We start from the raw sequence: 57,671 nt of genomic DNA on the forward strand, positions 1-57,671 counted from the left end.
GCGATTACCAACTCGACGGCGAGCTATCGAAATGGAGCGTCGGCACTGGGGTCAACGCCCAGAGCAGCAACTATCGTGTGCAGACCATCAAGCTCGAACAGCCCGGTTACGCCACCTGGAATGCGCGCCTGGCCTACCGCGTGGATGACACCTGGACCGTAGCGCTCAACGGCAACAATCTGTTTGATAAAACCTACTACAACACCGTGGGTACCGCCTCTTGGGGAAACTTTTATGGCGAACCGCGTAATTTTTCGGTGAGTTTGAAAGGCAACTTCTAATCCCGCGAAAGCCCCAGTGGCAAGGCACTTAGTGCGCCTTGCCACGCCCTCTTTGTCCCCCTTTCCTACCTCGTTCATAAAAAGGTTTTCCCGTTAAGCAGGAAAAATCTCACATTTATTCCTACACTCAAAAACACACCCCATCACCGAGTGTTCGGACAAGGAATGTCAATAAAATGCCGATAAAAAGACTGATTAACCCATCTATCCTGCATGCCCCGCAACATCGTCAATCCGTTGACTAGCGCTATGAAGGAAACACTCCTTAAGTCACTACCCCCGCGAAAAGCATTCAAATGGATTTATTTTTTTGAATGGATAGTTGCGTATTACCCAGCGTAGCCGTAGTTCGAAGTGCCTTTAAAGCAACCCGTTGCTTTATTGAACAAACAATCGAACAAGCGCGACTGGAGTGCAATGAGGGATGTTTTATGCGAGAAAAGTCGTCCGTCGACAGTCTGTTTTTAACGCGTGCCGGTTTTGTTGAGTTCTTTGTTGTTTTCGTCAAATTCATACATGGCCTGAGCGCCATTTTGCCCCCGTTGGTCCTGGTGATTTTCATCGACCCGATGGACCCAGAGCTACGCGGTCATTTCCTCGGCCTATTGGTATTTTTCGCGGTCCTGACGATCATTCTGTTCCAGGCCCTGGGCATCTATTCCGAAGAGTTATTCAGCAACCGGCTGCGTCTGAAAACCAAAATCAAAGCCTGGTCGGCGGCGTTTTGCATCCTGCTGTTCATGTACCAGATCCTGCAGTTTTTCCCGCTATTGACCCCGCGCAACCTGGTGGCGTGGTACGTCGCCAGCCTCTGCTTGTTCTGCCTGGAACGCCTGCTGATGCTGCGCCTGTACCGCCACCTGATGCGCAAGGGCAAATACCTTCAACGCACGGTGATCCTGGGCTTTACCGACACCGCTGTGCATGTGGCCGACCACCTGCAACGCAACGGCGATATCCGTTCCGGGCTGATCGGTTTTATCGACGACCGCACTGAACGCATCCCCAAGGAATTGAGCCGCCTGCCCTTGCTGGGAAACACCCGTGACCTGGAAAAACTGATCCGCGCCGAGCAGGTCAACCAGGTGATGATCTGCCTGCCTTGGGCCGCCGAGCAGCGCATTCATGGGCTGGTCAATCGCCTGCGGCAGCTGTCGGTGAACGTGATGCTGGTGCCCGACATGGCCGCCTTGCGCTACGGCCACAGCAAAATCACCGACGTCGGCGGCATCCTGATGTTCAACACCTCGCAACTGCCGTTGCGCGGCTGGTCGCCGGTGATTAAGCGCTTGGAGGATTGCTTCCTCGCCAGCCTGGCGCTGGTGTGTCTGTCGCCGGTGATGGTGGTCACGGCGATTGCGATCAAACTCGATTCCAAGGGCCCGGTGCTGTTCCGCCAGAACCGTTACGGCTACAACGACAACGAAATCCGCGTCTTCAAGTTCCGCTCGATGTACACCGACCAGAGCGACTTCACCGCCGAACGCCAGACCACTCGCCAGGACCCACGCATCACTCGGGTGGGCCGCATCATCCGCAAGACCAGCATCGACGAGCTGCCGCAGTTGTTCAACGTGCTGCTGGGCAACATGTCGATGGTCGGCCCGCGCCCGCACGCCACGGCGACCAAGGCCGCCGGTGTCCCTTTCGAAGTGGCGGTGAGCGAGTACAGCTCGCGCCACCGCGTGAAGCCAGGCATCACCGGCTGGGCGCAGATCAATGGCTACCGGGGTGAAACCGACACGCTGTTCAAGATCCAGAAACGCGTCGAATACGACCTGGAGTACATCTCCAAATGGTCGGTGTGGTTTGACCTGTACATCGTCTTCATGACGGTCCCCGCCGTCCTTTCCACCAAGGAAGTCTATTGATGAATACCCTCAACGGATTAATTCCCTGCATCGTTTCCGGTGGTTCGGGTACACGGCTGTGGCCGGTGTCGCGACAGAACATGCCCAAGCCCTTCATGCGCATGCGTGACGGCCAGAGCCTGCTGCAAAAAACCTTTCAGCGCGCAGCCAAATTGCCTGGGGTGGAAAGCGTGCTGACGGTGACCAATCGCGACCTGCTGTTCCGCACCCTGGATGACTACCGGCCGGTCAACAACGCCCACCTGCCCCTGGACCTGTTGCTGGAACCGTTCGGCCGCAACACAGCGGCGGCCATCGCCGTGGCAGCGTTGCATGTGCAGGAACATTTCGGCGGCGACGCGCAGTTGCTGGTGATGCCCGCCGACCATTTAATCCTCAATGAAGCCGCGTTCGCCGAGGCCGTGACTCAGGCCCGCGACCTGGCCGAAGCCGGCTACCTGGTGACCTTCGGCATCCAGCCCGACCATGCGGAAACCGGCTTCGGCTACATCGAACAGGGCGAAAAACTGAGCCACGGTAACCGGGTAAAACGCTTCGTCGAGAAACCCGACCTGGCCACCGCCCAAGGCTACCTCGACGGCGGTAAGCACCTGTGGAATGCCGGCATGTTCTGCTTTAAGGCCAGCACCCTGGTAGATGAACTGGCCACCCATGCCCCGGACGTGCTGGACGCCGCACGCGCCGCGCTGGAGCGCAGCCAGAGCCTGCAAAACAAAACCTCGCGCCAGCGTGAATTGGACGCCGACGCCTTCGCCACTGCGCCGGATGTTTCCATCGATGTGGCACTGATGGAAAAGTCCAACCAAGTGGCCGTGGTGCCCTGTGACATTGGCTGGAGCGATATCGGCTCGTGGGAAGCCCTGCGCCAACTCACCCCCAGCGACGCCCAGGGCAACCAGGTCAATGGCGAAGCAATTTTGCATGACGTACACAACTGCTACATCGACTCACCCAAGCGCGTATTGGGCGCCGTGGGTGTGCGCGACCTGATCATTGTCGACACCCCCGACGCCTTGCTGATCGCCGACGCCCACCGCAGCCAGGACGTGCGCTACATCGTCGCCGAGCTCAAGCGCCAGAACCATCCGGCGTACAGCCTGCACCGCACCGTCACCCGGCCGTGGGGCACCTATACCGTGTTGGAGGAAAGCAGCCGCTTCAAGATCAAGCGCATCGTGGTCAAGCCCCAGGCGTCGTTGTCGCTGCAGATGCACCACCACCGCAGCGAGCACTGGGTGGTGGTCAGCGGCGCGGCGCAGATCACCAACGGCGAGCGGGAGTTCCTGATCAACGCCAACGAGTCCACCTACATTCCGGCCGGGCACAAACACCGGCTGACCAACCCCGGCATCATCGACCTGGTGATGATCGAGGTGCAGAGCGGCGAGTACCTGGGTGAAGACGACATCGTGCGCTTCGACGACATCTACGGCCGTGCGCCTGCCGACGTGAAAAAATGACATGCGCACCTCCTTGATCATCCCGACCCGTAACGCATCCAGCCACCTGGCACGCCTGCTGCCGGCGCTGAAGATGCAAACCCTGCAACCGGACGAAATGCTGGTGGTGGACAGCGCCTCCAGCGATGACACCGTGGCGCGTTTTAGAGAGTTCGGAGCACGGGTCGAAGTGATCGACGCCCGTGACTTCAACCACGGCGGCACCCGCCGTTGGGCCAGCGAGCAAGTTGGCGGCGACGCGTTGTTCGTGATGACCCAGGACGCTATTCCCACCACGCCCGAAACGTTCGCCAACCTGCTCGCCGAGTTGCAGGAGGACCCGCTCAATGGCGTCGCCTATGGGCGCCAACTCCCCCACCCTGACGCGGGTGTACTGGGCGCGCAATCGCGACACTTCAACTACCCGGAGCACAGCCGCAGCAAAAGCCTGGCCGACGCGCCCACGCTTGGGATCAAGACCTGCTTCAGCTCCGACTCATTCTCCGTGTACCGACGCAGCGCACTGCACGCGGTGGGTGGTTTCCCCGCCGACGTGATCGGCAGCGAAGACGCCTACGTCGCCGCGCGCATGCTTCTCGACGGCTATAAGGTGCGCTACGCCGCCACGGCGCTGGTGCATCACTCCCACGATTACAAACTCATGGACGAGTTTCACCGCTACTTCGATATCGGCGTGTTCTACGGCCGCGAGCCGTGGATCAAGCAGGCCTTTGGCGACGCGGGTGGCGAAGGCAAACGCTATGTAATGGCTGAACTCGCAGCCTTGCGCAAAGCCGGCGCCTTGCACCGCGTGCCGGAGGTGCTGGTGCGCAGCGCGTTCAAATTGCTCGGTTACCGCCTGGGCCATCTTGAGCGTCGTCTGCCTCTCGCCCTCAAGCGGCGCATCAGCATGTTTCCCGGTTATTGGAGGTGAGCATCATGACCCACAGGAAGTCCCCCTTGATGAAACGAACCCTGCTCGTCGTGGCCATGATGGCTCTGGCCGCCTGTAATACACCGGCGCGCATCGTGCCGCCCGACAGCCAGACCGTCGAGGACGGCAAGCGCGCCCTCGACCAACTGGCCCAGTTGCCACCGGCGGTGGAACGCATCCGCATCGGCGACCAGTTGCGCATCGTGCGTGATGCCGGCGAGATGCCGACGCTGTCGGCGTTCAACGTCAGCACGATCTACGAGTTGACGCTGTACACCGTGCAGACCGACGGCAAGATCAACTACCCGTTCCTGGGGCCAATCCAGGTTGCAGGGCGACAGCCTTCGGAGCTGGCGACAGAGCTGACCGGCAAGCTCGCGCAGACATACCGCGAGCCGCGTGTGACGGTGAACATCAATCAGGCGCCGGGCAGCTCGATCATTGTCGGCGGCGCGGTGAATAACCCGACGGCGGTGCAGATCGCCACGGCCAACACGCTGGAACAGGCGATTATCGGCGCTGGCGGGGTGAGCCCGGCGGGCAATGCCAGCATGGTTGCGCTGCTGCGCGAAGATGCCCAGGGCGCCTATCGCGCCTATTTCCTGGACTTCAGCCAACTGCTCAAGACCGGCCCCAACGGGCGCAAACCGGTGCACCTGCAACGCGGCGATGTGGTGTTCGTGCCCAAATCCAACGTGGGCGAGCGCATCCAGGGAGTGGATACCTACATGAACCAACTGATCCCGTTCACCAAGTCCATTGGGGTTGGCTACAACTACACACGCACCAGCGGCGGCAATAACTAAAGGAGCGACATCCTATGATCGAGATCCGTTCTTTTCGTGATCTGCTGCGCCTGTTCTTCATCTTCCGGCGCGAGTTCAAACTGGCCGCCATTGCCGCGTTGGTGATCATACTGCTGGGGGCGTTCCTGCTGCCGGCCAAGTACGAATCCACCGCTCGACTGCTGGTGAAACCGGGCCGCGATTCGACCCTGCCCATCGAGATCAGTAATCGTCAGGCGCTGGTGATGCCCAGCACCCAGCGCGACCCGATTGTCGACGAAGAACGCCTGCTGACCGGGCGCCCTATCGTGCGTGCAGTGGCCGAGCACTACCTGGAAGTCATCAACAATGCGCCGCCGCCGGAGGGTTTCTGGAAGCGCACCAAGCACGCCGTCAAGGAGGGCGTCGGCGCGGTGTTCGACGGTATTCGCGTGGTGCTGGAAAGCGTCGGTGTGATCGAAAAAACCACGCCGGTGGAACGCCTTGCCGCCAACCTGGAAAAGAGCTTTGAAGTGAGCCACGCCGCCGGTTCCACGGTGATGGACATCAGCTTCACCTGGGGTGATCCGCAAATCGCCCAGGCGGTGGTCAAGGATTGGGTCGAGACCTACATCAACGAACGTACCCAGGCTCTGGGGCGCAAGAGTTTGTATGTGTTTTATGAAGGTCAGGTGTCCACCAGCGCCACGGAGATCAAGGGCTACAAGGAGCAGATCCTCACACACCTGAATGAGATCGGTGCGGCCAGCATCACTGATCGCCTGGAAGACTTGTCCGAGCGCATCAACGTATTGCGCGGCGAGACGTTCAACACCACGCGCCTGATCGCCTCCTCCGACAGCGCCATCGCGAGCACTCGCACGCAGCTCAAGACCCAACCCAAGGAAGTGACCACGGTTCGCCAGATCGCACTGAACCCGCAGCAGCAGGACTTGCGTCGCCTGCTCAACCAGAAGCTGCTGGAAAAGGCCGACATGATGCGCACCTACACGGATAACGCGCCGCCGGTCAAAGCCCTGGATGCGTCGATCCGCGCGATGCAGGCCCACGTCTCCAGCGAAAGCAACACCGTGCAGAGCTCGGAAAATCGTGCGCCCAACACGCTGGAAATCCACTTGCAGCGCGTGCTGCTGGATGAAACGAGCAACAACCTGGCGCTGCGCACTCAACTGGTCCAGCAGCAAAAGCAACTGGTCAACCTTGAAGCTCAACGCAAACAAGCCCTGGAGATCGAACCGGAGTTGACCCGCCTGGGCCGCGAGCTGAGCACCGCCGAACGCAACTACGCGTTGTACGTGGACAACCTGGAAAAATCGCGTATCGACCGTGAGCTGGATAACAGCCAGATCAGCAACATCGCGGTGATCGAAGAAGCCACCCTGAACCCCGGCCGCATCTTCCCGAAAACCCTGGTGATGCTGCTGTTGGCGATTCCGTTTGCGATCGTCGTCGGCCTGCTTGTGATCTACCTTTGCTACCTGCTCGACCAGCGCATCCACGACGGTGGTTTGGTGGAACGCAAGTTCGGCCTGCCACTGTGGACGACCCTGCCGGAGTTGGACACCAGCACCGCCCAAGGCACCAACGCGTTCAATGCAAGCATCTACCGCTTGTACGGCTTGCTGCAGTTGGAGCGGATTGCCGAGCAAGGCATGACGCTGGGGCTGACCTCGGCGCGCCATGGCGAGGGGGTGACCTTTGTGGTGGAACACCTGCGTCAGTTGCTCCAGGAAAACGGCATCAACGTGCGGGTCGGCGGGGCTGAACCTGCCAAACCGGGCGAAGTGGTGCTGCTGGACGCGTCGGCGCTGCTGGATAACCGCGATGCGTTTATCAACCTGCGCCGCGCCGACCTGATCGCCCTGGTGGTGGAAGCGAATACCAGCACGGTGCCCGTGGTCGAGCACGCGCTGTCGATCCTCAACACGGCATTCGGCAAGGTGGACGGCATCATCATCAACCGGCGTAAGTTCGAAGTGCCGGCCAAGGTGCTTAAATTCATCGCCAAGTACCGGGGAGCGTTCTGATGCGCATCGCCCTGCTCGCCCCATTGCCGCCGGAAAAAAACGGGATCGCCGACTACGCGAACCATTTCCGCACGGCATTGGAACACCTGGGCGTAACGGTGCTGACGCCGTTGACCGGTGTGGCGAGCAACAGCGAGGCCATCAAGCAGGCTATCGCTGCATTCGACTGGCAGAGTGTGGACCTGGTCCACGCCGAACTGGGCGGCGGGCGGCTGGGGGAGTTTCTGGCCCTGCGTGAACTGCGCAAGACCTACCCGGCATTGCCCTTGACCGCCACCGTGCATGACCCGGAACGGATCGTGTGGCGGCGCGAGCAGTTGCCATTTCCGTTGAACCTGCTGGACCGCTTGCCGAGCCCGCTGCCCCAGGCGGCGGTCGTGCTGGCCGACCCACTGACCCTGCGTGAAGAGCGTCAGGTCGCTAAAGGCCTGACGCGGCTGATCACCCTCACTCGCCTGGGCGCCCAATGCCTGAGCCAGCGCATGCAACTGCCGGCGGGCAAAGTCGCGGTGATCAACCACGCCAACCTGGCCATCCCACCCGTGCCGCTGCCGCCGTTGGACACGCTGCACCTGCTGTACTTCGGTTTTATCTACCGGGGCAAAGGCATCGAGGACCTGCTGCAGGCACTGGCTGCCGTGTTCGAACAAGCCCCTGAATTGCGAGACCGTGTGCGCCTGACCCTGGCCGGAGGCACAGCCGCCGAAATGGCGTTTGGCTCAGGCAGCAATTACCTGGAGCAGTTGAATAGTCAGATCGCCGACCTCGGCCTGACGGACGCTATCGATTGGCGGTTGAACTTGCCGGCCGACGACATCGCCCAGACCATTCAGGCGCACCATGTGATGGTGCTGCCGTACCGTGAATCGAAAAAACTCGGCCTGCTCGGGCGCCAGCGCGGCACCAGCGGCGCGTTGTCCTGGGCGGCGGCGTGCGGGCGTGGAGCGATTACCTCGGATGCCCGGGCGTTTGCCGAAGAAGTCGCCAGCGGCAACGGCGCCATCTACCCCGAAGGCGACGTGGCCGCGCTCAGCGAGCAACTGCTGCGTCTGGCGCGCACACCGCTGTTGGCCCGGGACTGGGCCGAACGCGCCGGCGAAATCGGCCGTGAGCGCTTGTGGCCGTTAACCGCGCAGAAGTTCGCCGCACTGTTTGGCGACGCCATTTCAGGAGCTCGCCATGGCGCGTAAACGCACCTACTTCGCCACCCTGGCCGTGGTCGCTGCCTTGGGCCTGACTGCGTTTTTTTGGGGGCGCCAGGCGGATGCGGAAAGCCATGTGCTCAAGGGCAACAAAGAGGTGGTATGGAAGGATTTCCTGGGGGTGAACGCGCAATTCCTATGGTTCAGCCCCGAGCGTTATCAGAAGCAGATCGACCGTCTCAAGGCGCTGGGTTTGGAGTGGGTGCGCCTGGACCTGCATTGGGATCAGTTGGAACCCGTAGAGGGCCAGTACCAAGTGGCAACCCTGGACCAACTGGTGGGCAAGCTGCAGGACAACCAGCTCAAGTCGGTGTTTTACCTGGTCGGCTCGGCGCCGTTTGCCACCACTGCACCGGCGGGTGCGCCCTTTCAGGACCAGTACCCGCCGAAGGACCCGAACGTGTTCGCCAACCGCATGGCGTTGCTCGCCCAGCGCTACCCCAGCGTGGACGCCTGGCAAGTGTGGAATGAACCTAACCTGCTGGGCTTCTGGCGTCCGGTGGCCGATCCGGCCGGCTACGCCACGCTGCTGACCACCTCAGCCGCCGCGCTGCGAGCGATGAGCCCGAGCAAACCGGTGGTCGCAGCCGGTATGGCGTTCTTCAGCGAAATGCCTAACGGCCAGACCATGTTCGATGCCCTCGGCGCACTCGGCGTGGCCAGCCTGAATACCGTCATCTCCTACCACCCCTACACCCAATTGCCCGAAGGCAACGACCCCGCCAACCTGGACTTTATCGCCAAGACCACCGCACTCAACCAAGCCTTGCGCACCGGCGGTGTGCAGACCCTGTGGAGCACCGAATGGGGTTGGTCGACCTACACCGGCCCCAAAGACGCCCAGGACATCATCACCCCACAGGCCCAGGCCGATTACGTAGTACGCCGCCTGGCGCTGATGAGCGCGATGGATTACGACAAGATCTTCCTGTTTACCTTGAGCGATCTGGACCAGCGCGCCAGCGTGCGTGACCAGTCCTACGGTTTGCTGGACATCGACACTAACCCCAAGCCGGTCTACACCGCGCTGAAAAACTTCCTCGACGTCAGCGGGCCGAAGCTAATCCCCGGCGACCCACCCACCGCCGACCAATTGCCCGATGGCCTGTTCAGCATCGGCTGGACCCGCACGGATGGTCGCAAGTTATGGTTTTTTTGGTCGGCACAGGGCGGTGACGCTCACTTGCCAGGATTGGCCAGCGCGACCCTGTATGACCCGCTGCGCGGCACGCAAACCCCGGTGAGCGGCACCAACGGACTGACCATCACGGTCAAGCCAAACCTGCAAATACTGTTATGGGAGTGAGGCCTGCGATGCGCATTTTATGGATCCTGCCCTACTCGCCCTGGCCCGCCACCAGCGGCGGCAAGACGCGTCAGTTCCATTTGCTGCGCAGCCTTGCGGCGCGTGGGCACCAGATCACCTTGCTGCTGCATGACAAGCACCCGGTGTCGCTCACCGACCGCCAGGTGCTGGAGGCGTTTGTCGAACAGTTGATCATCCTGCCGCGCCGCCCGTTGCGCAGTTTCAAGACCCTGGTGGCCGGGCTGTTTGCGCCCTACCCGCTGCTGGCCAGCGTGAATGGTTTGGCGGGCGAGTTGCAGGACACTTTCAATTGGTTGCTGGGTGAGCAGTGGGACGTGGTGCAGATTGAGCACAGCTACAGCTTCCAGCCTTACGAAGATGCACTGGCGCGCAAGTCACAGCCGTTTGTGCTGACCGAACACAATGTGGAGTCGGCCCTGGGCGCAGCCACTTACGACCGTTTGCCGCGTTGGGCGCTGCCGTTCATTCGCTACGATCAATGGCGCTATACCCGCTGGGAACGCCGAGTGATGCGCCAGGCCGCGCAGGTGGTGGCCGTCACCGACAGCGACGCGCAGATCCTGGAAAAAATCGCCGGAAAACCGGTACCGGTGGTGGTCAATGGCGTGGACTGCGATCACTTCGCCGCCGCCCGTCCCGACCCGTCGACCCGACGCGTGCTGTTCCTGGGCAACTATGAATACGCGCCGAACGTGGACGCCATCGAATGGGCGCTGGATGAAATCCTGCCCAAGGTCTGGGCGCGCTGCCCGGATGCGCGCATGAGCGTGTGCGGTTTCGGCATGCCGGGCAGTTGGCGCGAGCGCTGGAAGGACGCGCGCATCGAGTGGCAAGGTTTCGTGCCCGACCTGCTGAATCTGCAATCAAGCTGCTCGGTCTTTCTGGCGCCGTTGCGCCACGGCGGCGGGTCGAAACTCAAGGTGCTAGAAGCCCTGGCCGCCGGCCTGCCGTTGGCCAGCACCGAGCAAGGTGTATCCGGGCTGGACTTGGTGGAAGGCCTGGACTACCTCGGCGGACAAAGCGCCACCAAGCTGGCCGATGCGGTGGTACGCCTGCTGCAATTCCCCGACGCCGCCGCGCCCATGGGTGAAGCTGGCCGCGCCTACGTGCGTCGGGCCCATGACTGGAGCGTCGCCGCCAGCCAGTTAGAGCAGGTGTACGCCACCCTCGCGCCGCAGAACCAAAAGGAGCCGGCATGCGTGTAGGCCTGGATTACCGCACCGTCGGCACCTCGCCGCAATCGGGCATCAGCCGCCAGGTGTATGCGCTGGAGAGTGCGCTGCACACGCTGCCGAACATCGAAGTCGAGCGCTTTACCGTGGCGCCCCTGGGCGATGAAACCCGGTTGTGGGCCCATTGCCCGGCTTGGGGCTGCGCCAAGACTGCCATGCACCAGCCACAGAATCGCCTGCGTTTCGAGGCGGGTTTCTTGCCGCGAGCGTTGCGCGAACACCATGTCGGTCTGTACATCAGTACCTTCAATATGGGCCTGCCGTTGCCACCCAAGCCTCAAGGACTGCGCACCGTCGTGCTGTTGCATGATCTGTTTCAGATCACCCTGAACAACTACCACGCCAACCGCTTGAAGGCGTTGATCTACAAGACCAGCGATCGCCTGTCGATTGCCTACGCGGTGCACAGCGCCGACCGCGTGTGGACGCCGTCGCAGTACAGCGCCGATGAAACCGCGCGGCTGTTCCCCAAGGCGGCGGGCAAGATTCGCGTGTTGCCCAACCAGGTCGATGGGTTCTCCGAGCTGGCCGCCGACCTCAGCACGCGCCAGTTGCCTGCGCGTTACTGGTTGCTGGTGGGCACCCGCGAGTTGCGCAAAAACGTGCCATTTCTGGTGGACGCCTGGCAGCAAGCGCGACGCCAATCGCCCTCAGTGCCGGAACTGGTATTGGTAGGCAGCCTCGATCATTTGCCCGAAGCCCAGCGCACACTGCCAGGTATTCGCGCCTTGAGCGGTGTGTCGGACGCTGAGTTGCACGCGTTGTACCGCCGGGCCTCGCGCCTGTGGCAGCCGTCGTATGCCGAAGGATTTGGCCTGCCGGTGATCGAAGCCTTGAGCGTCGGCACCCCCGTGGCGGTGGCCAGCGGTACATCACTGGATGAAATCACGCCACCGTCAGCCCCCCGCTTTTCGCCCACCGATGGCCCGGCGCTGACGCAATTGATGATAGGCCTGGGCGAGCAACCCGACGAAGAATCCCCCGAGCAACGCCGCCAGTGGGCGCAACGCTTCAACCACCACGCTTATCGCCGGCGCCTGGCCGAACTGATCGAGGAACTGACGTGAGAGTGAATCTGGCAAGCCTCGTCGCGATACTCTTCGGCCTGCTGTTTGGCGCCCTGGCTTTGCTGCTGTCGCCGGCCAAGGCGTTTCTGGCCGTGGTCGGTCTGGCGGCTGCGGTGACCATCCTGCGCTTTCCGTTCTGGGGCCTGTTGCTGTTTGCGGCCGTGGCGACGTTCATGCCGTATTCCACGGTTAACCTGGGCATTCGCACCACGGTGAGCGAGGCGATTCTGGCCCTCACCTGGGGCGCGATCCTGTGGCACAGCTTCCTGTCGCGCCTGCCGCAAGCGCCCAGCCTGACCCGACGGCCCACCGACCAAATGCTGTTGTGGCTGATGCTGTTCAGTGCGTTCCCCTTCATGGTCGGTCAGGTTATCACCCACGCCGACAGCAGCGGCTTGGCCAACTGGCTGCGCTGGTTGCTGAACCTGTCGGGGGTGTTCCTCGCGGCCAAATTGCTGGTGGATCAAAAGCACCGCGAATCCCTGGTGATCGCACTGTTGCTCGGCACCCTGGCGATGTTGGTGTTGTCCATCGGGGTATTCGTGCGCACACGCTCAGGGGCCGGGATCGCGCCGATTCTTGGCCTGTTCAACTACGCCAATTTCGACATGCTCAAATTTGGTCTGGAGGCCATGTCTTCGCGCATGGGCTCGCCGTGGACGCACCCGAATGCCATCGGTGGGATCATGGCGTTGCTGCTGCCTTTAGCCTTCTGCTTCGGCATGACCGAACAAGGCTGGAAACGCGCACTCGGTTTGGGCGTGGCCTGTTTGGGAGCGGCGGCATTGCTGCTGGCCAGCAGCCGTGGCGCGATGGTCAGCCTGGCGCTGGTGCTGATATGGATGGCCTCACGGCGCGTGCCGTACACCGGTCGCCTATTGATGATCGGAGCGGCGCTGACGATAGCGCTGGTGATGGCTTATCCACCGTTGCAGGATCGCCTGGCGACGATTTTTTCTACGAACAACGCCAGTACCGAAGTGCGTTTCGATGAATACCGCATGTTCCCGCAGGCCGTGGCGGCCTATCCGCTGGGCATCGGCTTCAAGGTCGACCCGCCAGTGCCGGGCACTGGTCTGCTGGGCATCTCCAACCTGTGGCTGAACTACATCTACAAGATAGGCCTCGTCGGCATGCTGCTGTTTGTGGCGGTGACCGTCCGCTGGTGGCGTGAAGCCCGTCCAGAGAAAGGTCCGATCCGCCTGACCAAGGACAACGCCCTGTGGCTGGGTACCACGGCGGGGATTCTGTCCGCGCTGGTCAGTGGCTTGTTTGACCACTACTTCAGCTTTGCGGTGGTGATGGTGGCGCTGTTCTGGCTGATGGTGGGCATCAATGTGTTGGAGGCGCGGCGCTTGTTTCCGGCGCGCCTGCCGCAGGTCAAGACAGTGACCTACCGTAAACCACTGTTCAACGGCGCACGGCCCTGATGCTGGGCTCCGCCGCATGGCTGACCCTGGCGACTCTGCTTGGCCTGTGCCTGGGGTTCGCCCGTGAGTGGTTGCTGGTCGCGGCGTGGGGCGCGGGGGAGCGCAGTGATGCGTTCCTGATTGCGCTGTTCTTGCCCGAGGCGCTGCGCATGTCTTTGGCCGGCGGCGTGCTCAGTGCGGCGGCGTTGCCGTTGTACCTGGCACGCAAGGATGGCGAGCGGCTGGACTGGCTGGCGGTATTGTTTCCGGCCTTGATGCTGATCGCCTTGGTGACCAGTCTGCTGCTGACGCTGTTGGCGCCGTGGCTGGTGCAAGTGCTCGGCCCAGGGTTGGCCGACACCGCGACGGCGTTGGCCAGCAGCAACCTGCAGGTCGTCGCCTGGTGCGTACCGGGGCTGATGCTGCATGCGCTGTTCAGCATTCCATTGCAGGCCAGCGAGCGTTTTGTGCTGGCCGGCTTGGGCTCGCTGCTGTTCAACCTGCCACCAGTGACGTACCTCGCCCTCGCCGGCACCGCGACTCAACCCCACTCACTGGCCCTGGCATGCCTCGCCGGCAGCCTGCTGATGCCATTGGCGCTGCTGCCGTCGATGTGGCGCCAAGGCTGGCGGCCGTGGCGCTGGCAGCTGACCTTCGCGCCGTTACGCGAGCTGGGCCAACGCATCGGCCCCTTATTGATAAGCAACGGAGCCAGCCAGGGCCTGGCGCTGATCGAAAGACTCGTAGCATCGCTGCTTGGCGAAGGCGCAGTCACCTGGGTCAACCTGGCCCGCAAGCTGATGAACCTGCCGCTGATTGCGCTGATGAGCCTCAATCAGGTGCTGCTGGGCATGATGAGCCGACGTCAGGGCGATGCGCGCCTGGCCCTGCTCAAGCGCGGCCTGGAAACCGCCAGCGTGCTGACGCTGCCCGCCGGCGTCGGGCTGGTAGCCGCCGCACCAAGCCTGGTGGCGCTGCTGTTGCCCCAGCAATCGTCTGACTCACCATTGCCGCTGCTGCTGGCGTGGTTTGCCGTGCCGTTAGTGTTCGGCGCCTGGAACGCCTTGCTCGCGCGTTACGCCTACGCCGCCGGCGATACGCGCCAGCCGCTGCGCTGCGAATTGCTCGGCAGCCTGGTCAACGTGTTGCTGCTCTGCGTCTTGCCATTTGTGTTCGGCCTGGCAGGAATTCCACTGGCCGCGCTGGCGGGAGTGATCTGCACCGCGCTGCTGCTGATGCAACGCCAAACACTGCTCGGCGCCCTGCCCTGGGCCCGGCACTGGCTACTCAGTGCGCTGGTGCTGGGCGTGGCGGCGCTGGTGTTGTTTCGTCTTGAAGGCGTATGGCTGCAACTGGGGCTGAGCACCCTGGCCGGTGCCTTGGTATTGCTCGGGATGGGGCTGTGGCTGAAACCATGGCGCAAGGCATGAAGGGTTGACTGGGGAAACGCAGATGAAACATCGCTGGATCCAAATGGACATCGCCAAAGGCATCGGCATCCTGGTGATCGTGTATGCCCACAGTTGGTTTGTCGCCACGTCACCGGACCTTATGTATCTGATCCTGGCGTCGTTCGTGCTGCCTTTGTTCTTCTTTCTGTCGGGGGTCCTTTTCAAGCCTGAACAGCCCTTTCTCGAGATGGCGGTGCGTAAGGCGGATGGCCTGCTCAAGCCGTTTTTCTTCACAATGCTGGTGTACGTGATCGTGCGAGATCTGCTGCGCGGCCAGCCGCTGCTGCCGGATATCGGCGGCGTGTTGTATGCCTCGGTGGACACCATCCCATGGCAGGCTCTTTGGTTTTTGCCGCACTTTTGGGTGGCGATTCTGTTTGGTTGGGTGCTGCTACGGTTGATCCAGCGTCTTTCGCTGGCCGTGAGTTGTGTACTGATGCTGGTGCCGCTGCTGATCGGCATCTGGATGCTGCCCTGGTTCTGGCAATTGCCGGTGACGGTCGGCGGGCAAACCTGGGTACTGCCCGGCTTGCCATTCAGTCTGGACATCACGCTGATCAGCAGCGCGTGTTTCGTCTACGGCTATCTGCTGCGGGACTGGCTGCGTACCCATGCGGGGTCAGTGCTGACCCTGTTGCTTTCGGTGGCGCTGTTCGCGGTTGTGTTCATCTACAGCCACGACACCATGGACCTGGCGCAACGGCGCTACGACCACTGGCTGTGGACCAGCCTGCTGGCGGTGATTGGTGTTTACGTGTGCTGGGCGCTGGCACGGGTGCTGATGGTGTCGGCCCTGATTACCCGGGCGATGACCTATATTGGCCAATCGACGCTGATTTTGTTGATCTTCCATGGCGAGATCCAGCACAAGACGTTTGACCTGATGGAGCGGCTGGGGCTGCATGCGTTTGTCGCGGCGTGTATCGGTTTTGTCGTGGCTGTGGTGGTGCCGTTGTTGATCGGGGAAGTGATCAAGCGGGTGGCGTTTTTGCGGTTTTTCTACTTTCCGTTTCCGGTGCGTAAGCCGCAAAAAACCCTATAGGCGGCGGGGCCTACAGGGTTTCGGGTTCAGTCATCCAGTTGTTGAGGGGCTGGCTTGCTGCCCGGCTTTGCGGGCTTGGCGCCCTTGGCTGGCGCTGGTGGGGCGGGTTCAGGTTCTGCGGCGGCAGCGGCTTCTTTCTCCGCCATGGGCATCTGGTCGATGGTGCTGAAGAATTCCTTCAAGTCGAGGGTATCCGGTGGCACGGTCTTCTCAAGTTTCTTATCGCCATCCTTGCCGATCAGGATCACCTTAGTGCCGCTGCCAGCGCCAAGTTTGAGTGCGCGGATCAGTGCATTGGTTTCGGGCGGCGTTAGCTTTTTATTGTCCTTTGGGTCCTTGGCGAACTTCTCGCCTTCGGCGCCAATGCTGCCGAACTTCACGGTGTAGAACACCATGGCGCGCTCTTCAAAGGACTGCTTGATGGCGGGCTCGTCCAGTTGTTTCTTAAGGGTCGCCAGCGTGGAGTTGCCTGAATCAAGCTCAACCACCACCAACGGCCGGGCCTTGCCCAGATCCTGCTTGAGCGGGTTGATATCATCAGCAGCCAACAGCGGCCCCGTAAAAGCCATCAAGGTAGCCAGGGTCAGCGACCGGATGAGCATGCGCACCTCCTTTGAATTCCATGCAGGGTTCTTGAGTTTCATGTCTGCGACAGTCAAATTCAAGGATGATTCCTACAGCGCTTTAAGAAAGCGTAGGTCAGGACGCCCGCTACGCAAGGGTTTGGCGCGGACATCCGTGATTGTTTCCGTTGATTGCGGAAACATTACGAGACCTTCCACTCCGGCCAATGCCGCGCAAAAACCGGGGCCACGACAGGATCGGCATCCACCTGCGCCAACGTCTGGGCAAAGCCGGGTGCCAAGCCGCCCAACGCCTCACGGGCGTCATCCCAGCGCGACACTGCTGCCGCCATAATGCCCAGTGCATTCGGCTCACCGTTCGGCGCAAACAGCTGCTGTTCGAACTGATCGGCGAACACTACCCAGGCCTGATGCAGATAGCGGCGAGTGCCGGTCGCCAGTTGCACTTGGGCCGCTTCATTGGCGTTGCCCAACCAACGTTGCGGGTAGTCAATGATGCCGATCGCCGAATAACAGTTGGCGGCGATATACACCAGGCCTCTGATGATCTGCGCCCGGTCGCCGTTCAGCAGGTGCGAGTCAGGAAATTCGAGCCCCAGGTGAATGAGGATCGCGGCGCTTTCCGTCAGCACCTGCCCGCCGGGAGTGACCAGCGTGGGGATTTGCTTGAGCGGGTTGATGCGTGCCAAGGCTTCGCTGCCCTCGCTCTCCTGCCAGGAGCTGGCGTCCACTCGGTGCCACGGCACCGCACAGCGCTGCAGGGCGATTTCGATCATGCAAGAGCCGGATTCGTCGGTGCCGTAGAGCGTGTACATGAGCGTTTTCTCCTATCGATGGAGGCGTAACCTCCCACACTTTTAAGGGGTGTTGATCGTTAGAACAGCCCCATTTGCCCACCGACCAAGGTGCCGAAATCGTCATTCACAAAGGGCAGAATCGCATCGGCCACCGGCTGCAATTGCCGGGTAACGTAGTGATCGTAGTCGATGGGCGCTTGGCGTACTTCCAACGGTTCAGGGCCGTTGACGCTGATCACGTAGCTGATCCAACCGCCGCGCTGGTACTGGCGCGGCCGCCCCAGGCGGTCATTGTAGTCATCGGCCAGGCGCGCGGCGCGCACGTGGGGCGGTACGTTGCGTTCGTAGTCATCTAACCGGCGGCGCAGGCGCTTGCGGTAAATCAGCAGTTCGTCGAATTCGCCGCTCAGGGTTCGGCGAACGTAGTCGCGAATGTAGTCCTGATGGGGCTGGCGGTGAAAGATGCGCTGGTAGAGTTCCTGCTGGAATTGCCGAGCCAGGGGCGACCAGTCGCTGCGCACGGTTTCCAGGCCTTTGTAGACCATGTCTTCGCTGCCATCAGCACGCGTGACCAAGCCGGCGTAGCGTTTTTTGCTGCCCTCCTCCGCACCGCGAATGGTGGGCATGAGAAAGCGCGTGAAGTGGGTTTCGTATTGCAACTCCAGAGCGCTTTGCAGGCCAAATGCGCTGTGCAGATGCTCGCGCCACCACGCATTGACGTGCTGCACCAGCGCCTGTCCGATACGGCTGGCAGCTTCCTGGGAATGGGCCTTGCCGAGCCAGACGAAGGTTGAATCGGTGTCGCCGTAGATCACCTCATAGCCCTGAGCTTCGACCAGCTGGCGGGTCTGACGCATGATCTGGTGGCCGCGCATCGTGATCGAGGACGCCAGTCGTGTGTCAAAGAAGCGGCATCCGCTGGAACCGAGCACGCCATAAAACGCATTCATGATGATTTTCAGAGCTTGGGACAGCGGCGCGTTGTGTTCGCGCTTGGCCACTTCACGGCCCTCGGAGACGCGGGCGACGATAGACGGCAGGCAATGACGCGTACGGGAAAAACGCGCACCGCGAAAGCCTTCCACTGATTCGCTGTCGTCCGGGTGTTTGAGGCCTTCGATCAAGCCCACGGGGTCGATCAAAAAGCTGCGGATGATCGACGGGTAGAGGCTTTTGTAATCGAGTACCAGCACGGATTCGTAGAGACCGGGACGTGAGTCCATGACAAATCCGCCGGGGCTGGCCTGGGGCGGTTTGTCGCCCAGATTGGGCGCGACAAAACCCTGGCGGTGCATCAGCGGCATGTACAGGTGGGTGAATGCTGCGACCGATCCGCCATTGCGGTCGGCTGGCAACCCGGTGACGCTGGCTCGTTCGAGCAGGAACTTGAGCAGTTCGGTCTTCTCGAAAATCCGCGTGACCAGCTCGCAGTCCTTGAGGTTGTAGCGCGCCAGTGCGGGCTTGTCCTCGGCGAACATGCGGTTGATTTCGTCCATGCGCTGGTAGGGCGTGGAGATATCCTTGCCCTCGCCCAGCAAGGTCTGCGCAACGTTTTCCAGACTGAAGGATTCAAAGCTCCAAGTGGCCGACCGCAGGGCTTCGATACCGTCGATGATCAGGCGCCCCGCCGCTGCGGCGAAGTAATGGTTGCGACTGCCATGTTCGCGCCAGGCCATGGGTTCGTCGCCACGGCCAAGCATGAGCGGCACCTTGAGGCGTTGGGCGTGTTCGTGGAGCACGCGCAGGTCGAACTGCACGACATTCCAGCCGATGATGGCGTCGGGATCAAAGGTGGCGAGCCATTGGTTGAGGCGCTCCAGCAATTGGGCGCGGGTGTCGCAGTAGTCGAGCTTGAAGTCCACTGCGTCGGTTTTGTTCGGTGGCCCGAGCATGTAGACCTGGCGCTCACCGCAGCCTTCAAGGGCGATGGAGTACAGGTCGCCCTGAGCGGTGGTCTCTATGTCCAGGGACACCAGTTTGAGCGGTGGGCGGTAGTCGGCGGAAGGTTTCATCTGCGCGTCGCACAGAGCGCCAGAGACGTCGGGTGTGCCACCGAACCAGACCGGGGCGGTGATAAAGCGCTCCATCATGTAGCGCTCAGGTGGACGTACATCGGCTTCGTAGACGTCGACGCCGGCAGCGCGCAGGCGTTTTTCTACATCCATCAATTGGCGGTGCTGGCGGGTGTACAGGCCCAGGACCGGGCGGTGATGAAAATCGCACAACTGCAAGGGGCGCAATTCAATATCACGCTCGCCCTTGAGCAACCAATCCAGCGGCTTGCGATGGGCCTCTGGGATGAACATCACCGAGGTCTGCATGGGTAGGCGGATGAACTGTGGGCCCTGGTCCGTGGCCAGCCAGAAACTGACCTCCGTACCCGCCGGGGTATCGCGCCAATGCCGGGTCAGGACAAAACCCTGCTGTAAATCCACCTTGCCGCACCTCAGGAATCGCTTTCAGGCGTTGATTCTACGCGGCATCTGGGCCAGCGCGGCAGGTAAACGCGCGCACAGGCTGCAATCTCACAAATTTATTCTATTAGCCAACTCAGGGCTCTTGGCACATAGGAAGTTACTACAGCCATGGGAGCTGAAAGCTGTAAGCACGGGCATCAGCAATGATGCCCGCTTGGGTCATGCCCGACGGGCAGTGTTCAGATAGTTTTCGATATTACCCATCTGCTCGTCCCAGCCACGAGAGTTCATCTTGAAGGCCTTCTGGCGACGAGCCTGGGGCACTGCGTCGAAGCCGGACTCCACAACCCGAAGCAGAATGCCCGGAGCACGATCTTCAATCGTGAACTCAACCAAGGTGGGTGTCTCCTGGTCATAATCGACGCCCTTCTCAACCGCAAAGGGATGCCACCAGAAAGAGAACAATGTCTGTGGCAGGATGCGTTCGATTTTGGCTTTCCAGACCACATGCTCGTAACCTGGATAGGTAATCGGCGCCTCGATGGTTTCTCCCACCCCGAAGACTTTGCCCTTAAGGGCGACGCCAAACCAATCGCCGAATTGCTCAGCGTTGGTCAGCGCCTCCCAGACCTGTTTGCGTGAAGCGTTGAGCAGGACTTTTCGCTCGATGCGATCTAATACGTGCATAAGTCACCTCCTCCATTGACAGTAGGCGACATCAAACAATGCGCAACCTGAGGTTGTAAGCAATGATGATGACCCCATCCTTGAACCCGGCAATACGTTATGACTGAACCATTGAATGGAAGTTGCTTTTGCAAAGGTGTGCGCTATCAGGTGGACATCTTGGATATGCCCATCAGCCACTGCCATTGCAGGAGCTGCCGCAAGATACACGCGGCGGCGTTTGTCGCCACGGCAGGGGTGATGCGCGAGCATTTTCGCTGGACGTTAGGGGAGGAATTGCGCGCGGCCTTCGAGTCTTCACCGGGAAAATTCAGACATTTTTGCAAACGCTGCGGCTCACACCTGATGGCGGAGCGTAGCCAGCAGCCCCATGTAATTGTGCGAGTGGCAACGCTGGATGATGATCCGGGCGTCAGTCCCACCTCGCACATATGGGCGAGCCACGATGTACCCTGGCTCGCCTATGAGGATATGGAACGCTGGGACGAGTGGAAGCCATGACCTAGACGCGCGGCTCACCCGGTGCCTTGGCTGGCGCTGCATATTGCGGCTTCAGGTGACCGTCCTGGTCCAGCAGCCAAGCATCCATGATCTGCCGCACGACCGGTCCTGCAACGCGACCACCGGCCTCACCGTTTTCGATCATCACCGAGATCACGATTTTCGGGTGTTCGGCGGGAGCAAAGCCGACGAACAAGGCGTTGTCGCGGTGGCGTTCCAATGTCTTCTCACGGTTATAGCGCTCGCCCTGCTTGATCGCGACCACTTGGGCCGTACCACTCTTGCCGGCGATGCGATATTGCGCACCTTGCGCAGCGGCCCGGGCGATACCGCGCGGATCGTGCATTACCAGTTGCATGCCGTGGTTGACCTGCTCCCAGTCGCGAGGGTCTTTGAGTACAACGTTCGGCATGGGGTTTTCGTCAACGGGCGGCACGCCATTGATCGTTTTGGCCAGGTGCGGTCGGTTCCATACACCTTTGTTGGCGATCAGCGCGGTGGCCTGAGCCAGTTGCAGCGGCGTGACCTGCATGTAGCCTTGGCCGATGCCGAGAATCACGGTTTCGCCTGGAAACCAGGGCTGGCGGCGGGTCGCGCGCTTCCAGGCCTGAGACGGCATCAGGCCGGCTGACTCTTCAAACATGTCTAGGGATACTTTCTGACCCAGGCCGAATTCCGCGAGATAGTCGTGTAGGCGGTCGATACCCAGCTTGTGGGCCAGGTCGTAAAAGTATGTGTCGTTAGAGCGCATGATGGCTGCGTCCATATCCACCCAACCGTCGCCGCTATGGTTCCAGTTGCGGTATTTGTGGTCGAAGTCGGGTAGTTGGTAGTAACCCGGGTCGAACACCCGGGTTTGGGCGGTGACGACACCGCTGTCTAGGCCTGCGATGGCCACTTCTGGCTTGATGGTCGACCCCGGTGCGTACAGGCCTCTAAGGACACGGTTGAACAGCGGTCGATCGATGGAGTCGTGCAGCGCGGCATATTCCTTGAAGCTGATACCGGTTACGAACAGGTTCGGATCGAAGCTGGGCTTGCTGACCATGGCCAGTACTTCACCGGTTTGCGGGTCAAGTGCCACTACTGAGCCGCGACGATCACCCAGGGCCTCCTCAGCCGCTTCCTGGAGCTTGACGTCGAGGCTCAGGACGATGTTCTTGCCGGGGATCGGGTCAGTATGCTTGAGCACGCGCAGCACGCGACCCTGGGCGTTGGTCTCAACCTCTTCATAACCGACATGACCGTGTAGCTCGGATTCGTAAAACCGCTCAATACCGGTCTTGCCGATAGACTGCGTGCCACGGTACTCCACCGAGTCGAGGGTCTTAGATTCTTTCTCGTTGATACGGCCCACATAGCCAATGGAGTGGGCGAAGTGAGCGGCCAGCGGATAGTGACGGACGAACTGTGGTTCTACATCGACCCCCGGCAGGCGGAACTCATTCACTGCCAGCAACGCAATTTGCTCTTCGGTCAACTCGTAAAACAACGTCACTGGGACGAAGGGATGGCGCGCTTGCTTCAAGGCCTTGTCGAATAATCCACGGTCCTCAGGCGGCAAGTGCAGGAGATTGACTATGGCATCCAACTCTCCCTTGAGGTCGGTGGTGCGTTCTCGGGTGATGGTCAGGTTGTAGCTGGGGCGATTGTCGGCCAATACCACACCGTTGCGGTCATAGATAAGGCCACGCGTCGGTGTAATGGGTAATACGTGGACGCGGTTGTTCTCAGAAATTGTGGAGTGGTAGTCGAACTGTACGACCTGCAGGAAATACATACGCCCCACCAGAGCGCATGTGATGCCAATGACCAGTAGCGCGCAAGCGAGCAAGCGTTTATTGACAAGACGGTTTTCTTTTTCGTGATCTTTGATCGGTATTGGTTCTGGCATTTCTACAGCATCTCGTTGAAGAGGGTCGACGCCGCATCCTGCGATGAAAGATCAATCCTTGGGAAAATGTGCTGCACCATACCAAAAATGCAGAAACACTTTGCATTGAATTCCTCAACGGTACTTTGACGGATGTTTGCACATCAATGACCAAGGTGGCAGGCCCGCCGTCCCTGAGGATATTCGAGAGCTCGCCCTGACCCGCCCTCGCACTTTCCGATCGCCCAAAACAAAACCCCATCTGCTTTCGCAAATGGGGTTTCGGAATTTAATCTTGACGATGACCTACTCTCACATGGGGAAACCCCACACTACCATCGGCGATGCATCGTTTCACTACTGAGTTCGGGATGGGATCAGGTGGTTCCAATGCTCTATGGTCGTCAAGAAATTCGGGTACTGAGTCGTGACCAGTTGGCCTCGCTTCAGCAAATTGGGTATGTGATAGCTTTCGGTGTTTGCAAGAGTCGAACTTTCGGTTCATTTCGTCTTCACACACCGCAATCTGGTGCTCTTTCGCTTTTAAGCTCGAAGCAAGCAAATTGCTTGGGTGTTATATGGTCAAGCCTCACGGGCAATTAGTATTGGTTAGCTCAACGCCTCACAGCGCTTACACACCCAACCTATCAACGTCGTAGTCTTCGACGGCCCTTCAGGGAACTCAAGGTTCCAGTGAGATCTCATCTTGAGGCTAGTTTCCCGCTTAGATGCTTTCAGCGGTTATCTATTCCGAACATAGCTACCCGGCAATGCCACTGGCGTGACAACCGGAACACCAGAGGTTCGTCCACTCCGGTCCTCTCGTACTAGGAGCAGCCCCTCTCAAATCTCAAACGTCCACGGCAGATAGGGACCGAACTGTCTCACGACGTTCTAAACCCAGCTCGCGTACCACTTTAAATGGCGAACAGCCATACCCTTGGGACCGGCTTCAGCCCCAGGATGTGATGAGCCGACATCGAGGTGCCAAACACCGCCGTCGATATGAACTCTTGGGCGGTATCAGCCTGTTATCCCCGGAGTACCTTTTATCCGTTGAGCGATGGCCCTTCCATACAGAACCACCGGATCACTAAGACCTACTTTCGTACCTGCTCGACGTGTCTGTCTCGCAGTCAAGCGCGCTTTTGCCTTTATACTCTACGACCGATTTCCGACCGGTCTGAGCGCACCTTCGTACTCCTCCGTTACTCTTTAGGAGGAGACCGCCCCAGTCAAACTACCCACCATACACTGTCCTCGATCCGGATAACGGACCTGAGTTAGAACCTCAAAGTTGCCAGGGTGGTATTTCAAGGTTGGCTCCACGCAGACTGGCGTCCACGCTTCAAAGCCTCCCACCTATCCTACACAAGCAAATTCAAAGTCCAGTGCAAAGCTATAGTAAAGGTTCACGGGGTCTTTCCGTCTAGCCGCGGATACACTGCATCTTCACAGCGATTTCAATTTCACTGAGTCTCGGGTGGAGACAGCGCCGCCATCGTTACGCCATTCGTGCAGGTCGGAACTTACCCGACAAGGAATTTCGCTACCTTAGGACCGTTATAGTTACGGCCGCCGTTTACCGGGGCTTCGATCAAGAGCTTCGCGTTAGCTAACCCCATCAATTAACCTTCCGGCACCGGGCAGGCGTCACACCCTATACGTCCACTTTCGTGTTTGCAGAGTGCTGTGTTTTTAATAAACAGTCGCAGCGGCCTGGTATCTTCGACCGGCATGAGCTTACGGAGCAAGTCCTTCACCCTCACCGGCGCACCTTCTCCCGAAGTTACGGTGCCATTTTGCCTAGTTCCTTCACCCGAGTTCTCTCAAGCGCCTTGGTATTCTCTACCCAACCACCTGTGTCGGTTTGGGGTACGGTTCCTGGTTACCTGAAGCTTAGAAGCTTTTCTTGGAAGCATGGCATCAACCACTTCGTTAACTAAAAGTTAACTCGTCATCAGCTCTCGGCCTTAAGATCCCGGATTTACCTAAGATCTCAGCCTACCACCTTAAACTTGGACAACCAACGCCAAGCTGGCCTAGCCTTCTCCGTCCCTCCATCGCAATAACCAGAAGTACAGGAATATTAACCTGTTTTCCATCGACTACGCTTTTCAGCCTCGCCTTAGGGACCGACTAACCCTGCGTCGATTAACGTTGCGCAGGAAACCTTGGTCTTTCGGCGTGGGTGTTTTTCACACCCATTGTCGTTACTCATGTCAGCATTCGCACTTCTGATACCTCCAGCAAGCTTCTCAACTCACCTTCACAGGCTTACAGAACGCTCCTCTACCGCATCACTTACGTGATACCCGTAGCTTCGGTGTATGGTTTGAGCCCCGTTACATCTTCCGCGCAGGCCGACTCGACTAGTGAGCTATTACGCTTTCTTTAAAGGGTGGCTGCTTCTAAGCCAACCTCCTAGCTGTCTAAGCCTTCCCACATCGTTTCCCACTTAACCATAACTTTGGGACCTTAGCTGACGGTCTGGGTTGTTTCCCTTTTCACGACGGACGTTAGCACCCGCCGTGTGTCTCCCATGCTCGGCACTTGTAGGTATTCGGAGTTTGCATCGGTTTGGTAAGTCGGGATGACCCCCTAGCCGAAACAGTGCTCTACCCCCTACAGTGATACATGAGGCGCTACCTAAATAGCTTTCGAGGAGAACCAGCTATCTCCGAGCTTGATTAGCCTTTCACTCCGATCCACAGGTCATCCGCTAACTTTTCAACGGTAGTCGGTTCGGTCCTCCAGTTAGTGTTACCCAACCTTCAACCTGCCCATGGATAGATCGCCCGGTTTCGGGTCTATTCCCAGCGACTAGACGCCCTATTAAGACTCGCTTTCGCTACGCCTCCCCTATTCGGTTAAGCTCGCCACTGAAAATAAGTCGCTGACCCATTATACAAAAGGTACGCAGTCACCCAACAAAGTGGGCTCCCACTGCTTGTACGCATACGGTTTCAGGATCTATTTCACTCCCCTCTCCGGGGTTCTTTTCGCCTTTCCCTCACGGTACTAGTTCACTATCGGTCAGTCAGTAGTATTTAGCCTTGGAGGATGGTCCCCCCATATTCAGACAAAGTTTCTCGTGCTCCGTCCTACTCGATTTCATGACTAAGAGATTTTCGCGTACAGGGCTATCACCCACTATGGCCGCACTTTCCAGAGCGTTCCGCTAATCTCAAAGCCACTTAAGGGCTAGTCCCCGTTCGCTCGCCACTACTAAGGGAATCTCGGTTGATTTCTTTTCCTCAGGGTACTTAGATGTTTCAGTTCCCCTGGTTCGCCTCTTACGCCTATGTATTCAGCGTAAGATAACCATCTTATGATGGCTGGGTTCCCCCATTCAGACATCTCCGGATCAAAGTCTGTTTGCCGACTCCCCGAAGCTTTTCGCAGGCTACCACGTCTTTCATCGCCTCTGACTGCCAAGGCATCCACCGTATGCGCTTCTTCACTTGACCATATAACCCCAAGCAATCTGGTTATACTGTGAAGACAACATTCGCCGAAAATTCGATTTGGCTCTTTCGAGCCACTCACAAATTTTACCTTAGCCTGATCCGTTACCAGTGAAAGTAACGTTCAGTCTATCTTTCTATCACATACCCAAATTTTTAAAGAACGATCTAATCAAAGACTAGAAATCAACATTCACCATCATCACAATGGAATGCTCATTTCTAAGCTTTCAACAAACAGAAGCAGTAGTGGTGGAGCCAAACGGGATCGAACCGTTGACCTCCTGCGTGCAAGGCAGGCGCTCTCCCAGCTGAGCTATGGCCCCGTATTTCTACAGGCGTTTCCCACACAAAATTGGTGGGTCTGGGCAGATTCGAACTGCCGACCTCACCCTTATCAGGGGTGCGCTCTAACCAACTGAGCTACAGACCCAATTTCGGGCTGCTTCTTTATCGTCTTCTTCAATGAATCAAGCAATTCGTGTGGGAACTTATGGAGCAGCTGATGTCGTCGATTAAGGAGGTGATCCAGCCGCAGGTTCCCCTACGGCTACCTTGTTACGACTTCACCCCAGTCATGAATCACACCGTGGTAACCGTCCTCCCGAAGGTTAGACTAGCTACTTCTGGTGCAACCCACTCCCATGGTGTGACGGGCGGTGTGTACAAGGCCCGGGAACGTATTCACCGCGACATTCTGATTCGCGATTACTAGCGATTCCGACTTCACGCAGTCGAGTTGCAGACTGCGATCCGGACTACGATCGGTTTTATGGGATTAGCTCCACCTCGCGGCTTGGCAACCCTCTGTACCGACCATTGTAGCACGTGTGTAGCCCAGGCCGTAAGGGCCATGATGACTTGACGTCATCCCCACCTTCCTCCGGTTTGTCACCGGCAGTCTCCTTAGAGTGCCCACCATTACGTGCTGGTAACTAAGGACAAGGGTTGCGCTCGTTACGGGACTTAACCCAACATCTCACGACACGAGCTGACGACAGCCATGCAGCACCTGTCTCAATGTTCCCGAAGGCACCAATCTATCTCTAGAAAGTTCATTGGATGTCAAGGCCTGGTAAGGTTCTTCGCGTTGCTTCGAATTAAACCACATGCTCCACCGCTTGTGCGGGCCCCCGTCAATTCATTTGAGTTTTAACCTTGCGGCCGTACTCCCCAGGCGGTCAACTTAATGCGTTAGCTGCGCCACTAAGAGCTCAAGGCTCCCAACGGCTAGTTGACATCGTTTACGGCGTGGACTACCAGGGTATCTAATCCTGTTTGCTCCCCACGCTTTCGCACCTCAGTGTCAGTATCAGTCCAGGTGGTCGCCTTCGCCACTGGTGTTCCTTCCTATATCTACGCATTTCACCGCTACACAGGAAATTCCACCACCCTCTACCATACTCTAGTCAGTCAGTTTTGAGTGCAGTTCCCAGGTTGAGCCCGGGGATTTCACATCCAACTTAACAAACCACCTACGCGCGCTTTACGCCCAGTAATTCCGATTAACGCTTGCACCCTCTGTATTACCGCGGCTGCTGGCACAGAGTTAGCCGGTGCTTATTCTGTCGGTAACGTCAAAACAATCACGTATTAGGTAACTGCCCTTCCTCCCAACTTAAAGTGCTTTACAATCCGAAGACCTTCTTCACACACGCGGCATGGCTGGATCAGGCTTTCGCCCATTGTCCAATATTCCCCACTGCTGCCTCCCGTAGGAGTCTGGACCGTGTCTCAGTTCCAGTGTGACTGATCATCCTCTCAGACCAGTTACGGATCGTCGCCTTGGTGAGCCATTACCTCACCAACTAGCTAATCCGACCTAGGCTCATCTGATAGCGCAAGGCCCGAAGGTCCCCTGCTTTCTCCCGTAGGACGTATGCGGTATTAGCGTCCGTTTCCGAACGTTATCCCCCACTACCAGGCAGATTCCTAGGCATTACTCACCCGTCCGCCGCTCTCAAGAGAAGCAAGCTTCTCTCTACCGCTCGACTTGCATGTGTTAGGCCTGCCGCCAGCGTTCAATCTGAGCCATGATCAAACTCTTCAGTTCAAACATCTTTGGGTTTTTAAGAAACCCTAAACTTGGCTCAGCAATCGTTGGTTACATCTTTGATTTCTCGCGGAGTAACTTGTGATGCTGATAATCTTGTTGACTATCAGTCTGACTCCACAAGCACCCACACGAATTGCTTGATTCAGTTGTTAAAGAGCGGTTGGTTAAGATCTTTCGTCTCAACCGAGGCGCGCATTCTACAGCAGCCTCATTTGCTGTCAAGTGATTATTTTCAGAAGCTTTCGAAGATTTCTTCAACAACTTCAACCACTTGCGCTTCTGATCTCTCATCAGCGGAGGCGAATTCTACAGCGTTACACGCTGCTGTCAACACCTCTTTTTCAACTTCCTTTTGGCTTCAATGAACTGAAGCAACTTACCGCCGAAAACTGCGCAACTCATTGTTTACCAAGGAGTTTTCCGTTTCGACTGCGCCGGAATTGGGGCGAATTATAGGCTCCCAGAATTTTACGTCAACCTTTAATTTGGTTTTTCTATCAAGTCGCCCACCAACCTTCATGTCCTTCTATATATAGACAGCCACCCGCATAACACTGAGCAATATATTGCTCAATTCCAAGTAGTTAAGCATCATAGCAGCCTCTGCTACTCAAATATGACATCGGACGTACATCCCAATGACCACCTCTCCCCGCAGCCTGGCTTCGGCATTATTTCCTGTCGGCCTGCTGCTGATCGCCATGGCTTCCATCCAGTCAGGAGCCTCGTTGGCCAAGAGCATGTTCCCGATTGTAGGCGCACAAGGCACTACAACCCTGCGCCTAATTTTCGCCAGTGTGATTATGCTGCTCATATTGCGACCATGGCGCGCCAAGCTGACCGCCAAGTCCCTGCGCACCGTGGTCATCTACGGAATGGCCCTGGGCGGCATGAATTTCCTCTTCTATATGTCACTGCGCAGCGTGCCCCTGGGCATCGCCGTAGCCCTAGAATTCACGGGACCTCTTGCAGTGGCCATCTACGCGTCGCGCCGGGCGGTGGACTTCCTGTGGATTGCCCTCGCAATCGTCGGCCTGCTTCTATTGATCCCCATGGGAGAAGCGAGCAATGGTATCGACTTAGTTGGCGCAGCCTATGCTTTAGGAGCGGGAGTCTGCTGGGCACTCTACATTCTGTTCGGACAGAAAGCAGGTAACGACAACGGCGTCCAGACCGCGGCTCTTGGGGTGATGATCGCAGCACTGTTTGTCGCGCCCATTGGCATCGTCCACGCTGGCAGTGCCTTGTTGACGCCTGCGCTGATTCCAATAGCCATCGCCGTCGCCATTCTGTCCACTGCCCTGCCCTACACCCTGGAGATGGTAGCGCTGACGCGCCTCCCTGCACGAACTTTTGGCACCCTCATGAGCATCGAACCCGTATTCGGCGCGCTCTCAGGCCTACTCTTTCTGCAAGAGTACTTATCACTGGCACAATGGCTGGCCATTACCTGCATTATCCTGGCCTCGGTAGGCGCGACGCTGACGATGCGCAATGACTCGAAACCACTGGTTCCAGCGGATTGAATCATCTTTGAATGTACCTCTGGCATTTGCCGCTCATTTAGGCCATGTTTAAGCGCTAAACGAATGTCATTCATGGAGTTTTTCGACAAGGACAGCGCGAACACTACACTCGAGAGCGAGTAGAGCCGGCTTCAAGTATTGGGAAGTGGCTATTAAGGATGGGAATGAAGCGAATTTTGATAGTGTTAATGGTCGTAGCCATTGCTGGCTGTGCCGCGACTACCAAGACAGAAGTAAAACGGGGAAAAAGAGGACTGCATATCAACTGTTCCGGCCTGTCCTCCTCTTGGGACCAGTGCTACACCAGTGCAACCAACTCTTGCGGTACCAAGGGATATCGGGTCATCGCCAAGTCCGGTGACAATTCCGAGGAACCCGGGGACTATCCCTTTGGCATCAATCCTGCCGGGTACACCAGCCGCAGCATGATCGTTATCTGTAAGTAATCGCCCCCGAGCAGTCATCCTCGACTGCTCATCGTGCCCAATCAGCTCTCGATTAACACTCATCCTTGAACGCCGCTTGCAAGCAGATCGCAGGCGGCGTTTGCTTCAGATCAGATAGCTGCCGTACGCAGTTGCAACCACTCTAGCCCCGCGCCGCTCAGCAACGAGCTCAAGCGCTCACGCACCTGCGCGTGATACGCGTTGAGCCACGCGCGCTCATCCGTGGTGAGCAGCGACGGCTCAAGACAACGCGTGTCGATCGGGCAAAGCGTCAGGGTTTCAAACGACAGAAACTCACCAAACTCGGTCTTGCCCGCTTCGCGGTTCAGCACCAGGTTCTCGATACGCACACCCCAACGCCCCGGCCGGTACGTACCCGGCTCAATGGAAGTGATCATCCCCGGCTGCATCGCCGTTTGCGGAGCGGCGGCGGCCTGATAAGCAATCACTTGTGGACCTTCATGCACATTGAGGAAATAACCTACGCCGTGCCCAGTACCGTGGCCGTAGTCCACACCATCAGCCCATATCGGCGCACGGGCAATGGAATCCAGCAACGGCGATAGAATCCCCCTCGGGAAATGCGCACGGGACAGCGCAATAACGCCCTTCAGCACCCGGGTGCAGTCTCGTTTCTGCTCCTCACTCGGCGTACCGATAGGCACCATGCGTGTGATATCCGTTGTGCCGCCCAAGTACTGGCCACCCGAGTCGATCAGCAGCAAGCCATCACCTTCGATCACCGCATGCTCTTCCTCGGTGGCGTGGTAATGGGGCATTGCGCCATTGGCGTTAAAGGCGGCAATAGTGTTGAAACTCAGCGACACATAGTCGGGGCGACGGGTACGGGCTGCGGTCAGGTGTTCATCAATGGTCAACTCCGTGATGCGCTCACGGCCCAGCGCACTGTCCAGCCAGGCGAAGAATTCGCACAGAGCGGCGCCATCCTGCTCCATGGCCCGGCGGATGTGCTCGGCGTCTGCCAGACTCTTGCGTGATTTGGCCAATGTGGTTGGATTCAATCCTTCGATCAACTTGACGCCAGCATCCAGGTTTTCCAGCAAGCCGGCGGTTACGCGGGCAGGGTCGACGTGCAACCCTGCACCCGACGGCACTGCACGCAAGGCATCCGCGACCTCGCTGTAATCGCGCAACGCCACGCCATCCTGTTCAAGCACAGCACGCAGATCCGCGTCGACTTTACTCAGCGCCACGAACAACGTGGCCTGCTGTTGACTGATCAGCGCAAACGATACAAACACCGGGTTAAATGAAACGTCGCCGCCACGCAGGTTGAACAACCAGGCGATGTCGTCCAGGGTCGCGATAAAGTGCCAGTCGGCGCCCTTCTCTTTCAAACTGGCGCGCAGTGCAGCGAGCTTCTCGCCACGACTAACGGTCGCTTGCGGTGGCAGATGCGCATAAATCGGCTGGTTCGGCAGGCTTGGACGGTCTGTCCAAACCGTATCGAGCACGTCGATATCGGTACGCAAGCGCGCGCCACGTTCTGCCAGCTTGGCGCTCAAGGTGCGCGCCGAAGCGACCGCCATCACTGCACCGTCCACCGCCACCACACCGCCTTCCGGAGTTTGCTCGGCCAGCCACTCCAGTGGTCCAGGTTGGCCTGGCTGCAGTTTTACTAGCTCGATGCCGCTGCCCTTGAGCTCCTTGGTCGCTTGTTCCCAGTAACGACTGTCGGCCCACACGCCGGCGAAATCTGCGGTGACAATCAGCGTCCCCACCGAGCCATGGAAACCCGATAACCATTGGCGGCCCTGCCAGTAACCCGGCAAGTATTCGGACAAATGCGGGTCAGCCGACGGCACCAACAGGGCGTGGATGCCCTCGCGGCTCATCAGTTCGCGGGTGCGCGCCAGGCGCTGGGGAACCGTTCCATGGGTCAAAGGCTGCGTGCTCATTGTGTCTCCTGCTAACCACTAATAATTGTTATGTGAAAATCAGACGGCCCAGAAGGCCGGCGCGCTGGCCAGTGCGGCCTTAATCAATAGCACCGCTTGGTCAATATCCTGCTCGGTAGTGAACCGCCCCAGACTCAAGCGAATGGTGCGGCCGGCCGAGCGGGCGTCATGGCCAAGGGCAAGCAACACGTGGGACGGTGCATTGCTCGCAGAATTGCAGGCCGACGTCGCAGAAAAAGCGATACCGGCGCTCAATGCCGCGGCATTGAATTCACCTTCGCCGAACGTAAGGCTCAGGGTGTGGGGAATACGTTGCGTGGCACTGCCATTGAGGCGTACACCGGCGATCGATGCCAACTGATCCAGCAGGCGTTGCCGCAACGCGACGATCACCGCTTTCTCTTCGGTGAACGACTGCGCTGCCAGCGCAAATGCCGTGCCCATCCCTGCAATCTGGTGGGTCGCCAACGTGCCGGAGCGCAAGCCGCCCTCGTGTCCGCCGCCATGAATCTGGGCCAACACCTTCTGTTGCGCCCGAGGCCCGACGTACAGCGCGCCGATACCCTTGGGGCCGTACAACTTGTGCGCAGAAAACGACATCAAATCCACCGGCCATTGCGCCAGATCGATCGCCACCTTGCCTGCTCCCTGAGCCGCGTCCACATGCAGCAGCGCGCCGTGTTCACGCACCCGCGCGCCGATGCCGGGGATGTCATTCAGGGTGCCAAGTTCGTTATTCACCAGCATCAGCGAAACCAGGAAGGTGTCTTCGCGCAACGCCTCACTGACCGCGTCGACGCTGATCAAACCGTCGGCGTCGGGTACCAGATAGGTCACGGCTACGCCGGCTTCCTGCAACTGTCGCGCGGTGTCCAGCGTGGCCTTGTGCTCGATCTGGCTGGTGATGATATGCCCACCGGCCACACCCCGCGCCTGGAACACGCCTTTGATGGCGAGGTTGTTGGATTCAGTGGCGCCGGAGGTCCAGACGATCTGCTCAGGCTGTGCGCCCACCAACTCGGCCACCTGGCGACGCGCCTGTTCAACCGTTTGCCGGGCCGCCTTGCCGTAAGCGTGGGAACTGGACGCGGGGTTACCGAAATTGGCGTTGAAGCCCAGGCACTCGACCATCACCTGGATGACCCGCTCGTCCACCGGGGTGGTGGCGGCGTAGTCGAAATACAAAGGACGTTTATTCATGACAGTTAAGACTCGCAAAGCAGGTTCCCGAGAGCGGCGTCTCAGGAGCATCGGCCGGAACAGAGGTCGTCATGTCTACCGGATCGAATGCCATTAAAGAAGGACAACTTTAAGTAAATGTGCGTAGGAACGCTCCTGAAATTCAGCTTAACAGGCTGAAGTCGCGCCATGGAAAACAAAAAGCCCGAGGTCCTTAAAGGGCGCCTCGGGCTTTTTGCTGCGCAGAACGCGATCAACTGGGACGACCATGAAGTACGACGTCGCGCTCGGCATTCATTTCACCTTGGCGATCAAAGCCGAAGGACTTCTGTGGCTGACCGGTCAGTGCCGCACGCTGCTGTTGATATTCATCGAACGACAAGCCTCGACGACTCAGCGCTTCAAGAGCCAATTGCTTGGTCTCTTCGGCAGAGTAGGGACGTAATTCTGGCGATGGATGGCTCGCACAGCCGGCGAGTACGGCGCTGACAATCAATAAGCAAACGGCGAGGAATCGGTTCATGGCGGCGGCCCTGCAAAGGAGGTTTCGAGTCAATGAACACAGGCTACTCCCGACGTCATTCGGTGAAAAATCACCGTCCGTGATAGTCGCTATCAACCGCCGAAGCACCCTCCGATAGCCCCTCATATATTTCCTTATGATCTATAAATATGGAAATACGTTCATTTACGGAATAACAGTAACCCTCTATAACTAGCTCCAATTCTGCCAGGCACTGTTCGCCAAGCAACTGTTGCCCAGGCAACAGCCATTCAACAAATCACCAGGCAGGCAACAGCAACATTTTTCAGCAGTGAGCCGCAGCCCAAGCCAATCAAGGCCTGCAGCCGTTGGTACAGCTCTTGCTCAACACCTTGCACCTCACTTGCTATGAACCACTGTTGAAAAAGGAACTGTTCATGACCCGTCCACTGAATGTCGTTGCCCTCTCCGGCGGAACCTGGCGCCCGTCGCGCACCCTGGTGTTGACCCAAGCCGTTCTGGCCGAATTGGCCACCCTCCTGCCAATCCAGACCACACTGATCGAACTGGGCGACATTGCCCGGCCACTGGGTGGTGCACTGTCGCGCGATGAATTGCCCGCCGAAGTCGAAGCCCAACTGTTGGCCATCGAACAGGCCGACCTGCTGATCGTCGCCGCGCCGGTCTATCGCGGTTCCTACCCTGGCCTGCTCAAGCACCTGTTCGATCTGGTCGGTCTCAACGCCCTGGTCAACACCCCGGTGCTGCTCGCCGCCACCGGTGGTAGCGAACGCCACGCGCTGGTCCTCGACCATCAACTGCGCCCGCTGTTCGCCTTCTTCCAGGCCCTGACCCTGCCGATCGGTGTGTACGCCACCGAAGCCGACTTCACCGACTACCAAATAACCAGTGAGCCCCTGAAGGGCCGGATACGCCTTGCGGCAGAACGTGCTGCACCCTTGTTTGCAGCGCACTCCCCTTCTCTGCTGAAAATCGCTTAAGGATTGGTCATGGATGTTTTCTGGTTTCTGCCGACACATGGCGACGGTCATTACCTGGGCACCACCCAAGGTGCCCGGCCCGTCACGCTCAATTATCTGAAGCAAGTCGCCCAGGCGGCTGACAACCTGGGTTACTACGGTGTGTTGATTCCTACCGGCCGCTCGTGTGAAGACTCCTGGGTCATCGCCTCGGCGCTGGTACCGCTGACAGAACGCCTGCGTTACCTGGTGGCCATTCGTCCCGGCATCATTTCGCCGACCGTCTCGGCACGCATGGCCGCCACCCTGGATCGCCTGTCCAACGGCCGCCTGCTGATCAACGTAGTGACCGGTGGCGACCCCGACGAAAACCGTGGCGACGGCAGCTTCCTCGACCACGCTGAACGTTACGAAGTCTCCGACGAATTCCTACGGATATGGCGCCGCGTATTGCAGGGTGAATCGGTGGATTTCGAAGGCAAACACCTGCGCGTGCAAAACGCCAAGGCGCTTTACCCACCAGTGCAGAAGCCTTACCCACCGCTGTACTTCGGTGGATCCTCCGACGCCGCCCACGACCTCGCCGCCGAACAGGTGGATGTGTATCTGACGTGGGGCGAGCCGCCCGCCGCCGTCGCGGAAAAACTCGCGGATGTGCGTGAGCGCGCCGCGCGCCACGGGCGTACGGTGAAGTTTGGCATTCGTCTGCATGTGATCGTGCGCGAAACCGAAGAAGACGCCTGGAAAGCCGCCGACAAACTGATCGAGCACATCAGCGACGACACCATCGCCGCCGCGCAAAAATCCTTCTCACGCTTTGACTCCGAAGGTCAGCGCCGCATGGCCGCCCTCCACGACGGGCGCCGCGACAACCTGGAAATCGCGCCCAACCTGTGGGCCGGTGTCGGCCTGGTGCGCGGCGGTGCCGGTACCGCGTTGGTGGGCAACCCGCAACAAGTGGCCGAACGCATTAAGGAATACGCCGACCTGGGCATCGAGAGCTTCATCTTCTCCGGCTATCCGCATTTGGAAGAGGCCTATCGCTTCGCCGAACTGGTGTTCCCGCTGCTGCCGGAACCCTACGCCAGCCTCGCTGGACGCGGTATCACCAACCTCACCGGCCCGTTCGGCGAAATGATTGCCAACGATGTACTGCCGGCCAAGGCCTGATCGGCGCAGCGGCGGCACCGGCCCGGGCCGCTGCTGCCAATAAAGAGGAAAACCCGTGACAGCCAAACCCCACAGCGTCCTGCCATCTCCCCTGCAGACCGCCAAACTGCTGGCCGCCGAATTCGCCCTCAGCGCCGTCGAACGCGACGAGCGCGGCGGCACACCCAAAACCGAGCGTGACGCCCTGCGCCACAGCGGCCTGCTGGCCGTGAGCATTCCCACCCAATACGGCGGCCTCGGCGCCCGCTGGAGCGACACCTTGGGCATCGTGCGCGAATTCGCCAAGGTCGACAGCTCCATCGCCCACGTCTTCGGCTTTCATCACCTGATGCTGGCCACCGTGCGCCTGTTTTCACGCCCGGACCAATGGCAACCCTGGTTCGAACAAACCGCGCGCAAGAACTGGTTCTGGGGCAACGCCCTCAATCCATTGGACACGCGCACCGTGGTCAAGGACTTCGGCGGCTGGCGCGAATTCTCCGGCAAAAAGAGCTTCTGCTCCGGCGCCAGCGACTCGGAAATGCTGATCGCCTCGGCGGTGGATGAAAATGCCGGCGGCAAACTGCTGATTGCCGCCATCCCCAGTGGGCGCAGCGGCATCACTCTGCACAATGACTGGAACAATATCGGCCAACGCCAGACCGACAGCGGCAGCGCCAGCTTCGAACGGGTGCGCGTCGAAGAGTCGGAATTGCTGCTCGACCCAGGCCCGCTGAGCACGCCGTTCGCCTGCCTGCGCCCGCTGATCGCACAGTTGACCTTTACCCATATGTTTCTCGGCATTGCCGAAGGCGCATTCGAAGAAGCACGCACCTACACCCTCACCGAAACCCGTGCCTGGCACAAATCCTCGGCCGAGGACGTGCGCCAGGATCCTTACGTGCTCCACCACTACGGCGAGTTCTGGGTGGCCCTCGAAGGCGTGCGCCTGCTGGTGGAGCGAGCCGCCGAGCTACTGGACCAAGCCTGGGCCAAAGGGCCAAACCTCAGCGAACACGAGCGCGGCCAACTGGCAATTGCCATCGCCACCGCCAAGGTCGCCGCCACCCGCCAAGGCCTGGATCTGTGCAGCCGTCTGTTTGAAGTCACCGGCGCGCGTTCAACCCATGCCTCCCTGCGCCTGGATCGCCACTGGCGCAACCTGCGCACGCAAACCCTGCATGACCCGGTGGACTACAAGCTCCATGAACTGGGGGACTGGGCGTTGAACCAATCCCTGCCGATTCCTACGTTCTACTCATAAAAAAGAGGTGCCCATGCAGCTTCTAACCCTACCGCCCTCGCCCGCCCTTGCGACCTCGATTCGCGCCACGGCCCAGGTCTTCGAAGACCCGAAATCCCAGGCGCTGCTCGACCATATCCAGCAAGTGGCGCCCAGCGAAGCCAGCGTGCTGATCATCGGCGAAACCGGGACCGGTAAAGAGCTGGTGGCGCGCCACATTCATAACCTCAGCGCGCGGCGCAACCGCCCGTTCGTGGCAGTGAACTGCGGCGCCTTCTCTGAATCCCTGGTGGAGGCCGAACTGTTCGGCCATGAAAAAGGCGCCTTTACCGGCGCCCTCAGCGCCAAGGCTGGCTGGTTCGAAGAAGCTGATGGTGGCACGTTGTTCCTTGATGAGATCGGCGATTTACCGATGGCCATCCAAGTCAAATTGCTGCGTGTCCTACAGGAACGCGAGGTCGTACGCTTAGGTTCGCGCAAGAGCATTCCGATTGATGTGCGCGTACTGGCTGCAACCAACGTGCAGTTGGAAAAAGCCATCAACGCCGGGCATTTCCGCGAAGACCTCTACTACCGACTCGACGTGGTGAGCCTGGAACTCAGCCCGCTGCGCGAGCGCCCCGGCGATATCCTGCCGTTGACCCGGCACTTTATCGAGGCTTACAGCCGACGCCTGGGCTACGGCCCGATCACGATCAGTCGCGAAGCCGAACAAAAACTCAAGAGCTACAGCTGGCCGGGCAATATCCGCGAACTGGAAAACGTCATCCACCACACCCTGCTGATCTGCCGTAACGGCGTGATCGAACGGGATGATTTACGCCTGTCGAACATGCGCATTGAGCGCCAGGACGACAGTCAGCACGGCACCGACAACAGCGCCGAAGCCTTGTTGGAGCGCGCCTTCCAAAAGCTTTTCGAAGAACAGGCTGGCGCCCTGCATGAAAAGGTCGAAGACGCCCTGCTTCGGGCCGCTTACCGTTTCAGCCATTACAACCAGGTGCATACCGCCAACCTGCTGGGCCTGAGCCGTAACGTCACGCGCACACGCCTGATCAAGATTGGCGAATTGGCGGTGAATAAGCGTCGGCCGGGGGAGAACGTGCAAGGTGAACGGATGCTGCATTTATCCATATAGACGGCAGTGCAATGCATTGTCATGGCTGCGCTCAAAACTGCGCAGCACCTGGAACGAACCAAAGGTCACCGCCGTGGCCTGATGGGCGCGAATCAGTGTCCAGAAGTCTTCCTCACCCTGCTCAAAACGCTTGAACGCTGCCTCACCGTGCGCTCGGGACGTCCATTGCAGGTAATTAAGCACCCGCCGGCCGTCATCGCTGACCTGCACGCTCGCACTGAGAAATCCGTCATGGCCCTGGGCCAAACGCTCGCTTTGGGTGGACAAGGCCGCCACCAGGGCAACTTGCTGCTGAGGCTCGATATGGAACTCGATCAGCTGAGTGAAGCCGAGATTCTTCTCTGATACCTGCATGAATACTCCCCTTCCGCTGTAGGCAGAATCTTGCGATTCGATACCACGCAGGGTAAAACCTCCAGTTAAGTCAAGGTCAAGCGCTTAATCGGAGTTTTCATGATTACCAAGGAACTCACCGTCGGCCAACTGGCCGCCCGTAGCGGCGTGGCCGTCACGGCCCTGCACTTCTACGAAACCAAGGGACTGATTCAGAGCAATCGCAACGCGGGCAATCAGCGGCGCTATCCGCGGGATGTATTACGCCGCGTGGTGGTGATTAAGATCGCCCAGCGCTTGGGGATTCCCCTGGCGACGATTGGCGAGGCATTACAGACGCTGCCAAATGGCCGCACCCCCACAGCCAAAGACTGGGAACGTTTGTCGGCACTGTGGCGCGAAGACCTGGACGAGCGCATCAACAAAATGATGCTGCTGCGCGACAAGCTCAACGGCTGCATCGGCTGCGGATGCTTGTCGTTGGAAGCATGCCCGCTGCGCAATCAGGATGACCTGCTGGGTGAGCGCGGGCCTGGTGCGCAATTGCTCGAGCCCAGTTGAGCTTTCTCGTCGTAACCGCCGGAGCCCTTGACTGGCGTGGCCTATCGTGAAAGGCCGGACCTGCGCATCGACAATGCCACCGAGGGCATCGAGCGCTACAAGAAAGCCTTCGGCGGCACCCACGCGTGTTTGTCGTAAAGGGTTCTGGCAGTCATTTTGGGCGGGCCGTTCAACGGCCAAGCCCATCCTACGCAGCGCGCCGGCCCTATCAACGCCTGCTCGGTGATAGCTCGGAACATGTTTCGTGTTCGATAAACGGGTAAAAAACCACCGAATGTGAATCCGAAACATTTTCTTTCATATCCGGGTTAGGGATTTCTCATTCTCATCCGTCTTATTTAGATACAGCCTGTCGCGTCAGCAAAAGCTACGACTGGCCTTTTCCGGGCCTCCCTCGCCCCCCTCCGATCAAGACCCTCATTTACATGTCGAAGAAGTCACGCTCCAAACTCTGGTTTCTCGTACATAGCTGGCTGGCGTTGCCCATCTGGTTCTTTGTACTGATCGTCTGCGTCACCGGCACCCTGGCGGTGGTCAGCCAGGAAATCGTCTGGCTGGCCAACCCGGATATCCGCGCGAGCAAACCGTCGGATGACGCCGAACTGTTGAGCTACGACCAAGTGATCAGCGCCATCAAGCGTGCCGAGCCCGAGGTGATTGTCCAATCGCTCAGCCGCCCAGATGAGTCGCACTTCGCCCTGAGTGTCGACCTCAGCTACCCCGACGGGCGCTCGCTTGAGGTCTACGTCAACCCTTACACCGGCGCGATCCAGGGCATCAGCCCGTCGTTCAATTTCCGTCAGTTCACCCGTGCGCTGCACGGCTGGTGGCTGGTGCCGTTCACCAATGGCTACAGCTGGGGCTGGTACCTGGTGTCGTTGCTTGGTCTGCCGCTGCTGGCCTCGCTGGTTACCGGGCTGGTGGTCTACAAGCGCTTCTGGAAAGGTTTTTTCAAACCAACCCTGCGGTTTCGCCACGGTGCGCGAATCTTCTGGGGTGACTTCCACCGCCTGAGCGGTATTTGGTCTATCTGGTTTATCGCAGTCATTTCCATCACCGGCACCTGGTTCCTGATCCAGGCGATCCTGGGGGACAACCAGATTTCAATTTCCAGCGAGCCCATCGTCCCGGTGATCGCCCGTGAAAAAGTACCGTCCTCGGCAGCAGGTGTGCCGGCACCGATGATTCCCCTGGATGAAGCCATCACCATTGCGACCCAGCGCATCCCTGGCCTGGAAGCGAGCTTCGTGCGCATGCCCTTCAACGCCTACAGCCACCTGCAAATCGGCGGCCGCGGCTGGTACCCACTGATGTACCAAACCGCCCAACTCAACCCCTATAGCGGCGAAATCGCTGTCTCGCACCTCCTGTCCGACCGCACCGCACTTGAGTTCGTCACCGAATCCATGCGCCCGCTGCACACCGGCGATTTTGGCGGACTGTGGATCAAGCTGATCTGGGCGTTCTTCGGCCTGGTGCTGAGCATGATGGTCTTGAGCGGCTTGCTGATATGGACCAAGCGCACCGCCTTGGCCACCCTCAATGCCCTCAAGCGCGAGGCCAAGACCCAGCGCAAGCCTGTTTCCACACCGGCCTTGCAGGCTGAAACTTCGGAGAGCCACTGATGAGCAAGGTCGCAGCGACACCGCCGACTCCCCTGCGGGCTTTCTGGCTGAAATGGCGATTCCATATCAATGTTCTGCTACTGCTGGTGCCCCTGGGCTTCATGCCCAAGTATTTTGCCGATGCCGCACTGTTTCGCGGTGACGCGGGTATCGGCGAGCGGGTGGCCGGAGAAATACAGGTTGGCCCCTGGAGCCTGACCCTCGCCGAGTTCCGCAATGAGGGCCCAAGCCCGGACCCGGCCGGCCCGATGAAGTTCTTCAACGCCGCTCTGTGCGACACCTGTGCCGACCAGGTCAAGGCTACTTACCTGCGCATCGGCAAGCCACGCAGCCTGCGCGCGGCCGGGGTGATCTTCTTTGGCACACCGTACCGCATGGGCGCCGCCCTGCCCGTCCCTGAACGCACACCTGCCGACGCCGAACTGTGGGTCACCATGGAAGGCTGGGACGGCACGATGCACCAGGGTTCCATCCCGCTGAGCCAGGCCTCGCCTGCCACCATTGCCTGGCTGAACAAGCAAGGAGTCAAACCATGATGATCAAGCACCTGTCCCGCGCCGCGCTGTTGCTGTGCGCGGGTTTAAGTACCGTGGCCCTGGCCCACAACCCTATGTGCGAATGCAAGGAAATCCCCGGCGAGCAGATCCAGTGCAAGGGCGGCTTCTCCGACGGCAGCGGTGCGCCCGGCGTGACCCTGGATGTGATCGGCTACGACGAAACCATCCTGGTGCCCGGCAAGCTCGGCCAGGATTCGACCCTGACCTTCAAGAAGCCATCCGCCGAGTTCTACGTGCTGTTTGACGCCGGCCCTGGCCACGTCGTTGAAATCGACCAAGCGGATATCCAGTCTCAATGAGTACGACACACGTTGTACGTCCCGCGGGCGCTGGCCACGAAACCCTCTACGTCCTGCTGCTGTGCCTGATCATCCTCGCGGTCGCCGGCACGGTGGTGGCGCTGCACGGCGAATCCCAGGAAGTGGCCGCCGTGCCCAGCCACCAGTTGGACGCCCGCCGCGACCTGAGCGCCGCCGAGCAAGGCATCTACGCCGACTTGCGGGTGACCCTGGATGAAATCCACTTGCTGCAGCAAGAGCAAAGCGCCCTGCCGACGCCTGGGCAATTGGCCGAAGAAGGCTTCGCGCCGTTCGCCCAGGATGCGAGTTCAGTCAGCCGTGGCGATCACCGCTGGCAGTTACTGGCGCCTGCGGCCTACTTCGGGTTGAGCCAGGCTCCGACCACCAGCGGTTCACTGCTGATGCGCGTACAAGGCACCGAGCCGGATATCTGGCTCAACCGCCGCAAAGACCTGGCCGCCCCCTCCGACCTCACTGACCAGGCGCTGATCGCGGCCGGCTGGCAGCAAGTGGTCGCGCAATTCGATGCCGGCGTTACCCGCCAGCACCGTCACTGAACGAGAAGACCGATTGCCCATGTCTATTTCATCTCCCCTGTTGCGCCTGTTGCTGGTCAGCCTGCTCAGCCTGATACTCGCCCCGCTGGCCAACGCCGAAGCGGCTAAACGCCTGCGTATCGGCATCACCCTGCACCCTTATTACAGCTACGTGGCCAATATCGTCGGCGACAAGGCCGACGTGGTGCCGCTGATTCCAGCCGGTTTCAACCCACACGCCTACGAGCCGCGCGCCGAAGACATCAAGCGCATCGGCACCCTGGACGTGATCGTGCTCAATGGCGTCGGTCACGACGACTTCGCCGACCGTATGATCGCCACCAGCGAGCGCCCGGACATCCCGGTGATCGAAGCCAACGCCAACGTGCCGTTGCTGGCCGCCACCGGCAATGCCGCGCGCGGTGCGGGCAAGGTGGTCAACCCGCACACCTTCCTGTCGATCAGTGCATCGATTGCCCAGGTCAACAACATCGCCCGTGAGCTGGGCAAGCTCGACCCGGACAACGCCAAGACCTACACCCAGAACGCGCGTGCCTATGGCAAACGCCTGCGCCAGATGCGCGCCGACGCCCTCGCCAAGTTGACCAGCGCGCCTAACCCGGACCTGCGCGTCGCCACTGTGCATGCGGCCTACGACTACCTGCTGCGTGAATTCGGCCTGGAAGTCACCGCCGTGGTAGAGCCGGCCCACGGCATTGAGCCCAGCCCCAGCCAGTTGAAAAAGACCATCGACGAACTGCGCGCCCTGGACGTGAAGGTGATCTTCTCGGAGATGGATTTCCCCTCCACCTACGTCGACACCATCCAGCGTGAATCCGGGGTCAAGCTGTACCCGCTGTCGCATATTTCCTATGGCGAATACAGCGCTGAAAAGTACGAAGTGGAAATGACCGGCAACCTCAATACGGTGGTCCGGGCGATTCAGGAGTCGGGCGCATGACGGCGGCACAATCCCTGAAGGTCGCCAGCGTCGGCCCGACACTCGACTTCGACACGGTGTCCCTGACCCTGGGCCGCACCGTGATCCTCGACAGCGTGAGTTTCCAGGTGCAGCCGGGCAGCATCCACGCGCTGGTCGGCCCCAACGGCGGCGGCAAGAGCTCGCTGATCAAGACCCTGCTGGGACAAACGCCGCATCAGGGTCGCTTGAGCCTGCAGTGGCCGACCACGCCGGGCACAATCGGCTATGTGCCCCAGGCGCTGGAATTCGACCGGGGTTTGCCGATGACCGTGGACGATTTCATGGCCGCCATGTGCCAGCGGCGCCCGGCGTTTCTGGGCTTGTCCAAGCATTACGCCGCGGCGATTGGCGAGGCTCTGGAACGGGTCGGCATGCAGGACAAACGCAAGCGGCGCATGGGTGCACTGTCCGGAGGTGAACGCCAACGCGTGCTGCTGGCCCAGGGCTTGATCCCTGCGCCGCAATTGCTGGTGCTGGATGAACCGATGTCGGCCCTCGATGAAGCGGGCATCCAGGTGTTCGAACGCCTGCTCAGTGACTGGCGCCTCGCCGGCATGACCGTGCTGTGGATCGAGCACGACCTTGAAGCCGTAGGCCGTCTGGCCGACCGCGTTACCGGCCTTAACCGCCGCGTGCTGTTCGACGCCACACCACAGGAGGCGCTCACCCCGGATCGCCTGCTGACCCTGTTCTCCACCCACCCTCGGAGCCCAGCGCAATGAGTTATGAAGCGTTTCGCCTGATGGTCCAGGGCTGGGCCTCTGCCGGTTACCTGCCGGAGGCACTGGCCTATGGTTTTGTAGTCAATGCCCTGCTCGCCGGTTTGCTGATCGGCCCAGTGCTCGGCGGCTTGGGCACGCTGGTAGTGGTAAAGCGCTTCGCGTTTTTCTCCGAAGCCGTCGGCCATGCTGCGCTGACCGGCGTCGCCGTGGGCATTTTGCTCGGCGAACCCTACACCGGCCCCTACGGCAGTCTGTTCGGTTACTGCCTGCTGTTTGGCATCCTGCTCAATTACCTGCGTAACCGCACCGGCCTGGCGCCGGACACTTTGATCGGCGTGTTCCTGTCGGTGTCCCTGGCGCTGGGCGCGAGCCTGCTGCTGATCCTGGCGGGCAAGATCAACGTGCACATCCTGGAGAACGTGCTGTTTGGTTCGGTGTTGACGGTCAACGGTAACGACCTGCTGGTGCTCGCGATTGTCGGCTCGCTGGTGATGGCTCTGGCGCTGCCGCTGTACAACCGCATCATGCTCGCCAGTTTCAACCCGCAACTGGCGGCAGTGCGCGGAGTGGCGGTGAAGACCCTCGATTATCTGTTCGTAATTCTGGTGACGCTGATCACCGTCGCGGCAGTCAAGGTCATCGGCGCGATTCTGGTCGGCGCCCTGCTGGTGATTCCAGCGGCGGCGGCGCGCCTGTTGAGCCAGTCGCTCAAAGGCTTCTTCTGGGTCTCGGTGGTGATCGCCACCGTCAGTACCCTGTGCGGGATCCTGCTGCCGATCATCTTCGACCTGCCGATTCCTTCCGGTGCCGCGATCATCCTGATGGCCGGTATCGCTTTCGCTTTTGCCGCCATCGCGCGCGGCACCGTGCCCAGCCTCAAAGGGAACTTTGGATAATGCGCTCTGTTCTTCAGCCTCTCGCCTTGGCCATCGCCTGTTTAATCACTCCGCCGCTGATCGCCGCCGAGGCAGTCAAACCGGCTGCCCACGCCGCCAAACCGGTCAAGGTGCTGGCGTCGCTGCCAATCACTTATGGCCTGGCCGAGGTGCTGCTCAAAGGCACCGACGTGCAGCTTGAGCGCGCAGCCCCGGCCAACCTGCCGGGCTCGCGCCAGGTGTCGTACTTCACCGGCCGTGGCGCCTCCGCACTGAGCGCGCTGGCCCAGGACGCCGACGCCGCCATCGGCCTGCGCTCGCTGTGGGCAGATGATCCGCTGTACCCCGTGGCACGGCGCAGCAACATCCGCATTGTCGAAGTCGATGCCGCACGCCCCGTGGACGGCGGGTTGCCGGGGATCGCCGTGCAACCGGGCGTCGCTGACGGTTTGAACAGCCAACCATGGCAATCGAGCAATAACCTGGGGCGCATGGCCGATGTCTTGTCCACCGACCTGAGCCGCCTGGCACCGGGCGCCAAGGTGAAAATCGACGCCAATCTGGCTGCACTCAAGCAACGCCTGCTCAAGCTCACCGCCGACAGCGAAGCCCGGCTGGCCAAGGCGGACAACCTGAGTGTGGTCAGTTTGAGCGATCACTTTGGGTATTTGGTCAGCAGCCTGAACCTGGAACTGATCAGCACCGATGCGCGACCGGATGCCGAGTGGACACCTGAGGCGTTGCACACACTCAGTACTGAATTGAAGGACAACGATGTGGCCGTGGTGCTGCACCATCGCCAGCCGAGTGAAGCGGTGAAAGCCGCCATCACGGCAGGCGGCTCGACATTGCTGGTGCTGAATGTCGACGGTGCAGACCCGGTGACGGAGTTGGAAACCAATGTGGATCAGGTGATCAAGACGCTCAGTCACTGATATGGAGGTGACCAGCATCCTGTTTTAGGGCTGCTTTGCAGCCCAGCGCAGGGCAAGCCTGCTCACTACAGAAGCAAGCTCAGCGCCGGGAGAGCGGTGGTTAAACCACATCCACGCCCACATGAATCGCATCATGCCGCCAGAACTCCAGGTCGCAGTCGATCAAGCGCTGGTGCTGGTCATAGTTAACCCGAGCAATCCGCAAACCCGGGCTGCCCACCGACACGCGCAATGCGGCGGCGGCTTCCACCGGCAGTGACGTCGGCACAATCTCGAAGCGCACCCGTCCGTAGTGCAAGTCGTATTTGCGCACGTACAACTCGGTCATCGACTGATTCAGGTCGCACTCAAGAATCCCCGGGAAATATTGCGGGTTCAGGTAGTGCTCCACATACAACACCAGTCGCCCATCGATCCGCCGGCTTCGGCAGATCTGGATCACGCTGGACAATGCCGGCAGTTGCAGCCATGCACACACCGCCGCCGATGCAGGTTGCAGGCGCGCCGAAATCACTTCGGTGGACGCCACGCGGCCCTGGTCGTTGACCATCGCGTGAAAGTGGCTGCGCTGCATCAGGTTGTAGGCCAATCGTGGCGGCGATACGAACCAACCCCGGCGTTCCTCGCGATAAATCTGCCCTTGGGCCTCAAGTTGTAACAAGGCTTCCCGCACGGTAATTCGGGTGGTACCGAACAACTCGCTGAGCTTGCGCTCGGCGGGAAGTTTGCTTGCAGGCGGCAAAAGTCCATGGTCGATCTGCTCTTGCAGCGCCAGGCCGATGGATGTCACCGCCTTGATTGCCTCATCACGCATCAACGTTACCTATCTGGACTAGACCAGCACCGTTCAGGTGCATAAAAGCTCCGCAATCGGGCCCTTGCGACTGCGTGCAAGCGTAGGCATTGCAGATGACCGACAGATGACAGCCCGCCTCAAGTGCATGCCGCACCCCTTGCAATACACCGGCCAAGTCCAGAGCCTACGGGCACTTGGGCATGGTCTACGCTCAGCCTGTGCCGAGCGACATCGGCGCGTTAAAAACGACAACGACATGAAACTGTCATCCATCGAGCCTAAATTGGCTCAGGTATTGCTCTGACCTAGACCAACACCACCGCAAACGTTCATAAAAACGCAGCGTTGAAAACGCCCAAAGGAGCTTCGGATGAAACAGCTTTTCCTGGCATCACTGTTAGGCTCGACCATTGCCATGTGCACCGCCGCCATGGCCGCTGATACCGATCTAAAAACCTTGGAAGCCGCCGCGAAAGCGGAAGGCGCCGTCAACAGCGTCGGCATGCCCGATGACTGGGCCAACTGGAAAGGCACCTGGGAAGACCTGGCCAAGACCTACGGCCTCAAGCACATCGACACCGACATGAGCTCGGCCCAGGAGATTGCCAAGTTCAAGGCCGAGAAAGACAACGCCAGCGCCGACATCGGCGACGTTGGCGCAGCGTTCGGTCCGATTGCGGTGAAGCAGGAAGTCACCCAGCCGTACAAACCGTCCACCTGGGCTTCGGTGCCGGACTGGGCGAAAGACAAAGACGGTCACTGGGCCCTCGCCTACACCGGCACCATCGCGTTTATCGTCAACAAGAAGCTGCTGCACGGTTCCGAAGTCCCCACCAGTTGGGCCGACCTGCAAACCGGCAAATACAAAGTCTCGGTGGGTGACGTGAGCACCGCGGCCCAGGCCTCCAACGCCGTGCTGGCGGCGGCCATCGCCAACAAAGGCGATGAAAAGAACATCGCGCCAGGCCTGCAGTTCTTCACCAAGATCGCCCAGCAAGGCCGGCTCGGCCTGTCCAACCCGACCATCGCCACCATGGAAAAAGGTGAAGTCGAAGTAGGCATCGTCTGGGACTTCAACGGCCTGAGCTACAAAGCCAAGATGGCCAACCCGGATGACTACGTGGTGCTGATCCCCTCGGACGGCTCGGTGAAATCCGGCTACACCACCATCATCAATAAATACGCCAAGCACCCGAACGCCGCCAAGCTGACCCGCGAGTACATCTTCAGCGATGCCGGCCAACTCAACCTGGCCAAGGGCAATGCGCGTCCGATTCGTGCGGAAACCGACCTGAAACTGCCGGCTGAAATCGCCAAGAACCTGATTCCGGGCGAGCAGTACACCAAGGCCAACCCGCAACCGATCAAGGATGCCGATGCCTGGGAAGCGACTTCCAAGAAGCTGCCGCAGCTGTGGAATGAGCAGGTCATCGTAGAGATGAAGTAAGGGTTTTTATCCCACATTGGAGCTCCAGTGGAGATCCAATGTGGGAGGGGGCTTGCCCCCGATGACGGTGGATCAGCTAACAAATCCGTTGCATGACACACCGCTATCGGGGGCAAGCCCCCTCCCACATTTTTGACCCCGTTCCTCCAGAGGAATTGAGCCAAGTCAATCGTTGCGGAGCGCTCTCCCCCATGAAGCACACTGTCATCCTTGTCGTGCTCGACGGCCTGAACTTCGAGGTTGCCCGACACGCCATGGGGCACTTGCAGGCCTATGTCGGCGCAGGACGCGCAGCCCTCTACAAGCTGGAATGTGAACTGCCCTCGCTGTCCCGCCCGCTCTATGAATGCATCCTCACCGGCGTGCCACCGATCCAGAGCGGTATCGTGCACAACCAGGTCGCGCGCCTGTCCAACCAGCGCAGCATTTTCCATTACGCCACCGACGCAGGTCTTAGCACTGCGGCTGCGGCTTACCATTGGGTCAGCGAGTTGTATAACCGCACGCCCTTTCTCGCCGCTCGTGATCGCCATACCGACGACACAACGCTGGCGATCCAGCACGGACATTTCTACTGGAATGACCATTACCCCGATTCCCACCTGTTCGCCGATGCCGAAAGCCTGCGACTCAAGCACGCGCCGGACTTTCTGCTGGCGCACCCGATGAACATCGACGACGCCGGCCACAAGCACGGCCTCGACAGCGCGCAATACCGCAACAGCGCACGCTCGGCCGACATCATCCTGGCTGACTACCTGCAAGGCTGGCTCGACGCAGGCTGCCAAGTGCTGGTGACCGCCGACCACGGCATGAACAACGACCGCTCCCACAACGGCCTGCTGCCGGAAGAACGTGAAGTGCCGCTGTTCGTCCTCGGCGATGCCTTCAGCCTGGATGCCAACGCCACGCCGAAACAGACCGACCTGTGCGGCACCGTCTGCGAACTGCTGGGCGTGCCCCACGACAAACCTGTATGCCGGGAGCTATTGAAGTGAATGCCATGACTCGCGGCAAATGGCTGGCATTGCTGTGCCTGGTGCCCTTCGCGCTGTTCTTTATCGTGTTCGAGATCGCACCGCTGGTGTGGGTGCTGATCAACAGCCTGCAAACCGAAGAGGCCGGCTGGGGCCTGGAAAACTTCACCCGGATCTTCAGCTCGAAGTTCTACCGGCAAGCGATCCAGTTCAGCCTGGAGATCAGTTTTTACTCCAGCATTTTCGGCATCATCATCGCCACTCTCGGCAGTTATTCGCTACGCCGCGTCGATGGGCCGCTGCGCAACTTCGTTACCGCCTTCGCTAACATGACGAGCAACTTCGCCGGCGTCCCCCTGGCGTTCGCGTTCATTATTTTGCTGGGGTTCAACGGCAGCATCACTCTCATGCTCAAGCAGGCCGGGATCATTCAGGACTTCAACCTGTATTCCAAGACCGGGCTGATCATCCTCTACACCTACTTCCAGATCCCCCTCGGCGTGTTGCTGCTGTACCCGGCCTTCGATGCGCTGCGTGAAGACTGGCGCGAGTCCGCGTCGTTGCTCGGCGCGAATGGCTGGCAGTTCTGGCGGCACATCGGTTTGCCGGTGCTGACGCCTGCGCTGCTGGGCACCTTCGTGATCCTGCTCGCCAATGCCTTGGGCGCCTACGCCACGGTCTACGCCTTGACCACCGGCAACTTCAACGTGCTGCCGATCCGTATCGCGGGGCTGGTCTCCGGCGATGTGTCCCTCGATCCGAACATGGCCAGCGCCTTGGCCGTTGTGCTGGTGGCGCTGATGACCGTGATCACCGTGGTCCATCAACTGCTGCTCAAGAGGAGCTACCATGTCTCGCGCTGAAGCCGGCCCGGCCTCCCTCTACCACCGCGTGGTGGTGTACCTGCTCTTTGCAATCCTGGTATTGCCGTTGGTGGGCACGTTCGTTTACTCGATTGCCAGTAGTTGGTCGGCAACCATCCTGCCGGCGGGCTTCACCGTGAAGTGGTACGTGCAGCTCTGGAGCGACCCGCGCTTTCTGATGGCCTTCGGGCAGTCGCTGCTAGTGTGCGTGGGCGCGTTGATCCTGTCGGTGGTGCTCATTCTGCCGCTGCTGTTCGTGGTGCATTACCACTTTCCCAAGCTCGACGCGCTGATGAACATCCTGATCCTGCTGCCCTTCGCGGTGCCGCCAGTGGTGTCATCGGTGGGCCTGCTGCAACTCTATGGTTCCGGGCCGTTGGCAATGGTGGGCACGCCATGGATTTTGATCGGCTGCTACTTCACCGTGGCGCTGCCGTTCATGTACCGGGCGATCACCAACAACCTGCAAGCCATCAACTTGCGCGACCTGATGGACGCCTCCCAACTACTGGGCGCCAGCACTTGGCAAGCGGCGATCTTCGTCGTGCTGCCCAACCTGCGCAAAGGCTTGATGGTGGCGCTGCTGCTGTCGTTCTCGTTCCTGTTCGGCGAGTTCGTGTTCGCCAACATCCTAGTGGGCACCCGCTACGAGACCCTGCAGGTGTACCTCAACAACATGCGCAACAGCAGCGGACACTTCACCAGTGCCGTGGTCATTTCCTATTTCTTCTTTGTGCTGGTGCTGACCTGGGCCGCCAATATCTTGAACAAGGACAAAAGCCAATGAGCTTCGTCAGCGTCCAACACTTGCAAAAGGGCTACTCCGGTACGCCCGTGTTTAGCGATATCAACTGCGAAATTGCCAAAGGCGAGTTCGTCACCCTGCTCGGCCCGTCCGGGTGCGGCAAGTCCACGCTGCTGCGCTGCATTGCCGGTCTGACCTCGGTGGACAGTGGGAAAATTCTGCTTGATGGCCAGGACATCGTTCCGCTGAGCCCGCAGAAAAGAAACATCGGCATGGTCTTTCAGAGCTACGCGCTGTTCCCCAACATGACCGTGGAACAGAACGTCGCCTTCGGTCTGCGCATGCAAAAGGTCAACGCCGACGACAGCCACAAGCGCGTGCAGGAAGTACTGCAACTGGTAGAGCTCAAAGACCTGGCCGGGCGCTACCCGCACCAGATGTCTGGCGGCCAGTGCCAGCGCGTGGCCCTCGCCCGCTCCCTGGTGACACGCCCACGCCTGCTGCTGCTGGATGAGCCGCTGTCGGCGCTGGATGCACGCATTCGTAAGCACCTGCGTGAGCAGATTCGCCAAATCCAGCGCGAACTGGGGCTGACCACGATTTTCGTGACCCATGATCAGGAAGAAGCCCTGACCATGTCCGACCGCATCTTCCTGATGAACCAGGGCAAGATCGTTCAAAGCGGCGATGCCGAGACCCTCTACACGGCGCCAGTTGACGTGTTCGCCGCCGGTTTTATCGGCAACTACAACCTGCTCGACGCCGACAAGGCCAGCCAATTGCTGCAACGCCCGATCAGTGGGCGCATCGCGATTCGCCCCGAAGCCATCGAACTGAGCCGCAGCGGCGAACTGGATGCACTGGTGCGCAGCCACAGCCTGCTGGGCAACGTGATCCGCTACCGCATCGAAGCGCGCGGCGTGGAACTGGTCGTCGATGTGCTCAACCGCTCGGCGGACGATCTTCACCCGGATGGTCAACGCCTGGCACTTTCCATCGACCCCAGTGCGCTGTGTGAAGTAGCCTGATGCAACGATTTACAAAGAGAGCGTGACGGATGGCATTGGTAATTTTTGATCTGGACGACACCCTGATCCACGGCGACTGCGCCACCCTGTGGAGCGAGCAGATGGGCCGCCTGGGATGGGTCGACCCCGAGTCGTTCATGCGCAGGAACAACGAACTGATGGACGCCTACAGCCGCGGCGAACTGGCCATGGAGGACTTCATGGACTTCAGCCTGGAGCCAATGATCGGCCGCACCCCGGAAGAGATCGATCATCTGGTCGAGCCGTGGGTGGAGGACGTGATTGAACCGCTGATCTACAGCGAGGCCACCAAGACCATCGCCAGGCATCGTGCGAATGGCGACCGGATTTTGGTGATTTCGGCATCGGGAACGCATTTGGTAAAACCGATTGCGGCGCGAATCGGTATTGATGAGGTGTTGGGGATTGATCTGGACGTGAGCCATGGCGTGTACAGCGGCCGTACCGTGGGTGTACTCACCTACCGCGAAGGCAAGATCACGCGATTGCTGGATTGGCTGGAGCAGGAACGTGAGACATTGGATGGCGCGTACTTCTATTCGGATTCGCGCAATGATCTGCCGTTGCTGCTGAAGGTGGATCAGCCGCAGGTGGTGAACCCGGATCCGGTGCTGCGCGAGCATGCAGAGAAGGCTGGCTGGCCAATCCACCATTGGATCTGACACGCCCTATCTTGAATTGAAATCCAATCAGGCGAATGTGGAGGGGGCTTGCTCCCGATGCCGGTGGGTCAGATGAAATATTCTTCACTGACACACGGTTATCGGGAGCAAGCCCCCTCCCCATTTGGTCGCATTTCAATTCAAGGTCAGGTCACGCTTTCGTCGATCACCAACACCAACTTCCCTGAAATCTGGTTAGTCGCAAGCTCAGCAAACGCCGCCTCGGCATCCTTGATTGGGAAGGTCTTGGCCAACTGCGGGCTCAAGCGCCCTTCGGCAAACAACGGCCAGACATGCTGGCTCAAGTCACTGAACAGGTCTGCCTTGAACTGATCGTCACGGCTGCGCAGGGTCGAGCCCAACAACTGGATACGCTTGCCCAGCACTTGGGCCAGGTCCAACTGCGCCTCGCGACCGCCCATCAAACCGATCAACACCCAACGGCCGTCCAGCGCCAGCAGCTTCAGATCCAGCGCCGCATAGCTGCCGCCGACCGGGTCAAGGATCACATCAAACGGCCCGAAATCCCGCAGCCCTTCGATCCCATCGGTACGTACCACGCCGCCCTGGGCGCCCAGGTCTTCACAGTAGGCCAGGCGTTGCGCCGAGCCGACGCTGACCCAGCACGGGCTGCCAAACGCCTTGCACAGTTGGATCGCCGCCGAGCCCACGCCACTGGCACCGGCATGCAGCAGCACTTTCTCACCGGGCTTGAGGCCCGCCAGTTGGAACAGATTGAGCCATGCGGTGCTGTACACCTCAGGCAGGGCCGCCGCTTCAATCAACGACAGACCTTCCGGCACCGGCAGCACATGGCGAGCATCTACCACCACCTCTTCAGCCATGCCACCACCGGCGAGCAGCGCACAGACTCGATCCCCCACTTGCCACGAGGAACCAGGCCCCACTTCGCTGATCACCCCGGAACATTCCAGGCCCAGCACAGAGCTGGCGCCAGGGGGTGGCGGATAGAGCCCAGCACGCTGTAATAAATCGGCGCGATTAAGACCCGCAGCCGCCACGCGAATGCGAACTTGGCCTACGTCACATGTAGGACTTGGTTCGTCCAACCACTCCACATGACCTTCAACGCCTTGCAATGCTTTCACAGTGCCTCCATAGTGAGTCTGGACTGAGCCCGTAGCAGTAGCGCGGGCTTTTTGCATTATGCGACCGGCCCCTATGGAACCGGCAACTTCAAAGACGGCCTAATATGCGTTATCAATTGCCCCCGCGTCGAATCAGCATGAAGCATCTGTTCCCCAGCACCGCCCTCGCTCTTTTCATTGGTCTCGGCTTCGCGTCGATGTCGACCAATACGTTCGCAGCCAACAGCTGGGACAACCTTCAACCGGATCGCGATGAGGTGATTGCCAGCCTTAACGTGGTCGAGTTGCTCAAGCGCCATCACTACAGCAAGCCGCCGCTGGACGACGCTCGCTCGGTGATCATCTACGACAGCTACCTCAAGCTGCTGGATCCGTCGCGCAGCTACTTCCTGGCCAGCGATATCGCTGAGTTCGACAAGTGGAAGAGCCAGTTCGACGATTTCCTCAAGAGCGGCGACCTGCAGCCCGGCTTCACCATCTACAAGCGCTACCTGGACCGCGTCAAAGCGCGTCTGGATTTCGCCTTGGCTGAGCTGAACAAAGGCGTCGACAAGCTCGACTTCACCCAGAAGGAAACCCTTCTGGTGGATCGCAAGGATGCCCCTTGGCTGACCAGCACCGCCGCCCTCGATGACCTGTGGCGCAAACGCGTCAAGGACGAAGTGCTGCGCCTGAAGATCGCCGGCAAAGAGCCCAAGGCCATTCAGGAGCTGTTGACCAAGCGCTACAAGAATCAGTTGGCGCGCCTGGACCAGACCCGTGCAGAAGATATCTTCCAGGCCTACATCAACACCTTCGCGATGTCCTACGACCCGCACACCAATTATCTGTCGCCAGATAACGCGGAAAATTTCGATATCAATATGAGTCTGTCGTTGGAAGGCATTGGTGCCGTCCTGCAAAGCGACAATGACCAAGTGAAGATCGTGCGTCTGGTGCCGGCCGGTCCGGCAGACAAGACCAAGCAGGTCGCTCCGGCGGACAAGATCATCGGTGTGGCCCAGGCCGACAAAGAGATGGTCGATGTGGTCGGCTGGCGCCTGGACGAAGTGGTCAAGCTGATCCGTGGGCCGAAAGGCAGCGTGGTGCGCCTGGAAGTGATTCCGCACACCAATGCGCCAAACGACCAGACCAGCAAGATCGTGTCCATCACCCGTGAAGCGGTGAAGCTCGAAGACCAGGCGGTGCAGAAGAAAGTCCTCAACCTCAAGCAGGATGGCAAGGACTACAAACTGGGCGTGATTGAAATCCCGGCCTTCTACCTGGACTTCAAGGCCTTCCGCGCTGGCGACCCGGACTACAAGTCCACCACTCGCGACGTGAAGAAGATCCTGACTGAACTGCAGAAGGAAAAAGTCGACGGCGTGGTCATCGACCTGCGCAACAACGGCGGCGGCTCCCTGCAGGAAGCCACCGAGCTGACCAGCCTGTTTATCGACAAAGGTCCGACCGTGTTGGTGCGCAACGCTGACGGCCGCGTGGACGTGCTTGAAGACGAGAACCCGGGCGCCTTCTACAAAGGCCCGATGGCGCTGCTGGTCAACCGCCTCTCCGCCTCGGCCTCGGAAATTTTCGCCGGCGCCATGCAGGACTATCACCGCGCGTTGATCATCGGCGGCCAGACCTTCGGCAAAGGCACCGTGCAGACGATCCAGCCGCTGAACCATGGCGAGCTCAAGCTGACGTTGGCCAAGTTCTACCGGGTTTCCGGGCAGAGCACCCAGCATCAGGGCGTGCTGCCGGACATCGATTTCCCGTCGATCATCGACACCAAGGAAATCGGCGAAAGCGCTCTGCCGGAAGCCATGCCGTGGGACACCATCCGGCCGGCGATCAAGCCTGCTACGGATCCATTCAAGCCGTTCCTGGCACAGTTGAAAGCTGACCACGATACCCGCTCCGCCATGGATGCCGAGTTTGTGTTCATCCGCGACAAGCTGGCCCTGGCCAAGAAGTTGATGGAAGAAAAAACCGTCAGCCTCAATGAGGTGGACCGTCGCGCGCAGCACAGCGATATCGAAAACAAGCAGCTTGTGCTGGAGAACGTCCGCCGCAAGGCCAAGGGCGAAGAACCACTCAAGGAGCTGAAGAAAGAAGACGAAGACGCGCTGCCGACCGAAGCGGATAAAACCAAGCCGGAAGACGATGCATACCTGGCCGAGACAGGCCGGATACTGCTGGACTACCTGAAAATCACCAAGCAGGTAGCCAAGCAGTAAATGATGGCGATTTAACGTGATCGCTCCCCAGAGTGTCATCATATAGACATCATTCTGTCGTGAAATGAAGGACCGCAGGCTCATCGCCTGCGGTCCTTTTTTTTCGATCGAGATCACCATGACCATGACCGAACAGCTGAATGCATTGGGCTCTATCCTGGCTCAACGCAGTTTGCACAGCCTGTTCCAACCGATCATCTGCCTGTCCGAACGGCGCATCCTCGGCTACGAAGCCCTTAGTCGTGGCCCGTCCAACAGCCCTCTGCACTCCCCCGTTGCGCTTTTCTCGGTGGCCAGGCAAACCGGGCGCCTCAGCGAATTGGAAATGGCATGCCGCGAAAGCGCGTGCCGACGCTTCAGCGATCAAAAGCTTCCAGGCAAGCTGTTCCTGAATATCTCGCCGGAATCCTTGATGGAAACGGCGCACCAACCGGGACGCACCCTGCAACTGCTGCGCGACTTCGGCATTCCGCCGAGCCAAGTGGTGATCGAACTCACCGAGCAAACCCCCACCGACGATTTCGACCTGTTGCAAACCGCCCTGCACCATTACCGCAACATGGGCTTTTCAATTGCCTTGGATGATCTGGGTGCCGGCTATTCCAGCCTGCGCTTATGGTCGGAGTTACGTCCGGACTACGTGAAAATCGACCGGCACTTCATCGACGGCATTCATCAGGATGCACTCAAGCGCGAGTTTGTCGGTTCGATCCTGCAAATCGCCAGGGCCTCCCGTGCCCAGGTCATCGCCGAAGGTATTGAATTGCCGGAAGAGCTGGCGGTGTTGACTGAGATGGGCGTCGATCTGGTGCAGGGTTACCTGCTCTGCCGTCCACAGGAACAACCGCCACAAGAAGCACGGCTGATGTTGCCCAAGCCGGACCAGACCACGGTGACGCTCAACGACGAAGGCAGCGACCTCAGCGCCCTGCTCAATGAGCAACCGGCAGTGGATCAAGGCACCGCCACGGCCAAGGTGCTGGAAGCATTCCGCCGCCAGGCCAACCTCAACTCCCTGGCGGTGCTGGATGAGCGTGGGCACCCCGTTGGCATCGTCCATCGGCATTCGCTGTCCGACGCGCTGCTCAAGCCGTTTGCCACTGACCTGTTCGCTCGCAAACCCATCAGCCGCTTGATGAGCGCTGACTTTCTGGCGGTGGAGCTGAGCCAGTCACTGCAGCAGGTCAGCCGCTTGCTGACCAGCCGCGCAAGGCAACGTATCGAGGAAGACTTCATCATCACGCTCAATGGCGATTACCTGGGCCTGGGTCGAGTGATCGATGTGCTTAAGCTGATCACCGAGTTGAAAATCCAACAGGCCCGCTACGCCAACCCGCTGACGCTGCTGCCAGGCAATGTACCGATCCAGCAGTGCCTGACACGGCTGTTGCAGCAACAACGCGAGTCAGTGATCTGCTACGTGGATATCGACAGCTTCAAACCGTTCAATGACATCTACGGCTACGGGCGTGGGGATGAGGTGTTGCTGTGCCTGGCGCAGTGCTTGAACGACCGGGTCGACCCCAGCCGCGACTTCGTCGGGCATATCGGCGGCGATGATTTTTTGCTGGTGCTGGGGCCTCAGGAATGGCGAAAGCGGCTCAACCAGTTGCTGGATGACTTCCATACCCAATGCCGGCGTTTCTACCGCGCCGAGCATCTCGACGCTGGTTGCTTTGTGGCACTGAACCGTCAGGGCGTGCGCCAGGAATTTGCGCTGCTGTCGTTGTCGATTGGAGTGGTGCATTTGTATCCACAGGCCTGTGGACAACTCGATGCCAGCCAGTTGGCGGAATTGGCGTCGCAGGCCAAGCACCATGCCAAGGATGTGGCTGGTTACAGCATCCATGTGATCGACAGCATGGA

The 57,671-nt window shown here is 59.6% G+C and carries 48 protein-coding genes, 2 tRNA genes and 3 rRNA genes (2 of these 53 cut by a window edge); 37 read left to right on the plus strand and 16 right to left on the minus strand.

Annotation, left to right across the window (positions count from 1 at the left end; all coding sequences use genetic code 11):
• From ACVWXD_RS15420 to ACVWXD_RS15480, 13 genes are all read left to right on the plus strand, one after another.
• Positions 1-281, plus strand: the final stretch of a protein-coding gene (locus ACVWXD_RS15420) for a TonB-dependent siderophore receptor (RefSeq protein WP_457371169.1). Its footprint begins 2,206 nt before the window's first position; 281 of the gene's 2,487 nt are visible here — the last part of the coding sequence; the start codon falls outside the window, past its left edge; its stop codon occupies positions 279-281.
• Between the two features lie 431 nt (positions 282-712).
• Entirely contained in the window at positions 713-2,152 is a 1,440-nt protein-coding gene (locus tag ACVWXD_RS15425; RefSeq protein ID WP_095186468.1) for an undecaprenyl-phosphate glucose phosphotransferase, read from the plus strand.
• The gene (locus tag ACVWXD_RS15430; protein ID WP_099601520.1) at positions 2,152-3,612 is read left to right on the plus strand and encodes a mannose-1-phosphate guanylyltransferase/mannose-6-phosphate isomerase; all 1,461 of its coding nucleotides are present in this window, start codon (positions 2,152-2,154) and stop codon (positions 3,610-3,612) included. The genes ACVWXD_RS15425 and ACVWXD_RS15430 overlap by 1 nt, the downstream gene beginning before the upstream one ends.
• 1 nt (position 3,613) lies before the next feature.
• On the plus strand, positions 3,614-4,525 hold the full coding sequence (locus ACVWXD_RS15435; protein ID WP_181644465.1) for a glycosyltransferase family 2 protein: 912 nt from the start codon (positions 3,614-3,616) through the stop codon (positions 4,523-4,525).
• Between the two features lie 29 nt (positions 4,526-4,554).
• Positions 4,555-5,331 carry a polysaccharide biosynthesis/export family protein gene (locus tag ACVWXD_RS15440; protein WP_181644464.1) on the plus strand — a complete coding sequence of 259 codons (777 nt, stop codon included), beginning with the start codon at positions 4,555-4,557 and terminating at the stop codon, positions 5,329-5,331.
• A 14-nt stretch (positions 5,332-5,345) separates the two neighbouring features.
• Positions 5,346-7,337, plus strand: a complete 1,992-nt coding sequence (locus ACVWXD_RS15445; RefSeq protein WP_032888220.1) for a GumC family protein — start codon at positions 5,346-5,348, stop codon at positions 7,335-7,337.
• The gene (locus ACVWXD_RS15450; protein ID WP_401383728.1) at positions 7,337-8,527 is read left to right on the plus strand and encodes a glycosyltransferase; all 1,191 of its coding nucleotides are present in this window, start codon (positions 7,337-7,339) and stop codon (positions 8,525-8,527) included. Before ACVWXD_RS15445 ends, ACVWXD_RS15450 begins: the two co-directional genes overlap by 1 nt.
• A complete protein-coding gene (locus ACVWXD_RS15455; protein ID WP_181640421.1) occupies positions 8,517-9,845 on the plus strand; it encodes a GH39 family glycosyl hydrolase in 1,329 nt (442 codons plus the stop codon). The genes ACVWXD_RS15450 and ACVWXD_RS15455 overlap by 11 nt, the downstream gene beginning before the upstream one ends.
• Positions 9,846-9,853: 8 nt before the next feature.
• The gene (locus ACVWXD_RS15460; protein WP_457371170.1) at positions 9,854-11,071 is read left to right on the plus strand and encodes a glycosyltransferase family 4 protein; all 1,218 of its coding nucleotides are present in this window, start codon (positions 9,854-9,856) and stop codon (positions 11,069-11,071) included.
• The gene (locus ACVWXD_RS15465) at positions 11,062-12,165 is read left to right on the plus strand and encodes a glycosyltransferase family 4 protein (protein WP_457371171.1); all 1,104 of its coding nucleotides are present in this window, start codon (positions 11,062-11,064) and stop codon (positions 12,163-12,165) included. Before ACVWXD_RS15460 ends, ACVWXD_RS15465 begins: the two co-directional genes overlap by 10 nt.
• A gap of 2 nt (positions 12,166-12,167) precedes the next feature.
• A complete protein-coding gene (locus tag ACVWXD_RS15470; RefSeq protein ID WP_122754057.1) occupies positions 12,168-13,595 on the plus strand; it encodes an O-antigen ligase family protein in 1,428 nt (475 codons plus the stop codon).
• The gene (gene murJ, locus ACVWXD_RS15475) at positions 13,595-15,004 is read left to right on the plus strand and encodes a lipid II flippase MurJ (protein WP_122756034.1); all 1,410 of its coding nucleotides are present in this window, start codon (positions 13,595-13,597) and stop codon (positions 15,002-15,004) included. The genes ACVWXD_RS15470 and murJ overlap by 1 nt, the downstream gene beginning before the upstream one ends.
• A gap of 22 nt (positions 15,005-15,026) precedes the next feature.
• Positions 15,027-16,067: an acyltransferase family protein gene (locus ACVWXD_RS15480; protein WP_099601513.1), complete on the plus strand. Its 1,041-nt coding sequence runs from the start codon at positions 15,027-15,029 to the stop codon at positions 16,065-16,067.
• A 26-nt stretch (positions 16,068-16,093) separates the two neighbouring features.
• On the opposite strand, the gene ACVWXD_RS15485 is transcribed toward ACVWXD_RS15480, so the two are convergent.
• From ACVWXD_RS15485 to ACVWXD_RS15500, 4 genes are all read right to left on the minus strand, one after another.
• Entirely contained in the window at positions 16,094-16,669 is a 576-nt protein-coding gene (locus ACVWXD_RS15485) for a DUF4174 domain-containing protein (protein WP_032888204.1), read from the minus strand.
• Between the two features lie 164 nt (positions 16,670-16,833).
• Positions 16,834-17,466, minus strand: a complete 633-nt coding sequence (locus ACVWXD_RS15490) for a glutathione S-transferase N-terminal domain-containing protein (RefSeq protein ID WP_032888202.1) — start codon at positions 17,464-17,466, stop codon at positions 16,834-16,836.
• A gap of 59 nt (positions 17,467-17,525) precedes the next feature.
• Positions 17,526-19,883: a DNA polymerase II gene (locus tag ACVWXD_RS15495; RefSeq protein WP_457371172.1), complete on the minus strand. Its 2,358-nt coding sequence runs from the start codon at positions 19,881-19,883 to the stop codon at positions 17,526-17,528.
• A 201-nt stretch (positions 19,884-20,084) separates the two neighbouring features.
• The gene (locus ACVWXD_RS15500) at positions 20,085-20,552 is read right to left on the minus strand and encodes an SRPBCC family protein (protein ID WP_032888196.1); all 468 of its coding nucleotides are present in this window, start codon (positions 20,550-20,552) and stop codon (positions 20,085-20,087) included.
• 99 nt (positions 20,553-20,651) lie between these two features.
• Here ACVWXD_RS15500 and ACVWXD_RS15505 point away from each other — a divergent pair, with 99 nt between their 5' ends.
• Positions 20,652-21,053 carry a GFA family protein gene (locus ACVWXD_RS15505; protein WP_032888194.1) on the plus strand — a complete coding sequence of 134 codons (402 nt, stop codon included), beginning with the start codon at positions 20,652-20,654 and terminating at the stop codon, positions 21,051-21,053.
• 1 nt (position 21,054) lies between these two features.
• Here the strand turns inward: ACVWXD_RS15505 and mrdA are convergent, their stop codons facing one another.
• From mrdA to ACVWXD_RS15535, 6 genes are all read right to left on the minus strand, one after another.
• Positions 21,055-22,947 (minus strand): penicillin-binding protein 2, encoded by a 1,893-nt coding sequence (gene mrdA / locus ACVWXD_RS15510; RefSeq protein WP_032888193.1) that lies wholly within the window; start codon positions 22,945-22,947, stop codon positions 21,055-21,057.
• A gap of 272 nt (positions 22,948-23,219) precedes the next feature.
• A 5S ribosomal RNA gene (gene rrf / locus ACVWXD_RS15515) occupies positions 23,220-23,335 on the minus strand.
• A gap of 169 nt (positions 23,336-23,504) precedes the next feature.
• Positions 23,505-26,396: ribosomal RNA gene (locus ACVWXD_RS15520) — 23S ribosomal RNA — on the minus strand.
• Positions 26,397-26,643: 247 nt separating this feature from the next.
• Positions 26,644-26,719: transfer RNA gene (locus ACVWXD_RS15525), tRNA-Ala, on the minus strand.
• 30 nt (positions 26,720-26,749) lie between these two features.
• Positions 26,750-26,826 (minus strand) — tRNA-Ile (locus ACVWXD_RS15530).
• Between the two features lie 83 nt (positions 26,827-26,909).
• Positions 26,910-28,446, minus strand: a 16S ribosomal RNA gene (locus ACVWXD_RS15535).
• The 16S, 23S and 5S rRNA genes sit together here with 2 tRNA genes alongside, the layout of an rRNA operon.
• Before the next feature lie 641 nt (positions 28,447-29,087).
• Between ACVWXD_RS15535 and rhtA the strand changes: the two genes are divergently transcribed.
• Together rhtA and ACVWXD_RS15545 are read left to right on the plus strand one after the other, a co-directional pair.
• Entirely contained in the window at positions 29,088-29,975 is an 888-nt protein-coding gene (rhtA, locus tag ACVWXD_RS15540) for a threonine/homoserine exporter RhtA (RefSeq protein WP_099603144.1), read from the plus strand.
• A 164-nt stretch (positions 29,976-30,139) separates the two neighbouring features.
• The gene (locus ACVWXD_RS15545) at positions 30,140-30,421 is read left to right on the plus strand and encodes a hypothetical protein (protein WP_032886026.1); all 282 of its coding nucleotides are present in this window, start codon (positions 30,140-30,142) and stop codon (positions 30,419-30,421) included.
• A 110-nt stretch (positions 30,422-30,531) separates the two neighbouring features.
• Here ACVWXD_RS15545 and ACVWXD_RS15550 read toward each other — a convergent pair whose 3' ends face one another.
• From ACVWXD_RS15550 to ACVWXD_RS15560, 3 genes are all read right to left on the minus strand, one after another.
• The gene (locus ACVWXD_RS15550; protein ID WP_181644438.1) at positions 30,532-32,340 is read right to left on the minus strand and encodes an aminopeptidase P family protein; all 1,809 of its coding nucleotides are present in this window, start codon (positions 32,338-32,340) and stop codon (positions 30,532-30,534) included.
• A gap of 39 nt (positions 32,341-32,379) precedes the next feature.
• Entirely contained in the window at positions 32,380-33,540 is a 1,161-nt protein-coding gene (locus tag ACVWXD_RS15555; RefSeq protein ID WP_260366559.1) for a cysteine desulfurase family protein, read from the minus strand.
• Positions 33,541-33,772: 232 nt separating this feature from the next.
• Positions 33,773-34,042: a hypothetical protein gene (locus ACVWXD_RS15560; protein ID WP_181644436.1), complete on the minus strand. Its 270-nt coding sequence runs from the start codon at positions 34,040-34,042 to the stop codon at positions 33,773-33,775.
• A 398-nt stretch (positions 34,043-34,440) separates the two neighbouring features.
• On the opposite strand from ACVWXD_RS15560, the gene msuE reads away from it, so the two are divergent.
• Genes msuE through ACVWXD_RS15580 form a run of 4 tightly spaced genes read left to right on the plus strand, consistent with a single transcriptional unit; the run spans position 34,441 to position 38,513 of the window.
• Complete coding sequence (gene msuE / locus ACVWXD_RS15565) at positions 34,441-35,004, plus strand: FMN reductase (protein ID WP_122752774.1); 564 nt, start codon at positions 34,441-34,443, stop codon at positions 35,002-35,004.
• Between the two features lie 9 nt (positions 35,005-35,013).
• Positions 35,014-36,153 carry an FMNH2-dependent alkanesulfonate monooxygenase gene (gene ssuD, locus ACVWXD_RS15570; protein WP_032886023.1) on the plus strand — a complete coding sequence of 380 codons (1,140 nt, stop codon included), beginning with the start codon at positions 35,014-35,016 and terminating at the stop codon, positions 36,151-36,153.
• Positions 36,154-36,208: 55 nt separating this feature from the next.
• Positions 36,209-37,396 carry an acyl-CoA dehydrogenase family protein gene (locus ACVWXD_RS15575; protein ID WP_457371173.1) on the plus strand — a complete coding sequence of 396 codons (1,188 nt, stop codon included), beginning with the start codon at positions 36,209-36,211 and terminating at the stop codon, positions 37,394-37,396.
• 13 nt (positions 37,397-37,409) lie between these two features.
• Positions 37,410-38,513, plus strand: a complete 1,104-nt coding sequence (locus tag ACVWXD_RS15580) for a sigma-54 interaction domain-containing protein (protein ID WP_032886021.1) — start codon at positions 37,410-37,412, stop codon at positions 38,511-38,513.
• Here the strand turns inward: ACVWXD_RS15580 and ACVWXD_RS15585 are convergent.
• Positions 38,502-38,867: an antibiotic biosynthesis monooxygenase gene (locus tag ACVWXD_RS15585; RefSeq protein WP_032886020.1), complete on the minus strand. Its 366-nt coding sequence runs from the start codon at positions 38,865-38,867 to the stop codon at positions 38,502-38,504. The genes ACVWXD_RS15580 and ACVWXD_RS15585 overlap by 12 nt on opposite strands.
• A gap of 99 nt (positions 38,868-38,966) precedes the next feature.
• Between ACVWXD_RS15585 and soxR the strand changes: the two genes are divergently transcribed.
• From soxR to ACVWXD_RS15630, 9 genes are all read left to right on the plus strand, one after another.
• Positions 38,967-39,407 (plus strand): redox-sensitive transcriptional activator SoxR, encoded by a 441-nt coding sequence (gene soxR, locus ACVWXD_RS15590; RefSeq protein ID WP_032886019.1) that lies wholly within the window; start codon positions 38,967-38,969, stop codon positions 39,405-39,407.
• A gap of 425 nt (positions 39,408-39,832) precedes the next feature.
• On the plus strand, positions 39,833-41,032 hold the full coding sequence (locus ACVWXD_RS15595) for a PepSY-associated TM helix domain-containing protein (RefSeq protein ID WP_099603147.1): 1,200 nt from the start codon (positions 39,833-39,835) through the stop codon (positions 41,030-41,032).
• The gene (locus ACVWXD_RS15600; protein ID WP_032886017.1) at positions 41,032-41,568 is read left to right on the plus strand and encodes a hypothetical protein; all 537 of its coding nucleotides are present in this window, start codon (positions 41,032-41,034) and stop codon (positions 41,566-41,568) included. Before ACVWXD_RS15595 ends, ACVWXD_RS15600 begins: the two co-directional genes overlap by 1 nt.
• Complete coding sequence (locus ACVWXD_RS15605; RefSeq protein ID WP_032886016.1) at positions 41,565-41,888, plus strand: hypothetical protein; 324 nt, start codon at positions 41,565-41,567, stop codon at positions 41,886-41,888. The genes ACVWXD_RS15600 and ACVWXD_RS15605 overlap by 4 nt, the downstream gene beginning before the upstream one ends.
• Positions 41,885-42,445, plus strand: a complete 561-nt coding sequence (locus tag ACVWXD_RS15610; protein WP_032886014.1) for a DUF6162 family protein — start codon at positions 41,885-41,887, stop codon at positions 42,443-42,445. The genes ACVWXD_RS15605 and ACVWXD_RS15610 overlap by 4 nt, the downstream gene beginning before the upstream one ends.
• 19 nt (positions 42,446-42,464) lie before the next feature.
• A complete protein-coding gene (locus ACVWXD_RS15615; protein ID WP_122755843.1) occupies positions 42,465-43,385 on the plus strand; it encodes a metal ABC transporter substrate-binding protein in 921 nt (306 codons plus the stop codon).
• The gene (locus ACVWXD_RS15620; protein WP_260366560.1) at positions 43,382-44,128 is read left to right on the plus strand and encodes a metal ABC transporter ATP-binding protein; all 747 of its coding nucleotides are present in this window, start codon (positions 43,382-43,384) and stop codon (positions 44,126-44,128) included. Before ACVWXD_RS15615 ends, ACVWXD_RS15620 begins: the two co-directional genes overlap by 4 nt.
• Entirely contained in the window at positions 44,125-45,024 is a 900-nt protein-coding gene (locus ACVWXD_RS15625) for a metal ABC transporter permease (RefSeq protein WP_032886010.1), read from the plus strand. The genes ACVWXD_RS15620 and ACVWXD_RS15625 overlap by 4 nt, the downstream gene beginning before the upstream one ends.
• A complete protein-coding gene (locus tag ACVWXD_RS15630; protein ID WP_122680062.1) occupies positions 45,024-45,938 on the plus strand; it encodes a metal ABC transporter solute-binding protein, Zn/Mn family in 915 nt (304 codons plus the stop codon). Before ACVWXD_RS15625 ends, ACVWXD_RS15630 begins: the two co-directional genes overlap by 1 nt.
• 100 nt (positions 45,939-46,038) lie before the next feature.
• On the opposite strand, the gene ACVWXD_RS15635 is transcribed toward ACVWXD_RS15630, so the two are convergent.
• The gene (locus tag ACVWXD_RS15635) at positions 46,039-46,752 is read right to left on the minus strand and encodes a UTRA domain-containing protein (RefSeq protein WP_032886008.1); all 714 of its coding nucleotides are present in this window, start codon (positions 46,750-46,752) and stop codon (positions 46,039-46,041) included.
• Between the two features lie 352 nt (positions 46,753-47,104).
• Here ACVWXD_RS15635 and ACVWXD_RS15640 point away from each other — a divergent pair, with 352 nt between their 5' ends.
• The 6 genes from ACVWXD_RS15640 (at position 47,105) to ACVWXD_RS15665 (ending at position 52,477) form a co-directional block, all read left to right on the plus strand.
• Entirely contained in the window at positions 47,105-48,181 is a 1,077-nt protein-coding gene (locus ACVWXD_RS15640; RefSeq protein WP_032886007.1) for an ABC transporter substrate-binding protein, read from the plus strand.
• A 191-nt stretch (positions 48,182-48,372) separates the two neighbouring features.
• A complete protein-coding gene (locus tag ACVWXD_RS15645) occupies positions 48,373-49,179 on the plus strand; it encodes an alkaline phosphatase family protein (protein ID WP_401383785.1) in 807 nt (268 codons plus the stop codon).
• A 5-nt stretch (positions 49,180-49,184) separates the two neighbouring features.
• Entirely contained in the window at positions 49,185-50,021 is an 837-nt protein-coding gene (locus ACVWXD_RS15650; RefSeq protein ID WP_163033160.1) for an ABC transporter permease, read from the plus strand.
• A complete protein-coding gene (locus ACVWXD_RS15655; RefSeq protein WP_032886004.1) occupies positions 50,008-50,808 on the plus strand; it encodes an ABC transporter permease in 801 nt (266 codons plus the stop codon). The genes ACVWXD_RS15650 and ACVWXD_RS15655 overlap by 14 nt, the downstream gene beginning before the upstream one ends.
• Positions 50,805-51,794 (plus strand): ABC transporter ATP-binding protein, encoded by a 990-nt coding sequence (locus ACVWXD_RS15660; RefSeq protein WP_032886002.1) that lies wholly within the window; start codon positions 50,805-50,807, stop codon positions 51,792-51,794. The genes ACVWXD_RS15655 and ACVWXD_RS15660 overlap by 4 nt, the downstream gene beginning before the upstream one ends.
• A 29-nt stretch (positions 51,795-51,823) precedes the next feature.
• On the plus strand, positions 51,824-52,477 hold the full coding sequence (locus ACVWXD_RS15665) for an HAD family hydrolase (protein WP_457371174.1): 654 nt from the start codon (positions 51,824-51,826) through the stop codon (positions 52,475-52,477).
• 146 nt (positions 52,478-52,623) lie between these two features.
• Here the strand turns inward: ACVWXD_RS15665 and ACVWXD_RS15670 are convergent, their stop codons facing one another.
• Entirely contained in the window at positions 52,624-53,586 is a 963-nt protein-coding gene (locus ACVWXD_RS15670) for a zinc-binding dehydrogenase (RefSeq protein ID WP_099603152.1), read from the minus strand.
• Positions 53,587-53,723: 137 nt separating this feature from the next.
• Here ACVWXD_RS15670 and ACVWXD_RS15675 point away from each other — a divergent pair, with 137 nt between their 5' ends.
• Positions 53,724-55,805 (plus strand): carboxy terminal-processing peptidase, encoded by a 2,082-nt coding sequence (locus tag ACVWXD_RS15675; RefSeq protein WP_177326425.1) that lies wholly within the window; start codon positions 53,724-53,726, stop codon positions 55,803-55,805.
• A gap of 118 nt (positions 55,806-55,923) precedes the next feature.
• On the plus strand, positions 55,924-57,671 hold the 5' portion of the coding sequence (locus ACVWXD_RS15680; RefSeq protein ID WP_095184334.1) for a bifunctional diguanylate cyclase/phosphodiesterase. It continues 22 nt past the right edge of the window; 1,748 of the gene's 1,770 nt are visible here — the first part of the coding sequence; the start codon lies at positions 55,924-55,926; its stop codon lies beyond the right edge, outside the window.

It is taken from the genome of Pseudomonas sp. TE3911, assembly GCF_054062775.1.

Coding starts and splice junctions, on each gene's coding strand:
- ACVWXD_RS15500 (WP_032888196.1), bottom strand. CDS start 20,552: ATGCACGTATTAGATCGCATCGAGCGAAAAGTCCTGCTCAACGCTTCA.
- ACVWXD_RS15655 (WP_032886004.1), top strand. CDS start 50,008: ATGTCTCGCGCTGAAGCCGGCCCGGCCTCCCTCTACCACCGCGTGGTG.
- ACVWXD_RS15455 (WP_181640421.1), top strand. CDS start 8,517: ATGGCGCGTAAACGCACCTACTTCGCCACCCTGGCCGTGGTCGCTGCC.
- ACVWXD_RS15425 (WP_095186468.1), top strand. CDS start 713: ATGCGAGAAAAGTCGTCCGTCGACAGTCTGTTTTTAACGCGTGCCGGT.
- ACVWXD_RS15610 (WP_032886014.1), top strand. CDS start 41,885: ATGAGTACGACACACGTTGTACGTCCCGCGGGCGCTGGCCACGAAACC.
- ACVWXD_RS15505 (WP_032888194.1), top strand. CDS start 20,652: ATGACTGAACCATTGAATGGAAGTTGCTTTTGCAAAGGTGTGCGCTAT.
- ACVWXD_RS15630 (WP_122680062.1), top strand. CDS start 45,024: ATGCGCTCTGTTCTTCAGCCTCTCGCCTTGGCCATCGCCTGTTTAATC.
- ACVWXD_RS15555 (WP_260366559.1), bottom strand. CDS start 33,540: ATGAATAAACGTCCTTTGTATTTCGACTACGCCGCCACCACCCCGGTG.
- ACVWXD_RS15665 (WP_457371174.1), top strand. CDS start 51,824: ATGGCATTGGTAATTTTTGATCTGGACGACACCCTGATCCACGGCGAC.
- ACVWXD_RS15625 (WP_032886010.1), top strand. CDS start 44,125: ATGAGTTATGAAGCGTTTCGCCTGATGGTCCAGGGCTGGGCCTCTGCC.
- ACVWXD_RS15650 (WP_163033160.1), top strand. CDS start 49,185: ATGACTCGCGGCAAATGGCTGGCATTGCTGTGCCTGGTGCCCTTCGCG.
- ACVWXD_RS15435 (WP_181644465.1), top strand. CDS start 3,614: ATGCGCACCTCCTTGATCATCCCGACCCGTAACGCATCCAGCCACCTG.
- murJ (WP_122756034.1), top strand. CDS start 13,595: ATGCTGGGCTCCGCCGCATGGCTGACCCTGGCGACTCTGCTTGGCCTG.
- ACVWXD_RS15620 (WP_260366560.1), top strand. CDS start 43,382: ATGACGGCGGCACAATCCCTGAAGGTCGCCAGCGTCGGCCCGACACTC.
- ACVWXD_RS15545 (WP_032886026.1), top strand. CDS start 30,140: ATGAAGCGAATTTTGATAGTGTTAATGGTCGTAGCCATTGCTGGCTGT.
- ACVWXD_RS15485 (WP_032888204.1), bottom strand. CDS start 16,669: ATGCTCATCCGGTCGCTGACCCTGGCTACCTTGATGGCTTTTACGGGG.
- soxR (WP_032886019.1), top strand. CDS start 38,967: ATGATTACCAAGGAACTCACCGTCGGCCAACTGGCCGCCCGTAGCGGC.
- ACVWXD_RS15465 (WP_457371171.1), top strand. CDS start 11,062: ATGCGTGTAGGCCTGGATTACCGCACCGTCGGCACCTCGCCGCAATCG.
- ACVWXD_RS15635 (WP_032886008.1), bottom strand. CDS start 46,752: ATGCGTGATGAGGCAATCAAGGCGGTGACATCCATCGGCCTGGCGCTG.
- ACVWXD_RS15660 (WP_032886002.1), top strand. CDS start 50,805: ATGAGCTTCGTCAGCGTCCAACACTTGCAAAAGGGCTACTCCGGTACG.
- ACVWXD_RS15580 (WP_032886021.1), top strand. CDS start 37,410: ATGCAGCTTCTAACCCTACCGCCCTCGCCCGCCCTTGCGACCTCGATT.
- ACVWXD_RS15605 (WP_032886016.1), top strand. CDS start 41,565: ATGATGATCAAGCACCTGTCCCGCGCCGCGCTGTTGCTGTGCGCGGGT.
- rhtA (WP_099603144.1), top strand. CDS start 29,088: ATGACCACCTCTCCCCGCAGCCTGGCTTCGGCATTATTTCCTGTCGGC.
- ACVWXD_RS15560 (WP_181644436.1), bottom strand. CDS start 34,042: ATGAACCGATTCCTCGCCGTTTGCTTATTGATTGTCAGCGCCGTACTC.
- mrdA (WP_032888193.1), bottom strand. CDS start 22,947: ATGCCAGAACCAATACCGATCAAAGATCACGAAAAAGAAAACCGTCTT.
- ACVWXD_RS15450 (WP_401383728.1), top strand. CDS start 7,337: ATGCGCATCGCCCTGCTCGCCCCATTGCCGCCGGAAAAAAACGGGATC.
- ACVWXD_RS15640 (WP_032886007.1), top strand. CDS start 47,105: ATGAAACAGCTTTTCCTGGCATCACTGTTAGGCTCGACCATTGCCATG.
- ssuD (WP_032886023.1), top strand. CDS start 35,014: ATGGATGTTTTCTGGTTTCTGCCGACACATGGCGACGGTCATTACCTG.
- ACVWXD_RS15585 (WP_032886020.1), bottom strand. CDS start 38,867: ATGCAGGTATCAGAGAAGAATCTCGGCTTCACTCAGCTGATCGAGTTC.
- ACVWXD_RS15430 (WP_099601520.1), top strand. CDS start 2,152: ATGAATACCCTCAACGGATTAATTCCCTGCATCGTTTCCGGTGGTTCG.
- msuE (WP_122752774.1), top strand. CDS start 34,441: ATGACCCGTCCACTGAATGTCGTTGCCCTCTCCGGCGGAACCTGGCGC.
- ACVWXD_RS15460 (WP_457371170.1), top strand. CDS start 9,854: ATGCGCATTTTATGGATCCTGCCCTACTCGCCCTGGCCCGCCACCAGC.
- ACVWXD_RS15600 (WP_032886017.1), top strand. CDS start 41,032: ATGAGCAAGGTCGCAGCGACACCGCCGACTCCCCTGCGGGCTTTCTGG.
- ACVWXD_RS15480 (WP_099601513.1), top strand. CDS start 15,027: ATGAAACATCGCTGGATCCAAATGGACATCGCCAAAGGCATCGGCATC.
- ACVWXD_RS15440 (WP_181644464.1), top strand. CDS start 4,555: ATGAAACGAACCCTGCTCGTCGTGGCCATGATGGCTCTGGCCGCCTGT.
- ACVWXD_RS15550 (WP_181644438.1), bottom strand. CDS start 32,340: ATGAGCACGCAGCCTTTGACCCATGGAACGGTTCCCCAGCGCCTGGCG.
- ACVWXD_RS15675 (WP_177326425.1), top strand. CDS start 53,724: ATGAAGCATCTGTTCCCCAGCACCGCCCTCGCTCTTTTCATTGGTCTC.
- ACVWXD_RS15595 (WP_099603147.1), top strand. CDS start 39,833: ATGTCGAAGAAGTCACGCTCCAAACTCTGGTTTCTCGTACATAGCTGG.
- ACVWXD_RS15645 (WP_401383785.1), top strand. CDS start 48,373: ATGAAGCACACTGTCATCCTTGTCGTGCTCGACGGCCTGAACTTCGAG.
- ACVWXD_RS15615 (WP_122755843.1), top strand. CDS start 42,465: ATGTCTATTTCATCTCCCCTGTTGCGCCTGTTGCTGGTCAGCCTGCTC.
- ACVWXD_RS15445 (WP_032888220.1), top strand. CDS start 5,346: ATGATCGAGATCCGTTCTTTTCGTGATCTGCTGCGCCTGTTCTTCATC.
- ACVWXD_RS15490 (WP_032888202.1), bottom strand. CDS start 17,466: ATGTACACGCTCTACGGCACCGACGAATCCGGCTCTTGCATGATCGAA.